Here is a 57,671-nt window from a genome sequence, read left to right on the forward strand (position 1 = left end):
TCGGCCGATGCTCCCGCCGCGAGGTTGCCACGCCATGGCAGGCGAAGAATGTTCGCAGCGTGGGTAGTCACCAGGGCGAGCAATTGCGAGGGATCGAGCTCACCGCGAGTCACGACACCCCGCATTTCCTCCAACAGATCTCGTGCGCCGCTAAGTCGGGAATCGGTGCCTAGCGCTACGCGCCCGGCAGAGTTAAGGCGTTGCGGGTTGAGCGTCGTGCCGAGCAACGTGAGATTGCTGGATGGGCACCAGACCACCGCGGCACCGCAGGCGATGATTCGGTCGATATCGCGCTCACTCAATCCCACGCCATGGATCAATACGGTATTCGCCGCTAGGCACCCTAGTTGATCCAGCGCGATGAGTTCTGCGCGCGCCGTTGCGTCCGTGCCTTCCGCCAAGTGGATCAACCAAGGATGATCGCCGGCCGTCGCGGCGAAGCTCTCCTTGACGGGAGGGCCATAGTCGGGCCAACCCAACGCATAGCTCCAACCATAGTCGCGCAGCAGTGCCACCGGAAAATCCGGTGCATCGAGAGCAGGATGCCAAGGGTCGTGATGCGCAACACAGGTAGTGCCAGCGAGCAGGTTCTTCAGCGCACCGTGTCGAAGCCTGAGTTCCTTCGAAATTCGCAGTGCCGCAGTGACCGAAGGCTCGCTGAAATGCTTCTTGAAAGCCTCGATCCAGACGTAGCTGTTGGGGAACGCCGATCCAGTCTCTAGTCGTGGAACAGCATTGACGTGCAGGTGATCGTGCGCGTTGATCAGTCCGGGAAAGATCAAATGATCGCGCAGCTCGACTCGATGAGTCCGAGCCGTGCCCGAGGCGGCCACTCGCCCATCGCTTATCGACAATGGTGCGCGCGATACGCCCTGCGACGTGACTGTGGCCGCGTTGCACAGGGCAATCATCACGGTTGGCCGCCGGGTATCCACAGACGTCAGCGCCGACGCATGACGATCATGAAATGGTCACCCATGGCTCGCAATAAAGGCCATGCGCCCAGGTGATCGTCCAGGCGGCCCAGCCATTCGCACCGCTGCGGGTGACGGCGGTAGTAGTCCACAAGGTACGGGGGCGGCAAGAACAGGCTTAGAGCGCGATGGCTCTCAAGCGTGAAATGTTCAGCAAATGCGCGGTAGAACTCGCGCGGGAGGTAGTAGTAGGTCCAGATGGTGTGGCGATTCATTCCCACTGCCGTTGCGCCGCGCGCGGCACGCACGCCTGCCCGCTTGAATCGACCGTGCAGCACATAGTGCACTACTTCCCAAGGACAGATCCTGCCGATGACGGAAAAAACCAGGTGACCACCAGGACCCATCAATCGCGCGCATTCGTCCGCCACCGCATGCAGGTCGGGGGCGCAATTTAGAGGGCCAAAGTTTGAATAGATGCCTTCAAACTGCCCCTTGAGCTGACTGAGCTGCTGTATGCCAAGGTGCGTTACGGTGATGCGAGAATCCAGTCCGGCAAGGGTGGCACGAGACCTTGTACGCCCGACCATCTGGGGCGACCAGTCAGTGGCCGTCACCTGGTAACCGTACCTTGCAAACTCAATGGCATCGATGCCCGTGCCGCAGCCCAGATCCAGCAAGTTCGAGCCCACCGGAATCGTATCGAGCACGGTTTCCCACAGGGAAACCCGCATACGTTGAATCAGCTCGTTATTGCCACGGGGACCGTCATAGTCGGCGGCGACGCTGTCAAAAGCACGCTGTGTTTCGAGCAGCTGGTCCTCATCCAAAGAAGATGAGCGGGAGCCACGGCGCCCCATGCGGACGACCGCACTCTGTTGCCCGGCCCCATGCCCGTGTTGCCTGCCCATGTCCATCTACGCTCCGTCAGCACATCGCTGTCAGCTCGCCGTTTCGCTTGAAACTTGCTTCGTCTACATGACGTAGGTGCCCATACGGTGAGTGCCCATGTGGTGCGCTTTGGTTGAATGAATCGCACAAATTGGCATCCAAACGCACCCGGACATTGCGCATCCGTTGCTATAGCTGGCGCCGCACCGCATTCCTCGCCGTGGCCGCGAACGCGCCCAAGCCAATGCCTGCCAGAAGGCCGACACCCCAGATCAACACGGGATTGGGGAACGACTGCCGCTCGGGTACATAAACCGGCCAAGGAAGCGAAGTTTCGTACGTATAGGCACTACTGAGACGGGCAACCAAGTCGCTTCTAAGCAACTGAAGGTTCCTTATTTCGTCGCTCTTACTGGTCAGCAACACACCTGCGAGTGACGCCCCCTGCGCACTCTTGCCTGCGGCATCCTCCTTGTTGGCCGCCTGGACTAGTCGCTCCCGCTCTGCCAGGGCTTCCGTCAGATCAGCCTGCACCTCATCAAGGCGCTTGCGCGCCAAAGTCAATGGTGCCGACTCGAGCTCCCGATGGATGGCTCGCAACTGAGCCACGGTGGCCTCAGCCAACTGACGGGCCTGTTGCGGGGACTCTGCACGCACACTCAGTCGCACCATCGGCCCCGCATAAGGCAGGGGCTCGAGCTTCATGCTCTTGCGATAAAGCCGCGCCACGGGCGAATCGGGTGAGAACCCAATACTCGTCATGACGTCGTTCTGGAATGGCACCGTCTGCAGGCGCTCCATGACTCGGGCGAGCGGCTCAGCTTTCGGATCCTGGCCAGGCGGCACCTGACCGACCTGTCCTATCAGTATCCAGGCATTGGCCTCCCACTGCCGTCGCGCCGTGCGCGAAAAAGCAAAAGTGATCGCCAGCACAACGAACAGCGCGGCCACAAACCACTTCCACTCACGGAGCAGTATTCGCCACATATCGACCAGATAGATCTCATCTTTTTCCATGGTGATTGGCTCGCTGGAGGGATCAGAACGACAACTAGGGTGCCTTTGCCGCGACTGCGTCCGCCCGCACGCCAGATTGCGCGACATGACGGGTAGGCAGAAGCAACGCAAGGGCCTGGAGGACTAAGCAGATGAGGATGAAACCCGCATTCGTCCAGACAAATGCTTGAGGCGCAAAAGGTGACATCATGCACACGTAGGACATGCGCAGAAAAATGAGCAAGGAAAACAGTGGCACTCCCGGATGCAGGCGCCGCACGCTCCAGCGCTGCACAACATACAGTGCGACCATGGACAGGACCGCGCCTAACGGGCCAAGGGCCAGAAGAAACGGCATGAACTCCGAGCCCACATTGATATTTGAGGCATCCAGGGGGATATCGGTCCCGGCTGTGGCGACGGAACCACTCAGTGGCACCAGCTGATTAATGAGGAAGGTGGCATTGGTGTAGTGCTTTGCAAGCATTGAGGCAAAGTTGTACGGGCCGGCAGTGGCGTAGAGCAGCAACCAGCGGATACCGGCGGGCATCGCCTGATACATGTCGCTGAAAGGCAGCGATACCGTCTCCAGGGTTCCCGATCGAAGTATCCCGAGCACCGAAAACACCGTGCTGCCGATGATCGCCAGCAAGCCGATGGTCTTCCATGGCAACGGTTTGGCCTCGTCTCGGCGGAACGCCATGATCAGCGCGGTCGAAAATAAGGCAGCGAAGAGCCTGTTGCGATCGATCACCAGAACCGGAAAGACAAAGCCAATGAGCATGAGCACATTGCGTAGCCACCTGTTTCGAGTACACAGCATGCCGATCGGCGGAAGCACCCAGCACATATCGGAGATGTGTCGAACATGCTCGCGCATCCCCTCAATCCGCGCATAGGACCCGGGAGCGTCGATCAGCGAGATCGGGAACAAGGTAAGGTCAAGCACGCAGAACAGGATGATGAACGCGGCAAATGCAAGCGCGAGGAACGATTCACGGGTTCCGGCATAGCTTCGCGCACGAAATCGGCCAAGCGGCGGCAACCGCAGACCAGAAACCACATCAAACAACAAAATTGCCAGTGACGTGGTCAGCAGCAGGACTATGCCCTTCAGATAGCCCGCGGGAAGATCGTAGGCGAACAGCGTCATCCCGCAGGTAAGAAGCATGGGAAGGCAAAGGTACGCTGACGGAAGACGAAGAATCCACCTCATGTCCGCTCCGCGAGATGCGCTGCCATTCGCAGCCTGGATCTGGAAACAGCAACGAGCGATAGATAAATGAGCATGTGGGCTACCAGACCCCCTACTCGTCTTTGAAGAAATGAGATTTTGGCGCCGATGAAGTGAAACTGCGCCCTCATCAGCGTGCGGTACGGCTCCTCGAACAAGCACTCCCTTCGTGCCGCGACGCTCTGTGACTCCATGAGGTTAATGATTCGAGTCTTCGTTTCTCGCGTCCTGCTGAAATTTGAGTCGTGGATGCGATAGGCGCACACGAAAACGTCGATAAAGCCGATAGCGTCATGGGCCGCCAGGCGCAAGAAAAAGTCCCAATCGTCAATCCTCAGGCTTTCGCTCCAGCCTGCCACGGTCTCTAGCGAACGCTTTCGGATCAGGGCGACCGGCCCACCTATCGCCCAACGACTGATGACGGCGAGGCGTATGCCGTCGTCGGAGCGGTACAGGCGCTTGTCTGCGTGGTAAAGGTCGCGCATTCCGCTGTCGTGCAGTTTGCGTCCCTCTTTGTCCACGACCACCGAATCGCCGATGACTGCCCATTTGCGCGGATGGTCTAGCAAATATCCCACTTGCGCATCCGTGCCGCCGGGAAGCAAATAGTCGTCGCTGGCCCCCAATCGTAGGAAGTCACCGCGCGCACGTGCGGCCAGCTCGTTCAGCGTTACGGCGATACCCCGGTGATCTCGGCGCGAAAACTCGATGGGTATGTCGTCTCGATGACTTGCCGCCCACTCGGCAATACGTTCGGCCGTGCCGTCCGTCGACCCATCGTCAATGATCACCAGCTCCTTGGAGGGGTATGGATCTTCCAGGACGCTGTCCAGGCAGCGCTGCACAAAGCGTTCATGGTTGAACGCGGGAATAAGCACCGAAACCAAAGGTGCCGGTGTCATCGATACTGCACGGACCATTGTCTTAGTCCTCCAAGGTAGCGACGAACAACCCACACGTTGAACACAAGATAGAGAGCGTAGTTGAAGGTGAAGGCGTATATCGCACCCACCAATCCAAAACGAGCCGTAAGGGCATAGACAAGAGCGACATAGCTAGCGGCAAATACGCATTCGGATATGACGAACAACCGAGTCATTGCCTTGGCCAGCATGAGATAGGAAAGAATGAACGAGGCAATCTTGATGACGTCGCCTGCAAGCTGCGGCGCGTAAAGATCATTGGCTGGCGCAAAGTCAGCATTGAAGAGCAGAAGCGTCACCCAGTCTCGCACCACGTAGATCGCCATGGCCAAGACGACAACAACAGGAAGAAGGAACCTATACGCCTGCCGAAGCTCGGTCACAAGGGACGCGCGATCGGCAAGTGATGCAAGCTTGGGCAGATAATAGACATTGATGGTGCTGGTGATGAACAGCAGGTATGCATCCGATACTTTGCTTACCGCCTGCCAGTAACCCACCTGCCCCCAGCCGAACTGGCCGGAAAGATGATTGCGAACCGCGATATTGATGACCGATGGAAGCAAGGCGGAGACAATGGTCATCATCGAAAAGGTCGCAAGCCGCGTGACCATTTCGCGATCGAACCGCAAGCGCAGCATGCCGCGCTGAAAATAGGGGCTGCGCCACCAGCTCGGCAGGCCAATGGCAAGCCATAGCGCCTGGCCCATAATCAGCGCCAACAGGGCGCCATACAAATGCAGCCATTGCGACAGCCAGGCGACCAAGGCGATATTGAGAGCGGAGCCAGCGATCTGGATGAGCGCGAGGCGGCGTATATCCATGAAGCCATTGATAACGGCAAGCACGTAGTTGGCCAGCGCAATGCCAATCTGCGCGACGGCAAGCACGCAGATGAGATTCGCATATCCGGAATCACCCATAAGCCATCGTGCGATTGGTTGACTGAAGAGCAGCGTGAGGGCACCCATCACGAGGGACGCACCGAACGCATACCAGAGCGCAGCGCCAAGCAGGCGTGGCAGGCGCTGCGGATCGTCTCGATACTCCGCCACATACTTGACCACGCCGGCACTGATGCCACCACCGGCCAGCACCGCAAGCAGCGACATGAGACTCATGAACTGCCCCAACTTACCCACGCCTTCCGGCCCTGCAAACCAGGCCACCATCTTGACGACGAACAGGCCGGCCAACAGGCGCGCACCCGTGGCAGAGGCTGTATATAAGCTCGCACGCACGATATTCATGGCGTAGCCCCGAATGCCAGGCAAGCACGGATCACCTTGGCCACCGCATCCTCGCTAAGTGCCGGACCCATGGGCAAGCTCAGAACCTCACGGTTCAAGCGTTCCGTCACCGGCAGAGCGGCATCGCGCAATGTGGCGTAGGCCGGCTGCAGATGCGATGCCACCGGATAATGCACTTGAGTATGGATGCCGCAAGCCAGCAGGTGCTTTATCAAAGCTTCACGAGAGGTGCTTCGAACAACGAAAAGGTGCCAGACGTGGCTATCTTCGTGCATCACAGTGGGAAGCACGATGTCTCGATGATGGATCGCGTCGCGGTAGCACCTCGCAACCACGCGGCGCCGTGCAATGTCCTCATCTAGGTGCTTCAGCTTCACGCGAAGCATCGCGGCCTGAATTTCATCAAGCCGCGAATTGATGCCGCGAAATGGGTGATGGTATTTCTCGGTGGAACCGTAGTTGCGCAACGCGGCCACTCGCTTGGCCAGCTCATCGTCGTTGGTAACAACAGCGCCGCCGTCACCCAGAGCACCCAGGTTTTTCGTCGGAAAAAAGCTGAAGCCGGCCGCGTCGCCTAACGACCCCGCCTTTTGCCCTTCCCTCGCCGCGCCGTGCGCCTGAGCGGCATCCTCTATCACCAGCAACTTGTATTTCCTGGCCAGTGCGGTGAGCTCGGACATGTCCGCGAGCTGACCGTAAAGGTGCACGGCCATGATGGCGCGCGTGCGCGGACCAATCGCTTCTTCCAGGCGTGCAGGGTCGATATTGAATGTTGAGGCATCCGGCTCGACAGGAACTGGCAGAAGCCGGTTCTCACTGATCGCCAGAAAGCTGGCGATGAAGGTGTTGCCCGGCACAATGACCTCGTCTCCCTCCTTCAGGACACCAAGTTCCTTGTAGCCGCGCAGAACTAGCGATAGCGCATCGAAGCCGCTGCCGACTCCAACGGCGTGTCGAACGCCGCAATAGGCGGCAAACTCCTCCTCGAAGGCCGCCACCTCTTCGCCCAGGATGTACCAGCCAGAATCAATGACCCGCGCCACCGCCTCCTTCAGCTCATCAGCGTAGCGCGCATTTACTTCCCTGGCATCGAGGAATGGGATATCCATCAGAGCACCCATTCATAGAAATCATGCACGACGCCGCGGGCGCCAAAGTACTCCTTCTGCGATACCAAACCACCGTTCAGCACAGCTCCTTCGTGCTCGGTAGAAATGCCAAACGAAAAGTAGTGTCGTTCTCCGTAAGTGCCGATGAGCTCAGCCAGCAAGAGGTTAAGCGCGTTGAGTCGCCTCCCCTCCTCTGAGGCAGCCATGTACTGCGCATGCACCACACGCCCGAAATCATAAACAATCACGCCCGCAAGCAGCTCCTGGTCGCGTCGGGCCTCGTGAAGCACGATGTGTTGCGGAAAGCGTGTCTGTAAGAGGTGTAGCTCATCCAGGCTGTGCGTCGGCACGGCGTCATGGCGGCGCAACACGTCCGACAGCAAGCTGTGAAAGCCGGGTAGGTCTGCGCTGGCCTGTATCTTCAGCCCTGCACCCCGCGCCTTGTTCACGGCCCTTTTTCGCTCGTCTGTGAAGCGAAAGTCCTCTCGCAGATCAATGACCGAGGAAATGTCGCGACGCTTCAATCGCGCTCCGAGCCGGTGCAGTGCGTACAAGTCCTCTTCGGCAGGATACCGATGGAACACATGCGGCACCGCCTTGTACATGACGCGCTCAACGCCAAGCGAGCGGTAGAGTTCGCCGATCTGATCAAAGACGGCAAGTGTCGATTCGGCACGTAACGCGTTTGTCATGATGAGGCCGGCATAGGTCAGGCCACCGTGACTCGCTACTGTCTTGCCCTGGACGTTGGCGGGAAAGATGGCGACCGGCTCAGCATTGCGCTCGATCATTAGCGATTGATCGGAAAAGCGGTGGGCGTGATAGTCCATGTAACCACGCCGATGCAGGAGCACCCCATTCCTCGACGCGTCAACGACTGCGTCCCAGGCCTTCGCATCCGACGGGCCATAGCGCCTAACCGTAAGCATCTATGCCACCACCCCAATCAGCGCCTGCAACCTCGGCGACGCCAAACCCATCCACCCCCATGTCGTTACCGTTATAGAACATCAGCAGCTTGTCATGCTGACGAATGAGCGATGGGTAGCAGATCACTCGCGAGTCCCACCCGCTTGGCGATAGCGTCAGTCCCAGTGCCTCGTCGTGGCGATGCCAGTCGACACCATTGTCGCTGTACGCAAGTCCAGGGAAGTATTCCCCTGTGAGATTGCCGCGTGTGAAGTACATGACGTAACCGTCCCCGCGTCGGTAGACCCGTGGTCGACCGATGCGATACTCGTTGCCGCGTGGACGCAGACATATCTGGTCATCTCGCGGAATCGCAGCAAGGTCGTCGGTCTCTACATAGCGAATGTGATAGCGCGGGAACGGTCGACCGTCGATCGTCTCCCAGTCATCCCCGACGGCATACCACATCCGCCAGACCTGGCCCTCGCGAAGAACCGAATGTACGGCACCAATGGTGCTTCGCCCCGGCGCACGGTCGAGTATCGGCGTTTCCTGTACACGCTCGAAATGATTCCCTCCGTCGAAGGAGATCGCCAGGCCCGTGAAAGCCAAGAACTTTGCCTTGGCTACCCGCTGGAAACCGACATAGAACAGATACAGGCGATCGGTCGCGTCGACGATGTCGCCAAGGATCATGCCGCTATCGTCAAAGCAGCCGCCTCTGCCGATGTCGATAACCGGCTCTGCGCTGACGCGAACCACACTCGTAGGGTCGTCCGCACGCACATCCACATAGCCGATCCGGCTTACGCCATCGCTATCCCGGAAACCTGCATAGACGCGAATCAGATCGTCATCAACGCGATACGGCGTGGGTGTAAGGGCCGAATGGGACATCCAACCACCCACGCCTTGTCGGGCGGTTTCAAATACCAGACCCTTCTTGGTCCAGTCGAACATGTGCCCCTCACAGACTCACGTCGAGACTTGAGCGCCCGGGTACCGCGCGCGCGGGCGATCCTACGTAGACTCGCCCCTCCTCCGTGTCACGGGTGACCAGTGCGCCCGCCCCAATGACGTTATCCGCTGCAATCTTTATATGATCATTGAAGGTAGTGTTGACTCCAATAAAGGTATTGTCGCCGATGTCGCAGTACCCCGAGATTACTGCGTGTGAGGCCACGAATACGTTGTTCCTTACAACGGTTCGATGCCCCACGTGATTGCCGCTCCAGAGTATGCAGTTATTGCCAATGCGGACGAAGGGCTGGATGACATTGCACTCGAAGATGAAACTGTTCTCACCGATTTCAACGTTGCGCCACACGAAAGCACGCGTGCTGACGTAGGTGGCAAACCGGTAACCTCTCTTCTTTGCGTCGAGATAGAAGCGGGTGCGCAGACGATTCAGTTGACTTGCCGGAATGGCAACGAATACGTCGTACTCGGTTGGCGGATAGAGTGCTTCGAGCTCCTCGTATGGCACAACGGGTCTGTCGGCCAACGTTGTCTGCCCTAGATAATCGCGCTCCACGCTGAATGCAGCGACATCGTATCCGCTATCGTGTTCGAAGTATTCGCAGGCGATCAACGCCAGCTCACCCGCACCGATGAGCACTAGCGGCCTTGGCATGCTGCGATATCCCCCTGGCCAGTCCCGCCTCGAACTTCGCTAAGAAACAAGGCGTAGTCCGTGATGTAGTCCGCTGGGTCATAGGGCCGATCCGCCAACACCATCAGTACGCAGTCATCGCTGAAGTCATACATCTCTCGCCACATCATCCGTCTGAGCAGCAATCCCAGCGAAGGATCTTCGAGCACGACCGAGCTTGGACCGCTGCCGTCGTCCAGAAGAAAGGTCACTGACCCGCGTACGGCCACCGCGAGTTGATTGAGGTTTCGATGCGCGTGCATGCCTCGATGCACCCCGCACTTGGTAGAGAACAGGTAGTACACCCGCCGTATCTCGAACGGCACGTTGAGATCCTGCTCCAAGGCAATGAGCATGCCGCGATTGTCGCCATGCTTCTGCAGCTGAACTCGCTCGATTTGCATATCCGTGGCCGGTCGGAAGACGCTTCAAAAAGTGCGTCATTACCTGAGTGCCTACTGAATTCGGAAAGGTTGCTACCGCCCCACATTCTTCGTCGTTCACCAGCGCAAGGGGCCCGTGAATGGTGAGCGCCAACGAGTCAGGCTTCGCGCGCAGTAACCCGGACTAAACATCGTGAAAGATGCAACCTTTCTCAACCGAGCCGGCACCCACGTCGACCGACGTTGCGGTTCGCCATAGTACGGTTGCCTACCTGCAGGCCACGTGCGGTTGCGAGGCGGCCACTTGAGAGCGGCCGATATCTGGCAGTAGCCCTTGCCAAGATGGCTGGAGATGGCACCGGAAATACGGGACCGGGTCCCATCGTCGCGATACGCTTTTCACCTCACATCACAAGCCGCTGAGATAAGTCGCCAGCGCCCGTATGTCGTCGTCGCTCAGAGTCTGCGCCACACCATGCATCACTCTTGCATTGCTTGTGCCGGCTCGGTTGCCGTGCTTGAAGTCGCCCAATTGTTTGGCAAGATAGAGCTCGGATTGGCCGCGCAAGCGCGGAAACGTAGCCCATGGTGGCTGCGGCGCACTGCTTGGATAGGGCTGTGGACCTAGCGCCGCGGGTCCGTGGCAGGCCTGACAGGGGGGAATGCCTAGCGAGGGATCTCCGGCCAGATACAACCGCGCGCCACGAGAGCTCGTATCACCCTGCCCCGCCGGCTTAGGGGCGAGCGAGGCGTAGTAGCTGGCCAGGTCACGCATGTCGGGCTCAGTCAAAGCCGCAGCCTGACCGGTCATGACCGGATCAGTACGCTGCCCGCCATGAAATGATGTCATTTGCACATAGAGATAGGTCGCCGATTGCCCAGCAAGATTCGGAAAGTTTGGCGCTATCGCAATACCCTGCGGACCGTGGCAGGCCGAACATATGGCGGCTTTGCGGGCGCCAGCCTGGGCGTCACCACTTACTGGCCGCATTCGGCGCAGATCCAACACTTCAGTCTGCGCGGACGATGTATGGGAGGTCGCTTGCTGCGCGGTCACTTCAAGCGCGACAGTCAACATAAGCACGCCAACCGACAGGAGACTTGTGCGATGGGTCATCACGCCTCCTACAACTTGAAGTTCAGCATGACACCGACCACGCTTACGTTGTAGTGGAGCTGGCCACCCCTGTCGGTGTAGAGGCGGTGGTCGTAGACGAGTGTGTTGTTGAGCCCCAAATAGTGCCAGTCACTGAATGCGCCGGTCTCGTAGCGACCATACAGACGTACGCCGAGATCACGACTGACCCGGAAGTTCAGGCCAAAGTCGAGGGTATTGGTGCGGTATTTGTTGTCCGGAAATCCGCTTTCAGCCGCAGCCACGCCGGCGGCATCGCGGAAGGCGAGCGCACCGATGGTGGCGTAGCTATAGCCGACATGACCGAACGACCCGGTGTAGTTGTAGCTGAGGTCGGCTCGCACTCGGCCGAAATCGTGACTGGCGCTGAACCCAGCGTTGCGGTTGCTCTCCCGATCAACCTCCCACCACTGATTGGCGTACGGATACAACGGCCCTCCCAGGCTGGGGTTGGCCTGGCCGATCCTGCCGTAGGCATTGCCGTTATCCGCATAGTCAGCGTCATTGACGTTGGAAATGCCCATGTGCGAGCCCTCGACGCCAAGGTAGAGGTTCATCGTCGTCGCCGGATTGGGCTGCCAGTCCCACTGCAGCGTCGCGCCGGTGGTGTTGGTGTTCTGCCGTCCGATCAGGGCATCGTAGTTGTCGCGATTGCCGTAGAACGTGGCCGATACCGTGGCTGACTCGCCCGCCGGGTGGGTCACAATGACGCGCGCCTTGCTCTCGATGCGATTGGATAAGTCGTACTTGCGCATCTCGTCGACCGTGAACGCCGGCAGGCCAATGGCGGGATTGACGAAGCCCGGCAGCGACTGCGAAAAGAACTGCACATAGGGGTCATAGTTGTACTTGTCACCATCGCGTTTGGCGTATTCCCAACTCAGCCGCAAGGTGGCACCCAAGACATCCCGATTGACCCAGTCAAACTTGATCCGTTGATCGTCGACGCGTTTGCGCTCTCGATACTTCGGCTGATTGTGATCGTAGGTGTAGGTGACGCCCAGCGAGCTCTTGCGCCCAAACTGCCAGTCGGCACCCAACTCCAGAATGGAGTCGGTATAGCTGAATGGCACGTTGCGAACCATCACGTTGTATGACCGATACAGCGGATTGTTCGCATCGAAGATGCCGATCGCGCTCGGTATCACGCTTCCCTGTGCACCGTTCTCGGAGATGAAGCCGTACTGGCCGGTAAGTGGGTTATAGGCGAGGTAGCTTGTTTTGTTGTCTTCGCGATACCAGCGCAAGCCGGCATGCCAGCCGAACACGGGGGTGGAATGAAAGGTGAGCCTCGCGTCGAGAAGACCGGTATCTATGCGCGCATTTGCGCTGCGCTGCGACAGCGCCGCGGTGGTATTCCAGTTTGCGCACTGAAAGGTGTAGTCGGCCGTCGGCGCTATGAAGACGCCTCCCGTGCCGCTGCAATTGGTTGGGGGCAGTAGCGCGTCGTTCTGGCGCATCGTTCCCCAGGCGCCCGCCACCGTGAATTGGCCGTTCCACCTGAGCTCGCGCGACAGGTCCAACCGCACATTGTGAAAGTCGTTGTCCGGCTCCAGCGAAAACTGACCGCTGTAGATATTGGCTACCTGTGGCGTGCCGGCCGCGTTGTACAGCGAAAATGGGCTCTGGAAATTCAGGTAGTCCTTGTGATTGCGAAAGAACGAGCCGTTGTAAGTCGCCAGAAAGTGCCAGATCTTCCCGACGTTGCGCACACTTAGATTGATGTCGGTGGTCCGAAAATCGATGGGCCTTACCGTCTCCAGCACACCACCGTTGTCCGGGAACACGTAATTGAAGTACATCGAGCCACCCCAAAGTCGTGTGCCTGTCCGCTTTTCGTTGGTGATCGCTGCGGAAGCAATCCAGTTTTGATAGAGCACGCCTTCATAGCTGAGCCCTTCACGCGTGCGGACAAGCCCGATATTGCGCTCAGGCGTAGCCGCCGACACGGCCGCTACCTGTGCTGGTGTGCTCCCACCGGGGACCAACGACTTAGGCAGGGTCAGGTCGGTCGTGCCAACGCCATTCCAGATCGGATAGGCATTCGTCGACACGGTATGCGGCATGTCGCGGTAGAAACCCTCGATCCTGTAGCTGCCGTAAACGCCTGCGCGCAAGCGATAAAACTGGTCATCCGCGCTGAGGCGGCTGCCGCGGAACTCGGCATATGCGCCGGTTTTTCGATTCTGGAAGTCAAGCGCGATCAAGCCAAGTACAGCGCCGCTACGCCAGCCGGCGTACTGGCGAAAGTACTCCGCATTGCGATCGCCGCCGACGTGAAGGTAGCCGAACTCGAGCGTACCGGAATACGTCCAGTCGCTCTGCCCCACTGACGTGTACGCATCGACCATCGGTGGATAGGGGTACAGTGCGCCAGTGGGCGTACGCAGCATACCTGCATGCAGATACGACATCCCGTCCGGATCGGTCGGCTGCAGCATCGGTGTCCAGCCACGAGGATCAAGCGCATTGCCAAACTGCATGTCGCCCACACGCATGGTGTCACTGGTATCACCGGCCAGTGTGTCTCGCGCACCAAACAGTCCCAGCAGCAGACTCAGCGTCATGGCTGTCGGTCGCGTGCGATTTTCCTTCAGCGCAAACATCGTGCGCCTCCGTCACTCGTGGAAGTTCGGTCCGGAAGGATTGTTCGAGCCGTGGATATTGCTGTGACAGGTCAGGCAGCCGCGCCCGATAATTCGCTCGTCCGGGTGCGGTCCGGTACCCAGGCCTGCCGGAGTCTGCAAGTCGTTTGGATGCAGCGTCATGGTGTGGCATTGCTGGCACAACATCGGGATCGGTGCGACCAGCAGGGCTTGCTGATTGGATCCGTGCACATCGTGGCAGTTGAGGCAATTCGCGCGAACCGGCGCGTGCTCGAACAGGAATGGTCCACGTTTCTCGGCATGGCAGGTGTAGCAGGTCTCGTTGACCGTATCGGTCTTAAGCAGAGGCTTGGTGATACTGCCGTGCGGGTTGTGGCAGTCCACGCAGGCTATTTGCCCCTCCGGCAACGGCATGTGTGAGCGACGATTGAATTTGGCAATGATGTCCTGGTGGCAAGTCGCGCACACCTCGTTGGCGGATGATTTAGCAAGCACGCCCTCCGGCGAAAGCCGCGCCATCGGATTGTGGCAATCAGTACACGACAGCCCGCGGTTCTCGTGAATCGAGCCGCTCCAGTGCTGTCGCGCGCCACCGGCGTGACAGCTCAGGCACACGCCGGCCTGCTCCCGCGGCGACGTCTTTGCATCGTGAGTGAACGCAATGATCGAACCTGGCGCGGTTGGATTCTTGGCGTGTTCGGAACCTGGGCCATGGCAGGTTTCGCAGGCCGCCTGCGGACCAGTGTTCGCCGCTCCAGCGCGGAACGAAGCGACGTGCAAGCTGTGGGAAGCCTGCATGTCTTCCTGTGCGTGACAGGCCTCACAGGTCTTGGCGCCGACTGCCTGAGCCTCCGGCGCCCGGGAGTTCGCAGGAATCGATGCTGCATCGAAAGGTGTAGCCAGGCCGTCACCGATAGGCGGCAAGTGTGGATTTCTCTCGCGTGCCGCGTTCGCTCCCATATCCGTGGATGGCAGCATTCTGGCGATATCGCTTTGAGTGAGCTCGCTGGAAGAGCTTCGAGCAGCATCCGTTGAATTGCCGTTGCTAGCAGACGCCTGCTGGGCATTTGCGTCATGCGAGCTCAGCAGCATGACGCCGACGACCAGCGCGGCACCAAGCAAAGCTGCAACCATCAACGACGTCACACGCATGGATTGAAGCCCTTCTTCAGGAGGAACGCTCAACGACCTCCAGCCAGACCCATGCTGGCGGATTCCGCGGGGACGCGGACATCTCTTCGAATGAGGCATTTCCCAAGCAGCTTCAGCGAGGGCTGCTCCAGATAGCGATAACTGATTAGCCCCGCTGCCAACCCGATCATTCCCATGACGATGGCAAGCAACGATCGATCAACCTCCCCTACCCATCCGAGATGCTTGAATACCGCAGCGATGCCGATGAACAAAATGGCATGCCACAAATATATCGAGTACGAGGCATCGCCCAGATATTGCAGCGCTCTGGGCATGATCCAGGTAGCTCGCATCTCCAGCGCGAGAACCCCATAGACGATCAGGGCAGCGGGGAACCCCCACCACACCAATCGCAGCAAGTACGACTGTGCCGCCCGACCTCCATCGTGGTGCAGCTCAAACGCCCCGAAGATTAGCCATGTCATGCCAACGCCTATGGATGCGGCGCAGTAGCGGCTTTGACCACGCTCGACCAGAACTCCGATAAGCACCCCCAACATGAATTCCAGCAGGATGGGAGCGAACAGGTAGTCCAGAGGGATAGGCAAACCGAAGACCGACCCAAGCAGAGTCGCCAAACCGATGACGGTGAACCAGGTGAGAAGTCCTGCAAGGATTTTCTTTGGGAAAAGGAAGAGGCAAAGCGCCACTACTGCATAAAAGTAGACTTCGAACGTTAACGTCCACGCGGCTTGAACGCGGTAGTTGGGGATGCCGTTGATCAGAAAGAAGAGCTCCGACTGAGGCTTCCTGACAAACGATGCCGGCAAGGGAACCCAGATCATGATGATGGCAGCCACGCCGAACGCGATCCAATACAGCGGATAGATTCTGATGATCCGCTTCAACGTAAACTCGTAGACCGTGCGGCCGCGGCCGACGATATCCACTTGGGTCGCCGATCGCATTGCGACGTTGTAGATGATGAAACCCGATATCACGAAAAAGATGTCAACCCCGGAGGGGCCGATGGAGTCCACATAGGGCTGCGCCCAATGCGTTCGCATGGGAACTATGTCCCAGAACATGTGGCTTGCAACAACCATCAGGGCCGCAATCGCCCGAAGGCCCTGAATATTCCGATAGTTCACCCTTTCCGATTCCATGACATGGCCAGGCGCGCTCAGCAACGGAAACCAAGCTTGGCCGGCAAAATCGGAACCCGATCCGCAGTCGGCCTTACGCACAACATTGATCGCATTGAGCCCCCGTGTTGCATGACTCGCGTCTTCGCAGAGGAATTTTGCGAGCCCATGCCACTTCGTGCACCCGAGAGCGCACGACGGCACAACCGGTAGTGCCGGCAAAGCCGCAAATGGTTGCATCTACGACGGGACGTTTTCGAATCTGTGGGGCACCGCCACGCAGCAGGGCCACTTGCCGGCGACCTGCCGGACGGCCAAAACGTCGGCCCTGAGTTATGCATCCTGGGTCTGGCCTACGGGCCGAGGCACCGTTGCCTGTCAAGGCCGGCAATGAGGCCAGCCTGGATATTCCAACGGAGCGCTTCTTCCTGAATGACCGCTACCGGCTAGGTTCCCCGCCCTCCAGCCTAAACGCCTTTTCGTTGACCACACCTCTTTGACCGTACTGGCGGTATAGAGTCTCGGGGCCGTCACCCGGGAAGGCGCACCCGCCAATCATGTCGTTACGGGGTACTCAGACGATGAGCCGATGCGTCGCGACAATCCGTTAGTTCGCATTCACCGCACAACCTCTTTCGTGGCTTGCGGACGAAGCGCCCACCGGGTGGTTGTGCGGTTGCCCGATAGGTTCGTGGCGCTGTTTTCCCGCCCGCGCGAAACGTTCGATGGGGTGGGCGGCCTTCTTGGCTACATGCTGCTGGGTATTGGCGTATGTTTGCCTGTAGCGACCCATGCCCAGTCGACCACCGTGAGCGGAACCGTGGCGCTAAGCTCGCAACTTGTGGACAGAGGCCAGGCGATCACCCCAGAGACGCCCATATTGCAGGGCGCCGCCTCATGGGCTTTGCCTTCGCAATGGTCGCTTGGAGTGTCGGCGAGCATCGAAACGCGTTCGCCCGATCACATTGTGCAGGCGCTCGCGCAGGCATCCCGGTACTGGGTGCTTTCCACCGACTGGCAGATGCAAACGAACCTGGCTTACTACGACTACCCCAACGACAGCCACCCGAAAGCTTTCGATCGGGTCGAGGCCAGCCTCGCCTGGATCTACCGCGACGTCCTGACACTCGACTTATCGGCCATCTACCCCGTGGGCAAGGTGGAACATCGGCCACGCGGCGCGTTCGACATCAATTTCCACTGGCCTTTGCCAAAGCACTTTTACCTTTCCGCCGGCATAGGTGTCAGTCAGGCCGTCAGCACGTACAACGGCTACTACGAATATGGCACCGCAAGTTCATACGAATACGACGGGAAAGGGTATGAGCAGTACAGTCGATTCAAGAGCTATGGCTACGGCGATATCGGCCTCCTGTGGAGCTATGGCCCGTGGCAAATCGAGTTGGATCGCATCCTGACGTCTGGGCTGCCGGAGAGGCCGGGCTACCCGGATACCGCCCATTGGGTTGCGACGATCTCGCGATCGTTTTGACATTGGGGAAAACCTTTTTGCGCTAGCAGGGTACTCACGCCTCAACAACCCTTCTTTCGAGACGGCCATGAATGACGCCGACATCGATGCAGACGCGACCGATCGCATCCTGCTCCAGCGCATGTCGCGCGGGGACCGCACCGCCCTGGCTGTTCTGTACCGTAGCTACCACGGCAGGTTATGCCGCTTTCTTTCGCGGCTGACGCGGCGACCTGATGTCATCGAAGAGGTCATTAACGACTGCTTCTGGATTGCCTGGCAAAAGGCAGACAACTTCCATGGAGACTCCCGCGTCTCGACCTGGATCATCGGGATTGCCTACCGATGCGGACTTAAGGCGTTGCGCCAACATGGCGATGAGCAATTGGAAGATGATGTACTGATCGAAGATCGTTTTCCGGCCCACTGCCCGGACGAGGACCGCGAGCTGCGCGATTGGCTAGCCAAGGGACTGAGTCGCCTATCCGCGGACCAGCGACTAGTTATTGAATTGGTCTATGGAATGGGCCACCCCTTGGACGAGGTCGCCGTCATCATGCAGTGCCCCGTCGGCACGATTAAGGCCCGCCTGTTTCACGCGCGGGTCAAGTTGCGCAACACGCTTCCAGCACTAGCTGGAGAACCGCTCGTCCACAAAGAGAATAAGTCATGATGTTTACCGCGGACATCAGCAAGGATTGCGCCCGCACCTGGGAAGCGATGCCATGGGCGCTGCAAAGCAACGCCATGCAAGACCAGGAGGACTGGCTGACGCTGCATCTGGCACAGTGCGAGTCGTGCTGCGAAGCATTCGCGCAAGAAAGTCATCTGCGGCTTGCCCTATCGCTGCCTTCGGATATATCGGTAAACGCAGATGCGGGGCTCAGGCGCCTACTTGCCCGTATCGAAGCACCTGACGGACGGGACGCATCGTTGCGCTCGCGCTCGGGAAACTGGCTGACGCGTGCGCTGGTCGCCGCAGTTCTCGTGCAGGCCATCGGCATTGGTGTTTTGGGCGCAAAGCTCTGGTCTGAGACAGGACATGCGTCCTATCACACGCTGAGCCAGAAAACCCTGTCGGTGCCGCCAGGTGCAATTCATGTCGTGCCCGACCGAACCATGACGCTGTCCGAGTGGAATTCACTGCTCCACTCCCTCGGGCTCCGGGTCGTAGGCGGACCCAATGACGTTGGCGCATACACGGTCGTTGCGACAGATACCACGCTGACGCCACAGAATGCGTTGCATAAGCTGCGCGCCACCAACGGCATCCGTCTGGCGGAGCCCGCCACAACCACTCCATGAAACGCAGCACCCTAGAACTCGTGTTAGTCGTCATGGTGGCCGCTCTGGGAGCGTACGCGCCATCGTGCTTCGCGGCGGCCCAGGGTAGCGAAACAACTCAGACCCCAGACGCCAATGTGGCCTTGATGGATACTGGGCGTGATGTGGTGCTGGCCGTGGCCAACCCGGTCGATCCACCCACCAGTCACGCAGGTTCCAACCTTCTCGGCTATAGCCCTGCGGGAAACTACGGTGCCGGGCAGCGCGCGGTTTCCACCATGGCCGCGCTGAAGGAAACTTATGGCGTGCGGGAAATCACCAGCTGGCCGATCAAAGCCCTCGGCTTGTACTGCATCGTGCTGGAGCCGCCCCCGGGCATGAATCGCGAGGCGTTACTTGACGCGTTGTCGAAGGACAGCCGTGTGCAGCTCGCCCAGCCACTGCAGGACTATGCCGTATATGCAGATGATGCCAAGGATTCACACCACTACAACGATCCCTACGTCGACCTCCAGCGAGGGTTTGTAGAGACCGATGCGGCAGTCGCGCACAACCTGACCCAGGGCGCAGGGGTTCACATCGCGATCGTCGACACGGGTGTGGACATGATGCATCCCGATCTCAAGGGTAACATTCGCAATGCGCGAAACCTGGTCGATGCCGATGTATCGACGTTCAACGGCGACAGTCATGGGACCGAAGTGGCCGGTATCATCGCGGCAATCGGTGACAATCATCTGGGCATTGTTGGCATAGCCCCCAAGGCCATGCTCAGCGTTTACAAGGCTTGTTGGTACACGACTGCTCGGGATACGGGTGCGCACTGCAACTCTTTCACCCTTGCCAAGGCACTTGCTGCTGTCATCGACACCGATGCGCGCATTGTCAATTTGAGTCTCGGCGGCCCGGCCGACCCGCTACTCAACAAACTACTCAACCAGTTGCTATTTGAGGGGCGCATCATCGTCGCCGCCTTACCGCCAGACGGCAGCACCGCAGGATTTCCAGACGATCTTCCAGGTGTCATCCTGGTGCGTGTGAGCGGAAAGTCCTCGGCGCCACCCAATGTCCTGAGTGCCCCGGGAAGTGACATCCTCACCACTCAACCAGGCGGGGGGTACAACTTTGCCTCGGGTTCCTCTATGGCTGCGGCGCACGTAAGCGGCATGACTGCCCTGTTGCTGTCGCTCGCGCCACGATTGGATGCGCGATCGGTTCACGACATCTTGTTACGTAGCAGCAAGGGTTCCAATGGTGCGCGTCAGGTGAACGCAGCCACGGCCATCTCCGAGCTACGTGAACAACAGCAGGCAGTACGCTGATGTCGGGCTTCAACCTGCCACGTCTGAGCCGATCGTCAGGGCACGCGCCGAAACGCTATGTCATGACAAGGCGAGCGTCGCAGTGAAAAGTCGATACAGCGCCATTCATCCTCTGTCTGACGCCATGATCCAGACACCATTGGGTCCAGATGGAGTGCTGGACTGGGTCGGCATGAACGACATCGCCTTGCCGATATATTTCGATGCTGGCAATGGCGACTTGCGGTGCACCGGAGCAAGGGTCGGCGCCTTCGTCAATCTGGTTTGCGCGGAACGGCGCGGCATACACATGTCACGTTTGTATCTGCTGGCGGACGAACACCTGGCGGGAAAACCCATTGATGTTCAGCGATTGCAGCACCTGCTGGAAGCTTTCGTGCAGTCACACCAAGGCATGTCCGATCGCGCCCGGATCCGTATCCACTTTGAACATTTCGTGCGTCGCCCTGCGCTTTGCAGCGGCAACAGCGGGTGGCGGGCGTATCCGATTCTGATAGAGGCGAGCCTTGATGAGCGCGGCTTCCGGTGGGAGCTTGGCACCGACATCCTCTACTCGTCGACATGTCCGGCTTCTGCGGCGCTATCGCGCCAACTTATCCAGCAGCAGTTCACAAGGGATTTCGCTGCCGCCGAGCCACTGGATCACGACACGATCGAAGCATGGCTTGGCAGCGAAGAAGGCATTGCGGCCACCCCGCATGCGCAACGCAGCACTGCCCGGATCCGGGCTCGCTTCGTCGATGGCGCGCCTCTTAACCTGATCGCCCTGCTTGATCGAGTCGAGCAATCACTTGGAACCCCTGTGCAAACGGCAGTCAAACGCGAGGACGAACGGGCCTTCGCCCGTGCAAACAGCTGCAACCTCATGTTCTGCGAGGATGCGGCCCGCCGTATCCAGCGCTCGCTCGATGCTGATGAGAGCATTGTCGACTTCAGCGTCAGTGTTGAACACCACGAAAGCCTGCATGCCCATGATGCAGTAGCCTACGCCAGCAAACAGTGCCGCGAATAACTTCCGACCCCCTGAGGGCTAAACCGTGCCCACCTCGGCTCTAGTGAATCCTTGCGTCATGCGCTGCGCATGCTACGCCAACGTGCAATTCGTGGCTGCGACCATGACTGTCTCCTCCGTTCCGTCGAGTTGAGGAATCACGGTATGAGTGCCGCCCCCATACTGTCCGGCGGGCCGCTGGGCGATAGCACCGGGCGCAATTACTCGCGCAAGTTGCAGCTCTTCAATGCTTTCGCCGAGCCTGAGCTGAGAATCGCGATTGCGGGCCTGGGACTGAGGCCAGGCATGCGCGTGTTGGACGCAGGCTGCGGAACAGGTGAAGCACTGAGGTGGCTTTCGGAAGCCGTCGATCCCGGCGGCCTGGTAGTCGGCGCCGAACTTTCAACACCGCACCTTTCCGCCTGCTGGCAAGACCCGCCGCGCAGTGTCGTCGTGCAAGCGGACTTATCCCAATTGCCGCTCCACGATGCAAGCTTTGATCTCATCTGGTGCACAAATACCATTCATCACCTACACAATCCCCTAGCGGTTCTAAGAAAGCTGTCTTCGCTATTGCGCGACGGCGGGCGGATCGTGCTAGGCCAGAGCTCGCTCGTGCCTGACATGTATTTTGCCTGGGACTCTCGTCTCGAGCGCCTGACGAACGAAGCCGTGCGGCGCTACTACTTGGAGCGTTACGGACTAAAAGAGCAGGATCTCAAGGCAGTTCGTGCTGTTGTTGGCCTTATGAATGGCGCAGGGCTTCGCCGTACAGAAGTGCGAACGCTTACCATCGAGCGCACCTTTCCTGTGGACCCCAACACGGAGGCCTATCTTCTGGAAGCGATTTTCCGTAACACCTGGGGCGAGCGTCTGCGGCCTTATCTGTCGAGTGAGGACTACACTGAACTCTCTCGCTTGTGCGATCCGCAGCATGTGGACTACATGCTGCGCCGAGAAGACTTCCATTTCCTACAGACTTTCACGCTAGCTTTAGGGGCACATGGGGATCGGTAATCTCCCTCACCCTGCTTTTACGTGGAATCGTCACATTTTCGATGACCCAAGGACTCGTGCTGTGGCGTGGCTCATTCATAGGGTCGAGACTGCCGGCGCCACGATGCCAGGGAGTAAGAGAATCGTGACTATGTCATGTCACCTTTCATAACCCGGAGCCCATCTTAAGTGATACTTCCGTAGGCTCGCGTTGTACCAGGTGAAGTTGCGTGAAACGATCCGGATCGGTCCAGCCGTGTTCGGGTTCAACTTGCCCGTCTGATGCACGGTAGTGGCCCGCGCCACCTCGGTTATGCCGTCGTCGGGCATGTCGATCGCGATGGTCTCGTAGTCGTGCCGCGCTAGCGGCTCGCCAAGGATCATCGACATCTGTCGGCCATGGGTTCCGACGCCATGGAACAGGGTGACTTTCACCTTCCGGTCAGGGTTGCGATAGGTATCGAGATGAACGCGGTGACCATGACAGTCCCACCATTCCTCATGGAGGCATGTCCACTCTGGATTGCGAACCTCACCATCTATGGCAGAGCCGACTTTGTGTTTTCACGCAGCCTCGGTCAGAAGCGGACGCTACCATAGCTTGTTCTTTCCCAGGCCACCGTTCTGTTCGGTGCTCCAAAACACTTGCTGCAACCCGGATGTCGGCGATTACTGCCCACCATCTGGCGCTTGGGTAGGTGTGATCTGCCTACGTGAGGCTCGAGACCCAGGCAAGGCCGCGCGAGTCGTCTGCCAATCCTGCTGACCGACGCCAGTTCCTGTCGGGCCCATTGAAATGGGGATGCTTCGATAGGTCTCCACGGGTACACCGTTTCGGAAGGCGGGTGCAAGCTTCCATTGTCTAACTGCAGCAACAGCCGCAGCATCCAATGCTTCGCGGCCTGAGCTTATCTCCACTTGGACATCCACCGTTCGTCCCTGCTTGTCAACTACAGCAAGCACGATGGTGATGCCTGACATTAGACTTCCGTCCCCGTTGCGCGGCCACGCCGTGTTGTAATTCGGCTGCCCTGGAACGCGGATTGTCAACTTGGCAGATGGCTGCGTCATGCACCCGGCCAAACATGCCGACAGAGCCAGCAAAGACACGACATACCTCAAACTAATCACACTTCGCCTCGTATTGAATGCAAGCCCTTATGGGTGCTGGTTGATCCTGTCTGCCACGGGTCGGAAGCAGACTTAGTAGCCCCAAATGCAACGCTCTCCACCGCCCATCGCGACGCCGCGAAACCCGCGATGGTCGAAGTTGTTCCAGCTCCCGTGGCTGCTGGATATGCGTGTGGTTTGAGATTGGAAACTACCGGTGCGCTCTATCAGTCAATCGACTGTGCCGTCGCAAAGTTCCAATCGCGTAATCCAATCTATGGCGGACGGACTTCCGGCGACAGCTGCAGCATCGAAGGGATCTGGCAAGCCATATTTCTCAAAGCGACCTTCGCTGCTTCGATGGCGGCAAAGGCACGCCACTCCAATGCCCACCCCGTCGCCAGGTCCCACTGGTATGGCTGTGCGTAAACGACGCGCCGTGCGCAAAGATGGATCATCCGCAATGCATCGCGTGCCGTCGTTATCGAGGTTAGTCAGCCAATCTGTTTCAAGCGTCTTCGCGGAAGATCTGCTTTGGGTTGCGAGATTCAACCGGTCCACGCGACACTCAAATGCGTGGTCAGCAGTAGATTGAGGTTCGTCAGCTTCTCTACAACAGGCCAGGAAACGCACCACCGTCCAACACAATATTCTGGCCGGTAATGAAGCCGGCATGCGCGCTGCACAGGAAAGTACAAGCAGCCGCAAATTCCTCGGGCGCCCCAAAGCGGCCAGCGGGAATCGTTGATAACGCCTGCGTCGTCACCTCTGCCAAAGACCGGCCACTGATTTCGGCGTCGAACTGCAGGTTCTGCCTGAGCCTATCCGTATCGAAGCGACCAGGTAGCAGGTTGTTCATTGTCACATTGCGACGCACCGTCTGTCGGGCAAGCCCTCCGACAAAGCCAGTGAGCCCGCTGCGAACGGCAGTGGATACACCGAGGTTTGGATACGTGGCGGGTGACTTTACGCCGCTCGTTGTAATGCTGATGATGCGACCGAAACCGCGTTCAATCATGCCGTCCACCACCTGCCTGATCAGCAGGATGGGCGAGAGCATGTTCCCCTCGACGGCGTGCAACCAGTCTTCGCGGCTCACGTCGCGAAAGTCGCCCGGCGGTGGACCGCCAGCGTTGTTGATCAGGATGTCAGGTGCGGGACAGGCGGCATGAAGCGCGGCCCTCCCTTGCTCGGTAGTCACATCTGCGGCGACGGTGGCGACCGAAACGCCGGTGACCCGACGTATCTCTTCGGCAGCAGCTTCCAGGGCATCAACGTTTCGTGCATTGATCACCAGATCGACACCCTCGCGTGCCAGCGCGAACGCGATGGCCCTGCCGAGGCCTTTGGATGCTGCGCTGACGATGGCACGGCGCCCCCTTATTCCCATGTCCATGTTGCTTCTCCGAAGAAATCGACCAAGGCCGACCAGTTTGGATTGATGACGTCACCGACGCGGCAGCGAACCCGCGTCCGACGTCTGGTCAAACGTCACGATGACGAACTGAACCGGCAACTCAACAGTCAGGAACGTGTTCCTCCCGAACCTCTCCTCGATGCGACGGAGATGGCTAGCCTTGAACTGCTCCAACTGGCGCGCATCGATGCGATCGATGAAACCACGCAAGCCGGTATGGGTGGCCAACTGCCACCATTGCTCGGCCGTGGCCACTGGGTAGTGGGTGAGTTCCGACACGATTGAGACCTGGCCTTCAAAGTTCGCGAATAAGCCAGGAAGCGCCGCCTGGTCGGGAACGCGTCGGTGAAAGGCTGCCAACTCATTGGCTAGCTCGGGAAGGGCCTGCGCTAGGTCTTCGGCCAACATGTCGCCCAGCGGTGCAAATGGTTGCTTTGACCAGAAGGAGAAGACCCATTTTCCCTCGGGCTTCATCCACCCGCGAAAGCGTTCTAATGCTGCGCGCATGTCCTCGATGAAGAAGAGCGAGAAGCCGCCCAAGATGGTATCGAGCCGGTACGAGCTGCTGAAGGTTGCCGCATCGGCGCGGTGAAAACTGATGCGAGGGACACTGGCGTCGCGGGCTCGTCGCGTGGCGACATCCACCATTCGCTGAGCGATGTCGATGCCCAGCACGGAGCCTCCCGGATAAACCGCGCCCGCTGCCGGTATCGACACCGCACCCGTGCCTGAACCGATGTCGAGCACCTGCTGGCCGGGTTTGAGCTGCGCTAGCTCCACCAGGCGTCTGCCGAGCATGGACCAGAACCCCAGCGGGTGGCGGTCGAATTGATCGGCGATCCCGTTGAAGACGACATCCGTTCCGTCGGAAAACATGCGCAGAGACGGCTCGGTGTCAATGGTCGGTGTGTTCAAATCGTTGCCTCCTAGGAGTTTTGGCTTGTACCGGAACGTAGGTCAGGATTCGTTGGATGGCGCGTCCACCCGTTGTTTGCCGGCACAGTCTATGCACCCTCGAATCGCCGAAAAATCGGTCTAAGATAGATTGACTGTGCCACTGCTGAGACAATGGCCATGCTCGATCTGAACGATCTGTATTACTTCTCGGTGCTGGTGGAACAGCGCGGCTTTTCCGCCGCTGGCGAAGTCACTGGCGTGCCCAAGGCCACCCTGAGTCGCCGGCTTCGCCTACTGGAGCAAGAGCTTGGGCTTCGCCTTGCCAATCGCACCACGCGCAAGTTTTCGCTGACCGAGGCAGGCGAGGAGTTCTACGAGCACTGCCAACGCGTGATGCATGAAGTGCATTCGGCACAGCTAACAGCACAATGGCGCTTGCACGAGCCGGCCGGTCGGGTGCGCATGACCTGCGCGGCCGGGATTGTGCGGATGGTGCTGGCGGACATCGTGCCGGCATTCCTGGCGAAGCACCCGAAGATCGATCTTGAGCTGGTAGCGACAAGCCGCTACGTCGACCTGATCGAGGAGGGCTTCGACCTCGCGCTGCGTAGCCATACGACGCCATTGCAAAGCTCGACGCTGATCGCGCGCCCGGTGGCCGACACGCGGATGATTCTCGTCGCGAGCCCCTCGCTGTTCCCGCATGGCCTGCCCGCGACACCCCAGGAGCTCGAAGGCATCGCCGGCCTACAACTGCAGCGTCGCGGTGTCACGGATGCATGGGAGCTTCGCGGAATGGACGGCTCCTCGGTGAGCGTGACTTTCCACCAGCGCGTGCGCAGCGACGATGCCATGCTGATCCATACCTCGGTGTTAGCCGGCGTTGGCGTTGCCGCGCTGCCAACGCCGCTGTGCACTGCGGACCTCAAGACCGGTCGCCTCCTGCACGTCCTGCCGAGCTGGCACATTCCTCAAGGGACGTTGAGTGTGGTCCTGCCATCGCAACGTGGCATGGCGCCGGCTGTACGTGCCATGGTCGATTATCTGGCGGAGGCGTTGCCGCGATACCTCAATGTTTGATTGGCATAGAGAGCGGCGAGGCTTGCCGCAGATTTCGAATGCGCGGTACGACTTTTTGGCTCGGCCTGAAGAACAGGCGCATCTTGGTTACCTTGTTCTTCTGCCTAATTTTGGGCGACCCTGAAAGGTACGCTCCGGGTCGGGAGCAGGCAGATAGATAACGGCTATCTGCCTTACGCGCTCGGTAAATGAAAGCGCGCATCTCGCCCATCCCGGACCATTTCCATTAGATACACACCGTCTTGCGAGATCGCCAGATGCAGAGTCCGTTGGCCGATCACCTGGGCCCCTTCATGGCAGTTGTCTCGCACACGAGTCCATGGGCGATCAATCTCCCCGCAACGATGGCGGGAAGCTCCTTCACGCGCCCGTAATCAAGCCAATACAGGTACGTGACGTCTTCTTGTTGAAGCATGTCGCCTTCGGTCACTGCCCCTCTCCGCCAGGAGGCTAGGTCGAGCTTAACGCAAGGGTCCGTTCCGGGCCGGAAGCAGACGATCCGCCTAAACCCGGGCGGAAGTGATGATCCCCTCACTGAGGCCGGACAAGTCGTGCAATGGCTTCGTGGGTCACGGTGCTAAATAGTGTCGCCGTGCCATAGGCGCGTGCAGTCAGCATGGCACCGTAGACCAGCGATACCAGGGTTGCTGCCTCGGATTTGGCCGTTCCTTTGAACTCAAGCTGCTCGGCCTCAATACCGGCTTTGATCACGCCTTCGAGCCACTTCTCGACATCGTCGAAATGGGCACGCACTTCACTGGCGACGTCGTCCGGCAAGGTCGGACGTTCCGCACCGAGCATGCCTGCGACGCAAAACGGTGCGCTGTCATCCGCAATGCACCGCTCCCAATAGCCCACGTAGGCGCGCAGTTGCGTGAGTGGATCCGCGTCACTCGCCTGAAGGGCCTTCACGGCGTCGTCGAATACCTCGCGCGATTGTTTGACTACGGCGATGGCCAGATCCGCCTTGGCCGGAAAGTGGTGATGGATGCTTGCCTTGCGGATGTCGACGGCCTCGGCAACGTCGGCGTAGCTGAAGCCGTTGTAGCCGCGACGCATGATCAGCTGCCGGCCAGCCTCGACGATCTTCTCGGCGGTGTTTTCCTTGTGAGGGTTCATTGCTAGCTACCATCTAGTTGGTTGGCAAGCGTAAGTTTATAGCAAGAAACGGAAATTCCCCAAAACGGAGGGCTTGTAATCACTTCTACCTACTAGTAGGATGGCTGTTGTCGGGTGAGCAGACACCCGTGGTTTTCCTTCCATACCCATACCTGGAGCATGAATATGAATACCAAGTCTCTCGTCACCCGTATCGCCGCCGCCCTGGCTCTCTCGCTGGTGGCCCTGGGTTCCCAGGCCACCCCGCCTACCCCGGTCAAGAACATCGTGCTGGTCCATGGCTATTTCGCCGACGGCTCTGGCTGGCAGGGTGTGTCGAACATCCTGACCCGCGACGGCTACAAGGTCGCCATCGTGCAAGAGCCGGAAACCTCGTTCGAAGACGACGTCAAGGCTACCCGCCGCGTGGTCGATGCACAGAACGGCCCCACCATCTTGGTCGGGCACAGCTACGGCGGCGCCGTGGTAACCGAAGCTGGCAATGATCCGAAGGTTGCGGGTCTCGTCTACGTCGCGGCCTTCCAGCCGGACACCGGTGAAAGCCCGCTGGTGCTCAACAAGAAGATGCCTTCGGCTACCAAGGCCATCACACCGACGGCCGACGGTTACCTGTTCCTTGACCCGGCACACTTCCATGAGGACTTCGCCGCAGACCTGCCTGCTGACCAGGCGAACTTCATGGCGATGTCCCAGGTGATGCCGAACGCCCAGTCGTTTGGTACGCCCATCACGGCCGCCGCGTGGAAGACGAAGCCGAGCTGGGGTGTCGTTGCCACGGCGGACCGTGCGATCAATCCGGACCTGGAGCGTTTCATGACCAAACGCGCAGGCACCAAGAGTATCGAAATCAATGCCAGCCACGCCGTATACATCTCGCACCCCGAGGAAGTCGCTAAGTTGATCGAGCAAGCAGCGGCTGGTTCGAACAAGTCCTAACGTCCACCGATTCAGGTCATCTTGGCGTTATTCATCAAGATGCATGGCCTGCTGCCATGCATCTTGAGAGGCTGGGAAGACGTACCCCGTTTCGTTAATGACTGCTCTGGTTACGTATTCAATCGGCTCATTCAGAACCCTCCTGGCTTGCCGGTCACCATCCGGTAGAACGAGTCGATAGCGTCCACCATCTGGGAGAGGCCAGGTTGCTCCAGCGGATAGTGACCTGCGCCCTCGAGCATGACGGTCTCTACCGGAACTTGCTTGATGCGTCCGAGGAACGGTTCGCTGAGATGCAATGGTGTCCATCGATCCTCTGCTGGCTGGGTCAGCAAGATCGGGCAGACGTCGAAGGCTTCCGGTTCCAACGCGGGCTGGTAAGCGGCATACGAGGCAAGGAAAGCCATGGTCATGGCATTGCCCGCGGAACGAAGGTCGGATAGCCATACCTTCAGTGCGACCTTGTTGTTGACCAGCGCGTGCATCTTGCTGGCCATGCGCATGGGCATGCGTAGCGCCCTCATGGGTGTCCGGGCAACCATTGCCGCCATGGGTATGCCAATTCGGCTCATCATCAGGTTCAACGCGGTTTCGTCGCGCACTTGCTCCCGGCGCTGGTCAAGGAAGGTCATGCCGACGATGCCTTTCACTTTCCGGTTCATCGCCGCAACGTGGTACGTGAGCATGCCGCCGGCGCTCAACCCGTACAGCACGATGGGGCGATCATCGCGCGCCAATTCGGCGTCAATCAGGTCGCTGCCCGCGCGCACCCAGTCGTCGTAGCGAACCAGTGTGCCCTTTGCCACCTCAGTCATGCCGTATTCGGGCATGTCGATCGCGATGGTCTCGTAGCCGCGCCGCGCTAGCGGCTCGCCCAGGATCATCGACATCTGTCGGCCATTGGTTCCGACGCCATGGAACAGGATGACCTTCACCTTCCCGTCAGGGTTGCGATAGGTATCGAGATGAATGCGGTGACCATGCCAGTCCCACCATTCCTCATGCGGTCGCTGACCCTGCTTCCATTGGAACTCTGGCGGCAGGAACCGCTGCATATCGCGCCAGATGGGCTGATCTGCATAGGTCTGTGAGACGGTGTTCATGGCAGGACTCGGGTTCCAGGTGGTGGCGTCATCGTGCGCCGGCAACCCGTTGCGATCCATGCGTGGACAGGCCAATCGCTTTAGAATTCGGGCCAATCCCTGCGAAACCACTCACCATGAGCCACTGGAACTTCGCCCGCAGTCCGGCATCCGTGCTGCTCATGATCGAGTACGGGCGTGGTCGCAAGATCGCGCCGACCACACTGCTCAAAGACTCCCACCTTACGCAGAGGCAACTCGCCGATCCCGACTTCACCGTGACGGCGACACAGGAATTAGCCGTCGCCTCGAACCTGCTGAAGTCGACGGAGCAAGAAGCCGACCTCGGCTTGAAACTCGGCCTGTCTTACCGACTCTCGACCTACGGACTGTTGGGATACGGTCTGTTGAGCAGCGCGACGGGTCGGGAAGCCATAGCACTCGCGCAACGATATCTGGCGCTGACCTACGCCTTTGTGCGAATCACGTTCAGCCGTGCCCGGCAACAGCAAGTCGTGACTTTCGTTCCTACGACGGATTTGCCGGCGCCATTACGACGTTTCTTTGTCAGTCGCGCCATGGGCGCCACCTGCCGGGTGCTGCGCGATGTCATTGGCAGCGATTTTGAGCTTGCAGCGTTCGACGTCACCTTCGAAGAAACGCCGGGCGGAAAACAGCACATGCTGAGTGCCCGAATCCGGTATGGACAGCGTCTTAATGCGATCGCTTTTGAACACGCACTTCTGGAACACCCTCTCCCACAAGCGAATGCCGTCACCGCAGCGATGTGCGAACGCATGTGCGCGGAGCTGCTTTCACGCAGGCGTGCACGCCTCGATCTGGCATCGTTCCTGGTCCAATACCTGTCCACGCATGCGTTCGAGAGTCCACCACAACTTAAAGACGTTGCGTTGCTGCTAAATACCAGCGAGCGCACGCTTAAGCGCCGACTGAAGGAAGAAGGCGCGTCCTTCCGCGGCATATCGAATGACGTACGCAAATCGAAGGCACAGGCGCTGGTTGCCGAAGGTCGCCTTTCGATGAGCGAGATTGCCTGTGAGCTTGGCTTTAGCGACTTATCCTCGTTTTCACAGGCCTACAAACGATGGACCGGTACTGCGCCAAGTCTTGACCAACGCACTCACTGACCAGCGCCGTTCCAAGCACCGGATGACGTGTTTTCTCGCAAGAACGACACGTGACAACTCGATCATCAACGACCCGTCGTGGCCATCAAGTGCGGCGGATAACGTTCGCCTTCGATACGGATGGCCGCCGCGACTTTTTCGATGTTAGCCAGATCGGCGGTGGTCAACTCGACGGTGACAGCGCTCAGGTTCTCTTCCAGGCGATGGAGCTTGGTGGTGCCCGGAATCGGCACAATCCACGGCTCGCGGGCGAGAAGCCATGCCAGCGCGATCTGTGCGGGCGTCGCGGATTTGGCTTCGGCGATCTCTTTCAGCAGGTCGACCAACGCCTGGTTCGCAGCCATCGCTTCGGGCGAGAAGCGCGGTAGGTTTTTGCGGAAGTCGTTGTCGCCGATCTTGGTGTCTTTGCTCATTGCGCCGGTAAGAAAACCCTTGCCGAGTGGGCTATAGGCGACCAAGCCGATACCGAGTTCCTTGCACGCGTCGAGAATGCCGTTGGTTTCGGGACCACGGGTCCACAGCGAGTACTCATTCTGTAGGGCCGAAACCGGCTGCACGGCGTGGGCGCGACGCACCGTCTGCGCACCCGGCTCGGACAAACCAAAATGGCGAACCTTGCCTTCAGCGATCAGATCCTTGACCGCACCGGCGACGTCTTCAATCGGCACATTGGGATCGACACGATGCTGGTACAACAGATCGATGGTGTCGACGCCCAGACGCTTGAGCGAGGCCTCGGCCACGGCTCGAATGTGATCCGGCTGGCTGTTGAGGCCGTTATTCTTTCCAGTCGCGGGATCGATGTCGAAGCCAAATTTGGTGGCAATGACCACCTGTTCACGAACAGGCGCCAACGCCTTGCCGACCAGCACTTCGTTGGTGAACGGTCCGTAGACTTCCGCGGTGTCAAAAAAAGTCACGCCGCGGTCAAAGGCATCGCGAATCAATCGAATGGAGTCGCCGTCCGAAAGCGCATGGCTATAGCTGAAATTCAAACCCATGCAGCCAAAGCCGAGTGCCGAGACCGCAAGGCCACTCTTTCCAAGTAAACGCTTTTGCATATGTCACCTCAATCGATTTAGAGAACGGATCAACACGTCATCGTGCTGCTCAGATGTCTTCCGCGAACACCTTGCGCGCGATTCCTACCGCGGTACTCGCCGCTGGCCACCCTGCATAGAAGGCCAAGTGCGTGATGACCTCAATCAATTCGTCGCGCGTGACGCCGTTCTGCTGCGCGAACTTCAGATGGAACGGAAGTTCATTGATGCGGTATGCCGCGATCAAGGCGGCGACAGTGACCAGGCTGCGGTCGCGCTTGGTGAGCTCCCGTCGCTCCCAGACTTCGCCAAACAGCACCTGCTGCGTGAGCTGATCGAGTGCGGGCGCGATGTCAGCGAAAGGGCCTTGAGTCTTCTGGGTAAAGTCGGTCATGGTCGGGGTCTTTAGGAGCTTGGCGAAGTCGCCGACTGGCCCGTGGATGAGCGCCAGACCGCGAGGACTGCGCCAGTTTGATCCCGCCGCGACTATCTGATAAGACGGCAAATATCGAATGGACTTATGATCTGTATCGATTAATCAGGCTGATGGAACCATGGGTGGCGAGAACTACAACGACCTGCAAGCGTTCCTCACGGTCGTGCGTGAAGGCAGCTTCACCCGCGCTGCCGCCCAGCTTGGCGTGTCGCAATCGGCACTCAGCCACAAGATTCAGGGGCTGGAGGCACGGTTAGGCCTGCGCCTGCTCACCCGCACCACGCGCAGTGTGTCGCCCACCGAAGCCGGCGAACGGCTGCAGCAGACACTGGCGCCCAGTTTCGAGAACATCGACGCGGCGCTCGCCGGGCTGAGCGAGCTGCGCGACGAGCCCAGTGGCACCATCCGCATCACCAGCAGCGAGCACGCGGCCGCCACCATCCTGTGGCCAGTGCTGGAAACATTTCTGCGGCAGTACCCGGATATCCGTGTGGAAGTGATCAGCGACTCCACGCTCACCGACATTGCGGCCGAGCGCTTCGACGCTGGTATTCGCCTGGGAGAACAGGTGGCACAGGACATGATTGCGGTGCCCATCGGTCCGCCCACGCGGCTGGTGGTCGTGGGCAAGCCTGCTTATCTAGATGCCACGCCTCCTATCGCCACCCCACGTGACCTCACCGGGCACGACTGCATCAACCTGCGCTTCCTTACGCACGGTGGCCTGTATGCGTGGGAATTCGAAAAGGGAAGCCACCCACTCAACGTGCGCGTGGAAGGGCGACTGACGTTTAACAGCATCGAGCGGATCCTCGCCGCCTCGCTTGCCGGTTTTGGCCTCGCCTATCTGCCCGAAGACATGGTCCATCCGCACCTTAAGGCCGGCCGTTTGCGCCAAGTACTGGATGACTGGTGTCCGCTGTTTCCGGGCTATCACCTGTATTACCCAAGTCGTCGACAACCGTCGCGCGCGTTTGCCTTGCTGGCCGATGCGCTTCGATACCAAGCGCGCAACCCGTAGGTGAAAGCGGCTCCGGAAGCATGGTTTTAAGCATCGTTGCGCTACCCCCGATAACTGCCCCTAACCACCCAGCCCCATACCTGCTCAAGTCGGACATTCATGTAGCCGCGAGCGAGTAAGGAAGCCCGGGGCCCATATTGGTTGTCATTGTTGACTCTCCTAACCTAAGACTTGGTTGTGACCGGGGCACATCGCCACGGGTAAGCGACCCGATGTCGTTATGCCGTTCTGATCATGCAGCCTCAGCTCGCTAATAGAGAAATTCGCGCCAACGCGTCTTCTGGCGAATCGATATCGACAACCCCCGCCGATCCGCATGGCTCCGGGAGGTGGCAACACGTTTCCACTGGCGGCGCTCATGAAATCCGCGTCGGCCGACTCTATAGCGAACAAAAATGAGCGGCCCACTACGCCCTAGAGCTGCTGCTCAGGCGATACCTAGCCAATGCACTGGCTACACGTCTTGTCGCTGGCACATGTCTGAACCAGCGATGCCGCCACCTTTGGATCGAGCATCGCGGCATAGCAAATAGCATGATGGCAACAGGGTGCGTCACCCCTGATATTGGCCAGCGCCTGGATATGGGGTGAGCCATCCGGCGGCAATGGAATGACGCTCGGGTCCATCGCCGATATCGTGACCGTTCGCGACAAGGCCACGAAGGGGGCGAACGGCACCATCGGCACGATATCGCGTTCGTACACGACTGAAACGTAGTCGACTCCCGCCGCATCCAGGCTCTTGGCAAACTCACGATCGCCGGGATGGGGCGTGGCGTACATGAACGCCTTGATGTCGATACTGCCGCGCAAGTCTGCAGGCATTTGTAACCCCAGGTCCCTTGCGAAGTACGCCACCAATGCAGCACCAAGGCTGTGTCCCACGATCACGACAGAAGTCGCCCCGCTTGCCACCAGATAGCCAATCAAACCAGCTACCGCTGCCGGTGGCGTACCTGTTGCGCTGTTCAGACCACCACAGGTCATCGACTGGTACATCGCGTAGAAGCCATCCGGCACCTGGACATTGCCGGGCAACGTGCGCTTACCCGTTCCAGCCGTGGACAGCAGATTGCTCATGCGCTGCATGACAGGGCCGGTGAAGATATCCAGCCTCAGCCCTTGCAGCGACTCGCGCACGGCCTCAGGCGTTTTGAGCGCCAGCTGCTCAACCCAGGAGGCGGGCAATATGTCGGCATCCTGCACCCATTCCGCTGCCGCCTCGGTGCCCCGGATCGAGACAAGGTAGTGCTTTCCGTCAGCCGTGCGCAGGATTTCTCCCACGTACACCGTGTCCACGCTGCCGCTCTGCCGCGCGACCCACTGGCGAATCACGTCGTCCTTCACCTCCATCCGCAACCAATCTACGTGCTCCCAGTTGTCTGTGGCGTAGCGTGCATCGGCCCCTGTCGGATCCTTCCCGGACGAACACCCGTCCACTTCGTACATGTCCTCGGCGTACATCGGGTACAAGGCGTATTGCGCCAGATTAGTCCTGACCGGACCTGAAACGTTCGGGTCGAGGTCTAGCAGCTGTTGAAGCGTGGTCGACATACGAAATGTCCTCTGTCCAGATGGAGGAAGTCACTCGAGCGTCAGTCATCGCGGCCGTGGCTACGTATTGTTGGCGTCAGGCTTGGCGCCCGTCCCACGCAATTGCGCGACCTTCCCAAGCAAACCAAACCAGAACGGCGCACCAAAGAGCGCAGCAGACGCCGTCAACAACCATCCAGGCATCGCGCGCAGAATCGCACTGATGTCGTAGCCGCCGGGAACGACCGGCGACTGTGGGTGTACACGAGCAGTCAGGTTCTGCAGGCCGACGGGTAGGCTGCGGATTGCATCGAACGCATCAGTAACCGTTTGAGGCGCTGCTGTCGCTTGAAACGAACCGTGTCCGGCGACCGCGTAGGACCACAAGGCCGCGGCCACCTGATTGGCATCGACATTAAGCAACACGGCAAAGATGAAGCCGTAAACAAACGTCCAGAACTGTGTCTGTCGCTTGTACACACCACCTACTCTATCCATCGCGCTATCAAACCAGTTCGCGACATCTTTCTCGAACGCGGCGACGTCACCCGCGGCGCGGCTATACATGCCAAGGAAACCCTCGCGTAGTTGCGGGTCCTGTATGGCCTCGATGCTTGGACGCATGTTGGCGAATGTCAGAGCACCCTTCTGAAGCGTATCCACCAGTGCTTTGGCAAAATCGACGGGTGCCATGTAAGACGGCGCCATGCGTTTTTGGCTCAATATTTCGGAGATCGATGTTGCTTTGCCGTTGCTACGCGGGCTTGTCAAAAGGTTGTTGTATATGCCAAGAATCAGAGACGATTCATTGTTGAGCAGATCCCTTACGCCCTTCATCAAGGTGGTGGCTCGCAGATGAAACAGCGACGCCATGGCTTCGTGTACGCTGCTGGCAATGAGCGCAATCGAACCAAAGCACACGATCAACCCCGTAGCGACTTCGAGAACAGCGCTTCCAAACATGGCAGCCTCTCCCGTTGCAAGCCCGACTAATCGCCGTGTTTTAGCACTCTCCCAGCGAAGAACCGTTAGGCCTTATGGCCACTAGTTCGGCATCATCGATGGGATTAGCGTGCCGAACACATGTCCGGACCGCGGGGCCAAGGCAGTGCGGAAGCCATCTTGGGCGCCCTGTGGTTGTCGTTGGTAGCGCTTGAGGTATTTGCGCACTTGCACGATCTCTTGCACCCCCTCTCATCGCGCAGCCTCAGCGACAGCCGGGTTGCAGTGACCTCGATCCATTCCGTTGCCCTTGTCCATCGCATGGCGACTTACGTGCACACGGCAAAGGCATGACCGGCGTGAATTCCGCGGATTCGAGTCACTCCGCCGCAATCAATTTACAAGTTCTGCGATAAGCGCCGGATCCGCCACACCCGTGGCGGGAAGCCCTTTGGTTGCTTGGCATTGTCTGATGTTATCTGCGCTGTTTTTGCCAAAGATGCCATCTGCCTTGATGTCCATGCCCAGCTTCGATAGCCCTAGTTGCACCAAGCGCACATCCAGCCCACTTGTCAGCGGCATCTGCAAAACCAGATTACGGCTACCTGGTTGTGGTCCGTCATAGCTGTCACCGGGCGTGGCACCGAGCGTAGCCAGGGATATTTCGCGACTTCGGACGACAAGAGGTAGCTCAAGCCCCCATTCATCAAGATCGATCAGGCGGCTGAGGGCGTCCATTCGATAGACCGTCGCGCGAAGGTCCGCGCGCGCATTATTAGCCAGCCAGTCGTGGCGCTGGGTGACATAAGCTGAAATCCACGCCTCCTCGCCAACCCCACCCACGGTGCCCGTTGCACCTAACGTGCGGTCCCGTATCAACTCCCAGGAACCATGCACCGTACTGTCGTAGATGACGGCGATGCCCAATGGCGTCGTTACGCCAAGCGCGTCCGCAGCCTGCTGGGCGGGATTCCAATAGGCGTCGTCAAAAAATTGATCCTGCGTCTCCCGCATCAAAGGATCGTCTGCAGTCGCTCGAAGAATGTTTTGCAAATACTGGTCGTTGTCGAGGGTCAGGTCACGGGCTGAAAAACGCGTCAAGAACGGACTGAGCTTGTCCGAAAAGCGGGCACCCGGGTTGCCACAGTAGCGGTGTATCAGGTTGGCGAGATTGCCCGATCCCAAGGTGGTCTGCGATCGCCCGAAAGTCAGGTGCCCTGTGTCGCCGGCGATCAGCGTCACGCTGCCGTAATCGCCTAGCACCGAGCCTGTTTCAAAGATGTTGACGACGGCTTGAGCGGTTTTCTTCTGCGTAGCAGTGATCACGTCGTTTCTCCTCTATGTCAGGGCGACAGGAGTGGTTGACTCCGCCTCTCTGGCTTGTTGATGTGACACAGGCAATGCCCAACTCTTAGCGCCCCGCCACCGCTCGCCCCTCTACCCTTGCTGAAGGTGGTACCCAAAGCTCGATCGTCGAGGAACTTCCCTGAAGAGCAGAGGGCATGGGAATCAACTGGATATTTGTCCAATGAGTGACCAGGAGCGCCTTCAGCGCCGAAGCGCATTGCTCGCCACCTGATGAATAGATCAGGGTCGGCTGGGCCCAGGGGGACGGCAGCCTCCGCCCCGATCTCATCGCCGCAGCGGTCACGTTCTCGATACCCGGTACGACGACCCCGAGAGGTCGGAGTGACGAGACGACAACGTTTACGGGATTGCGCGTCGCCTCATCATAAATCTGCGTGTACAGCGTAAAGGGGCGCCCTCCGCTCGCGGCGCAGCTCATCGCCACCTGGGTTGCCACATTGGACGTATTCGCAGGAGGATCTGCCACCGCGGCTGCTTGTGAAGCACTGCTGGCCGAGTGGTTACTTGCGATGTGTTCCCCTCCGGTGCCGTTCTCGGCTGCCGTCGGCGCTGCCGCAGAAGTTCCGCCAGCCGCTGACAATCCAGACTCGACAGTGACGCTCGCTGCACTCTGTTGTGACGCACCTTTCGGCGGGGCCGGCAGACTGCCGACTGGCCCACCGGTGGCTGCCAGCCCCTGGCTATTGATCGCTGGTGACAAGTGGGCAGCATTGCGAACTGGCCAGTTCGTATAGACGGCCACCGGAGCGACCGACGAGTGATCGACGTATTGACCCGGGTAGGCGAGCACCGCTGCCGCGTTGTTGCACTCGGTCAGAGTGGCGGGTTCGCAAATCTTATGGATCTGATCAACAAGGGCATCAAGTTCCGAAATCTCTGCTTTGCTTACGGCATGAGTGTTTACGTAGTGATGGATCTTGCTCAGCCCAGCCTGAACGGGCGCCCCGAACTTCGTGCCCGCGGGAGACAGAGCACTCCATGCTGAGCTGACTGCGTCATCGAAAACATCACGCTCATGCGCCAGCTCACTCTGATAGTTGTTCCACGCTTGCCACGCGGCAATGCCCGTCGTTAAAAGCACGCCAGCTCCCAAGGACGTTCCAACAGCCCTGACCACTTTTCGCGTTCCCTTGGTCGTAGTTGCGGCTTGCATCGGTAGTGACGCCACAGTCTGCGCACTGGAGGCTACGGAAGCCGCTGCCCACGCAGGCGCATTCGTCAGCAACCAGGCATCAATATATCGCCCGATATTCAGCCCAAGCGAGCAGTAGCTTTCCCATTCTTCCTCGCAGAAGAATTGATTGGCGGTACTTTGCTGGGGGAAGGACGGGTTGCGGTCGCTGTAACTGATCAGATCGAGATCGAGCGTGGGCCTTACTCGTGGCTTGACGACCAGCAGTATGCCCGGTGCGGCATTCGCACCCGGATAGACAATGCGCGCCAGTACAAGGCTCGCCAAGCCGGGCGTAGGATCAATGGTCGTGGGTGTGCCGAAACAGCCGACAATGGGCGACGCAGACTGCGGCAGTGAAGCCGGATCAATGATCTGGATCTCCGCGTCATAGTCGATCCGTGCCTTGCGTACCAGATTTTCCAGATCGCCGAAACTGTACTTGGGGTCAGCGCCACAATCCGCCAGGACAATCAGCGGAACTCGTCGCTTGAGGAGTGCATAGACGCCGGTGTTGTCGAAATGGCCGCCATCGGAGACGTACCAATAGTTGGAGCCAAGACCAGGGAATTGCGCGAAAGTCTCCCGAATAAGGGAGGTGTACTTGGCCAGGCCTATCCATTGGCGCTGCAATGCCTGGGTAAGGCTTTGCGTCCAGTAGCCCAGCCTGAAGCCGCTCAAGAACGTCATTGCGGCAATGCCAGGCCTTGTATGCGAGCCCATGCCCGATGCTATCGCCGCTCCTGAAATGGCAATCCACTGCGCAAGCGTGTCCTTGAGCATGACGCCCGCGGGTGGCGGCTGCGGTGACTGACCACCGGTCTCCACGCCAAGGGCACTGACCGTCAGGCTGACGCCCTTTCGGTCGGCGTTGAACAGGCCGGTTCGATCATCCCGCGTCTGATTGATACAACAGTTGATCAAATGAATCGGGCCGCCATAACGATGAGGCTGGTACTGAATGAAAGGCAAGTCATCGTTCGGCAGCTGATCGGTCACGCGACGAGTGTTCATCGTAAAAGCACGAGTATTGGCAGTCAGCGGGGACACGGGAAACCTGGCATTTCCCTGGTTGTTGACGACAGCAGAGAAATTGCCCACCGAGACGTATGTGCGCGCAAGACGTGACCGATAAAAGAAGTGCAGCGACGAAAGGTTCAGTTGTTGTAGCTGCTTGCCTGTCAGCAAGGCAATCAAAAGCCCAAGCACAATCAAGACAGGTGCATATAGAAATGCCTTTGGATGACCTGCGACAACTGCAGGATCGTCAGGGAGAAGCAATGCCTGGTAGATGCCAAGCCAGGCAATGGCCACAGCGGAGATAAGTAACAGGCCAATGACGTTACCCAGCGATTCCAGTGACAGGCCTGCGGTAGCCGTCTTGTCACGGGACGAAAGGATGGGTGCCATGGCGCGTGCCACGAAAGCCAGCAGCGTGGTCCAGCCGATACCCAGCGAGAGTCGTAAGGGACTATGGCCACCCACGACACTCAACAGCTCGTACCGCAGGTACCAGCTGACCATGTCAAGCGCACCAAGAGAGGCTGCGCCGAGGCAGAGAGCAAGCATCAGGGCGAGAAATTTTGTGCAGCGCACGCGACTGACATCGACCGCATCCCGATGGCTACGGGCGAGTGACCATGGCCACCCCGCTACGGCAGGTAGCAGAAGCATGGCTGCGATGCCAAAGAACACGGCTGAATCAGTCGACCCCACGGCAAAGGCGCTCAGGGCCTCATAACCAAGTGGCAGTCCAACGAGAACGCACAGGAGCATGAGAATGAATCCCGTCACAGGATTCATGCCAAGCAACCAATAGGCGTAGCACGAAGCCACCACGCCTATCGCAAACAATCCGGACAGCAGAAACCAGGGACTGAAGGCTATAGGCAGCTGCCCGTTGACCGGCGTTGCCCACGCAAAAATCAAATGCGGTGCCACGACAAGGCAGGCAATGAAGAGGCAAACCACCATGAATTCGAATTGCGTAGCGACGAAGCTGCGGATCTGGCCGGAACCTGCCTGAAATAGATCCTTGATTCCCGCAGGAAGCAGGTAGCGGCCGTTGTTGCGCAACCACCAGAGCAGAAGCGTGCCATCGTCGGCGACGCCCTTCTCTACATCCATGGCATTGCCTATCTTTGGCTGGCCGACATTGTTCCCTGCCCCATATAGTCGTCCAAGCATGGCCCCGATGTATCCACCGCCTGACACAGTGGACAAGTAATCGAAGCGATGTAGTACGCCGTTCTTGGCCAGGGCGCGAAGCAAGCCAAGACAGAACGTAGCGCTTCGAATACCTCCACCGGACAGCGCAAGGCCCATGACAGTTTGATTCGAATCGAACACGCCAGGTCCGTCAACTTTCGGCAGTGCGTCGCGCCGACACCTGACAGCGTCGACATCAGCCTGCGAAGGCCCACAGCAACTCGTCGCATCGTTCATCGCATGTCCCCATTTGGCCGGACTGGGCCTGATGAGCAGATGACACCCAAAGGGCATTCGCGAAAGTGCAGTGAGACGCCTTTATTGCCTATAGCACCAAAGCCGTATGCCGCTCAGGTACACGCGCGGGAGTGGCTAATAGCTGCCGGCACAGGCCGCCGGACATATGTCGCGGGATGTAAGCGATGCCGTCGCTCATTGCACCCGGTGATTCGTCATGACGCGCCCAATCACACTGCTGCGAACAGTGACACCGGCCCGAGGTGACCAGCCGCTTGGCGTGCACCTGAAGGCCGGCGAGGCTGCCTGAGCGGCCTCTTCAGTCTGCGCGCTGCGATGCGTTGCTGGCAGCTGCCTGCCATGTGGTCTCTCGCAGCAGGAAATGCGATAGCGCTGGGATCAGTACCAAGGCACCCGCCATGTTCCACAGGAACATGAAGGTGAGCAGGATGCCCATGTCGCCCTGGAACTTGATGGGGGAGAACGCCCAGGTCACTACGCCGGCGGCCAGCGTCACACCTACCAGTGCTACGACCTTGCCGGTGAACTGCACGGCATGACGGTAAGCCTCCGCCAGCGGTACGCCTGCGCGTTGTTGTGCGAGCTGGATGGACAGCAGGTAAAGCGCGTAGTCCACTCCAATGCCTACGCCCAGTGCGATGACTGGCAAGGTCGCGACTTTTACGCCGATGCCAAGCACCACCATCAAGGCCTCACAGAGGATGGAGGTGAGCATCAGCGGTACGACGGCCACGACCACGGCGCGCCACGACCGGAATGTCACGAAGCACAGCACGATCACCGCACCGTAGACATAGAACAGCATGGTGCGATCAGCCTCACGCACCACAATATTGGTTGCAGCATCGATGCCCGCACTGCCGGCGGCCAACAGGTACTGGCGATCCTTTGCGCCATGTGTCGCTGCGAATGAAGCAGCTGCCGCGACGACCCGGTCAAGCGTTTCGGCGCGGTGATCGGAGAGATAGGCGATCACCGGCATGATCGAGCAGGCGTTGTTGAACAGGTCCGGATTGTTCACCGATGCCTGCTGTGCGCCGTAATTAAGCACATCCTGGTTGCGGGCAAGGGTCAGCCACTTGGGGTTACCCTCATAGGAACCCGCAGTGATCTGGCGCACTGCATCGCCAAGGAACGCAGTCGCTTGCACGCCAGGCACTTGCCGCAGCGCCCAGGCCAGTCGGTCCGCCTCCACCAGGGTCGGATACTTGAGGCATCCCTCCGGTGGTGTTTTGACGATGACGGCGAATACATCGCTCGATAGCGAATAGTTGCCGGTGATATAGGCGTTGTCGCGGTTGTAGCGCGAGTTCGCGCGCAGCTCAGGTGCGCCCGATTCGAGGTCGCCGATCTTCAAGTGCGTGCTGACCGCGAAGCCCGTCACAGCAAGCGCCACCGATACGGCCAGGGAACCCATCGCCCACCGCCGCGTGGTGAAGCGCTCCAGCAGTTGCCACGTAGCGCGACCACCCTTCCCTTCGGCCTGCTCGCGCTCGGTGCGCAGGCTGCGCTCGGCCGCCGCGGGATCGACGCCAGTGAAGGAAAGCAGCACCGGCAACAGCAGCAAGTTGGTAAAGATCAGCACGGCCACGCCGATGCTCGCGGTCAAGGCGAGATCCTTAATCACCGGAATATCGATCAGCATCAGCACGCCAAAACCCACCGCATCTGCCAGCAAGGCGGTGACGCCCGCCAGAAACAGGCGGCGGAAGGTGTAGCGCGCGGCAACCAGGCGGTGGGTGCCGCGTCCGATGTCCTGCATGATGCCGTTCATCTTCTGCGCGCCGTGCGAGACGCCGATGGCAAAGATCAGGAATGGCACGAGGATTGAGAAAGGATCGAGTGAAAAGCCCAGCACGGCGACCAGGCCAAGCTGCCAAACCACGGCCACGATGGAGCACAGAATGACCAGCGCCGTGCTTCGCAGGCAGCGCGTATAGCTAAAAATCACCAAGGTCGCGATCAGCGCGGCGATGCCGAAGAAGCTCATCACCTTGACCAGGCCTTCGATCAGGTCGCCCACGAGCTTGGCGAAGCCGATCACATGCAGGCGGACTTTCACTCCGGGCGTGGCTTCATAGCGCGCGCGGATTTCTTCAAGCGAGCGCGACAGCGTGCGGTAGTCGATGGGTTTGCCGGTGTCCGGGTTCTTGTCGAGCAAGGGCACGAAAATCATGCTGGACTTGAAGTCATTACCGACAAAGCGACCGACGATGCCTGAGCGCGCGATATTGAGCTTGAGCTGCGCGGTGCTCCTTGGCGAGCCATCGTAGTTGTCCGGCATCACCGGACCGCCGCGAAAGCCCTCCTCCGTCACTTCGGTCCAGCGCACCGAGGGTGTCCACATGGACTTGACCCAGGCGCGGTCGACACCGGGGGTGAGGAACAGGTCGTCATTGATCTTCTTCAGTACCTCCTGGTACTTCGTGTCGAAAATGTCGCCATGCTCGTTTTCGACCACCACGCGCAACGAGTTGCCCAGGCCGCGCAGTTCGCCGGCGTTTTCCAGGTAGTTGCGGATGTAGGGGTGGTGGCTCGGTATCATCTTCTCGAAACTGGCGTTGAAGCTCAGCCTCGTCACCGCCAGCCAGCCAAGGGTCACGGTGGCGACCACGCACGCCAGGACCATGATGATGCGATGGTTGAACACCAGCCGCTCCAGCAGGCTTCCGGAGTGCTTGTCGAAAGCGTCGGCCGAGCGGACGACGGGCATGTGATCAAACGGTTCGGTTGAAACGGTCATGCAAACTATCTCCGCTGGCTCAATGCAGCGCCCGGGCATTTACGCCCAGCGCGCCAGCCGTCACGATCAGGTCACTGGACATCACCACGGCCGATGTCGGGGCTGGCTTGACCGGTCGATGAGCAATGAAATGCTCGCCACCATCGCTGCTGAGCAGCACCGTGCCGGCCTGGCTCACCAGAGCAAGGCCGTTTGCACCGAAACTCGTGCCAGCGGTGATGCCTTCCTGGATGCCGGTGTCGATCGGCGCCCAGTGCTCGCCTGCGTCGATGCTGCGATAGGCGTTGCCGCGCAGCCCGTAGACCACGACGGCCCCGGTGGTTCCCGCTACGCCGAAATACGTGCCCTTGTAGGGCGTTTCCAGCGCGCGAAAGCGCCCGGCGTTGCGATCGAGCTTGAGCACGAGGCCCTGCTCGCCGGTGACGTAGATATCGGCGCCGACCCCATGCACGGCATACAGGTGCAGGCGATCCGGGTTCTCGGTGCGTGCGAACCACGACGTCCAGTGCTGCCCGCCATCCGTGGTTTCGAAAATGAGGTTGAACGCACCGACGACGAAGCCATGCGCCGCATCGGCAAACCACACATCGAGAAAGGGATTCTCCGCGCCCTGCGCAGCGATCCGTCCCACCTCATCCACCAGCTTGTCAGCCACTTCCCGACTACCCAGCTCGCCCTTTGCAGCACGGGTGCGGATCTGCGCCAGCATCAATGCCCCCGTACGACGACCATCCAACTGAACGGACCAACTCATTCCACTATCAACGCTATGCAGCACGACGCCGTCGTGACCCACCGCCCACCCTTGCTGAGGCGTGGGAAAACTGACCGCCACCAGATCGGACGACACCGGCACCCTCGCCTGTTGCCAGCTCGTGCCGTTGTCATCGGAGTAAACGATGTGACCCCGCTGCCCGACAGCGACCACGCGATGGCCAGCAATCGCCAGGCCATTGAGCAGGCTTCTGGATGCCAGTGGACTCATGCTGGCTGGTGTGTCCAGCACATCGGTGAAGCCCGCGACCGCGACGCATGGGAGCGCGAATGCCAACGCGATCAAGGCGCGGCGGATGGAGTGCATGAACAAAGGCTTCCCCAAGAATCTAAAGCCTGCTCTCGAAGCGCGAATTGCCGTGACCGGTGCGAGGCCGGACAGCGTCGTGCAAGCAGTGGAACCAAAGAAGTGCGTGGCAAATGGCGGTGGGACCATGTCTTTGCCGAGCGACGGATGAAGTAACCCCTCCCCCGAGAGGACCGCTCGCCGGCGAGGTCATGCAGGGCATGCCTCACCACCGCCATTGCCATGCGAGTGAGTCGCGAAGCGGATGCGTTTCCGCTTCGCGACAAGCCTCAAGATCACCCGGCGTGGGCGATCAACGAACCCCCGAACCTGCCAGCGACTCCGGCGACCATTCGCGCTCTGACATTGGCTTCACGTAGCGCACGCCACCCGTTTCGCCGGAGAACCCGGTCAGCGAGTACGAACCTGCGTTGAGGTCGTAGATGCCATGCAAGTCAGCCACAGGCGCGGGCATGTCATAGGCCGGGGTGATGTAGGCAAAGCCGGTACGGAACAGTTGCCCGCGCGCGTCATAGGAATCGGACGCAACGGCGGCCCAGCTGTCTTCATCGAGATAGAACGTGCGCTTGCTGTAGATGTGGCGCTTGCCGGCAGCCAGCGTGGCTTCCACCACCCACACGCGATGCATCTCCCAGCGCACGTCGGCAGGATTGAGGAAGTTCGGCGTCAGCAAGTCGCCTGCCTTCGACTCATAGGCCATCTTGTAGTCGTTGTACGGAACGTAGATTTCCTTCTTGCCGACGAGCTTGAAGTCATAGCGTTCCATCGAGCCGTTGAACAGAAACACGTCATCAAAGGTGGAGGCGCCACCTGAGCCCGGGTTGGGCGTGTCAAAGGCAAGATCCGGCGCCACCTTCACGCGGCGCTGGCCCGGCAGGTACTGCCATGCCTTGCGACCCTTGTCGCTGTAATTGAGGGGGTCGACGATCTGCATGGCCTCGCCCGCACGACGCGCCGGGCCGGTGTAGGTCAGGCGCTGCTGCCAAAAGACGTCCGCGCCCGGCTTGCTGACATCCCAATAGGGATATTCCTCAACGGCATTACCCTCGGTGGACAACGCTGCATGGCCCGAGGCGTCGACGTTGTAGTTGCGATACTTGCTGTCATAGGCAACGCCATTGAAGCGCACCAGGTGGTTCCACATCGCTTCGAAGCCGGTTTGCGGCATCGGGAACGGGAAGCCCGCATGGCAGCCACTCATCGAACGGCCATCGGCGTCCGTCTTCGCTTCCACGGCGCACTTGGCGGTGTTGTCGACGACAAACTTCGGGAACGCCGCGGAGCGATGCGTCGGATAGACGTCGATGTGATAGCCCGGGTACTTCTTCATCAGGGCCCTGGTGCCCTCCGTCAGGTTGGCCGAGTACTTGTCCATGTTTTTCGCATCAATCGTCAGCAGCGGCTTTTCGCCGGCGAACGGATTAGGACGAATGCCACTGCCCGCCTTGAATCCGGAGGGGGCACTGGTAAGGCCACCGCTATAGGCGGGAATAGCGCCATCGGCGCTGCCGGCCATGTCTGCGCCGACGCCGGTCAGCGTGGTGCCAAGCTTCTTCGCTTCGTCAGACGAAACGCTGGCATGGCCCACGCCAGAGATCAGAACAGCCATGGTCCCGGCTATCAGGGCTTTGCGGAATTGCATGCGCATACTCCTCGCGATGGTGATACCAGTGTCGGGGTGCGGTTTTCATCGCCACCCCGGGGCGTAAGCACAGGCCTCGTTTCGCACCAGCCGGCATGGTTCTGCCGGGACACGGGTGCATGCTTTCGCAGCACCCACGCTCGTTACGTTGCCTCGCTCTTGTTGCCGGTCAGCCTGTCCTGCCTCGCGGCAATGGACACGCGAAAGCGGTCGATCCCCATTGTTAGGAGCGGCGCAAACCACACCCCCCCCAAAACGTCGGGGGTGGGGCCATTCGGTAACGAAGGGTGCCTGCCCGGCTATTGCCCTGGCTTCACATTCATGAAGGGCGTCAGTGGTGGCGCCCAGGCAGGTGCGGCTATTCCAGCCCCTGGATGAGGCCGAGCAGTTGCGCGCGGTGCACGACATGCCGGCGCGTACCCACACCCAGCTTGCCGGACAGGTTCTTGAGGTGCCATTTCACCGTGGCCTCACCCACGGCCATGGCCTGGGCGATCTCTTTGTTCGACAAATTGCGCGCAAGGAATTCGAGCACCTCGCGCTCTTTCGGGGTCAGCACCATGCTCGGCATGACGCGCGGGACGCCCTGGCGATGATCCGCCGATGGGGGAATCACCCGCGACGGCGATGCGGTGCCCAACTCGGATTCACCACTCGCCTCCCGCATCACGCGGTAGGCCCAGTCGGTAAGCACCGGATGGGTATCCGTGAGGAGGCGCATGAAGCCATAGGTCTTGGCCAGACTCATGGCCTCGATGATCAGTGCGCGGCCGTCCTCACCATTGCGGTCCAGTGCAAATGCTCGCAACGCCATGCATTCGATGCGGAAGCGCCCCAGCCTGGCCTGCTCGGCGATGGGCGCGGCTCGCGATACGGCCTCGAGTACCACCGGCCACTCCTGCGATGCCATGGCGGCATAGGCATGCGCCATGGCACTCAGCAGTTCGACGTTACGTCGCCACAAAAGTCCTCGTCCAGGGCTTTCACTGGCCACCAGTTCGTCGATCCGGGCGATCAACGCACTGCAGGTCTCTTTGCGGAAACGGCTCGCGTGCAGGCGCACCTGCTCACCCAGGCTGGCGATGCACAGGCGTGGCAGTCGTCGCGCCGCGCCAATGGCAAACGATGCCTCCAGCATGTCGAGCGCACGGTGTTCTTCACCCTGCGCCGCAGCCACGCGCGTCACGGTACGGTAGCCGACCAGCATCGCCTCGGGCGCACCGACGCGCTCAAGGACGTCAAGTCGGTTGGCCAGCAAGGCCAGGGCTTCATCCAGCCGGTCGCGCTCATAGGCGATCGAGGCGAGCAAGGCGGCGAACATGCATGACAGCGGGTGCCGGCGCCCGAACTTCGCATCGATGGACATCAACGCTGCGCGCACGCCGTCCTCAGCAAGCAGAATTTGTCCTTCCCATACAAAGCTCAGTCCGGTGATGAATTCGCGCCAGCGTGAGGCGTAGTCCGGCTCTTTTGGCGAATCCGCGCTTGCCGTGCCGCACAGGCGTCGCGCCTCGGCCGGATCGCCCTGAAGCAAGGCCATCATGGCAAGGCGATTGATGTGCATGCGCACGAACTTGGGTTCAGCGCCCGGTGCAGCATCCTTCCACGGTGCCAGCATGGCGACGCATCGATCCGGATCATCCGAGTAGTACGCGGCGCCACTTGCAATGAGCACGCACTCGTAGCGCAAAGCGAGATTGACGTCAGGCCTCGAAAGGATGAGCCCGACCATTCGCTCGGCTTCCTCATGGCGCTCGCTCACCGCAAGTGACCATGCGGCGGCCAGGCGCAACTGCGGATGCTGGTCCAGCACCGACTCCGGCAGCACATCGAGCCATTCGCGCATCGTGCCCATGTGCCCCTGGATCACCGCCTCGTAAAGGCCTTTTTGCGCGAGATCGACGGCAACGCCTTCCCTGCCCGCCTCACGTGCATGGCGTGCCGCTTGCGTGAGCATGCCGTGTGCCGCCAGCCAGTCCTGTGCAAGGCCATGCAAATTCGCCCGCTCCTGCGCGGGCCACTCCGCCAGGCGCAGACGCAACGCGTCGGAGGCAAGCAGGTGCAGGCGGCACCAGTCTGAATCCTCACCGATCACGAAAATCGGCGTCTCGCGCGCAAGGCGTGCAAGCCGTTGCGGTGCGTCCTCGTCGCCCGTGAGGGCAAAGCAGAGGTCCGGGTGCAACTGGTCCACCACGGCGACACGGGTGAGAAAGGCCACATCCTCCGGCGCAAGCCTGGCCGTCAGCGCTTCCACCAATTGGTTGCGTGAATCGGGCGAGTGCGGGCCCACCAGGCTGCGCAGGTCGCTACCTCGCTCCATCGCGGCAAGCATCAGCTGCAGGCCGAGTGGCCAGCCTTCGGTCATTTCATGAAGTCGTGCACACGTATCCGCATCGGCCTTGGCACCGATGCGATTGCGCACGAGAGCGATGGTTTCCTCCAGCGTGAAGCGCAGTGTTTCTACGCCAACTGACGTGCACTGACCATACGCGAGCAGGTCCGCCACCATGGTATCCAGCTCACCCCGGCCCGCTGCCACCACGCGGAGGTTGGGCGGCGCGTTGTGCAGCAGATAGCTCAGGGCAGCCAGGCTGCTCGGATGCAAGCGCTCGGCCTCATCGATCATCAGCACCATCGACAGCGGCGCCTGGGCCACTTCGCTCAGCCATGCGGTGACGCCTTCGTACTCACCGAACGTCGCCGACGCGCCCTCCAGCAAGGTCGCGCCGAACTGTGGGCGGCCGCAACCCATGCGCACTGCCAGTACCAGGCTGTGCAGCATGCGCTGGGGATCGGGACTGCCATCGGCCGAAATCCATGCCACCGCCCAACCTCGCGCCAGATACTCATGACGCCACTGGGCCAGCAAGGACGTCTTGCCGAAACCTGCCGGCGCCTGGACCAGGACAAACGAGCGGTCGCGGAACTGCTCGTCATCCAGACTCAGGCGCGGCCGCGCCAACAGATAGCGCGGCGCCCTGGGCGGCGTGGTCTTCAGCACGAGTTCGGCGATGGCGGGGGCTGTCCCGCCGGGCGTGATGGCCATCAAACGAATCCAGTTGGGCTGGCTCGGACTTCAACTACCAACGGTGCGACGTCACGGGCCATGGACAGCCCGCGTCACCGGCATGCGTCTCAAATCATTGTAGGCACGGCACCACCGGCGTGACCACACATCACGGACCCTTCACGGCACTCCCCCTCCTTGCCGGGGGGGGTCTCCACGGCCGGCCGTACCTAGCCTTAGTCCTGTGACCAAACAGGTCCGGCGTTCCAGTCGCTCGGCGGCTGAGGTCGAGTGAGCGGAAAGGCTCATTCGACAGGGGTGGAGTCCCGGAGATGACTCTTCGCAGACGGAGGTTCGTCGCTCAAGGAGTAGCAACGGTGGATTCATCACCACCCACGCCAGGACACATGTTCCGGCAGCCATCGCAGGGTGCGGTGGATTTCCCGCCGCGTCACGGGTAGCGCACCTGTCTGGAGTCTGCATGTACCGTCACCTCCTTGTTCCTCTCGATGACAGCGATCTCTCGATCGAAACGGTCAGCAAGGCCGTGAATCTCGCGCGCACGCTGGGTGCACGGGTCAGCTTCGTGCACGTGCACGATCGCCATGCCGCACCCCTCGGCGGCGAAGCCGACCCGACTGCCTACATCGATACCTACGGGGACCGCGCCCGCGCGCTACTTACCAAGGCCGAAGCCGCGGCGCGTGCGCTCGGCGTCCCTTGCGATTCGTTCATCCTCGACGGTGACGTGCCGCACCAGGGCATACTCGACACGGCGCGCAAGTTGGGCTGCGACCTTATTTTCATGGCGCCGCGCAGCCACCGCGCCGTGCGTGGCGCAGCACTTGGCTCGCAGACCGCCAAAGTGCTGACCGCCGGTGACTTGCCTGTGCTCGTGTCGTCTACGCAAGACACCGGCCAGCTCCATCCGATGGTCGAAATCATCCGCGACGAACACCGCGCGCTTGCCGCGGTGTTGCATGCGTGGCTGCACCTGCTCAGCCAGGGCAATTCGCCGAACGAGGCGGACGTGGACCTGATGCGGGCAATGGCGCGATACGTCGCCGAATTCCCACTGGCACTGCATCACCCGAGGGAACACGACTACTTGTTCTTCGTGCTGCGTGGCCGCACCGCCGTGGTACATGCCGAACTGGACGAGCTCGAGCGCCAGCACGAACGTGAGCGCGCGATGGCCGAGGCACTGGCCGACGACGTCGAATGCTACGGCCAGGGAAAGATGCGCATAGGCCAGCTTCGCGAGGCCGTCGAAAGCTATGCGCACTTCATGTGGGAACACATGGGCCGCGTTGAGGGCGTAATTCTTCCCGTCGCCCAACGCTACCTCTCCGAAGCCGACTGGCAGGAGATCCACGCAGCGGCCACGCGACCAGGCAGCCCTCGCGCCAATGGCGAAGCCAAGGCGGCTTATCGGCAGCTGTTTTCACGCATGGCCCATCTTGCGCCGCCATGACATTACGACATCGCGTCATTCGTACCGGCCGGTGCATGGCACCGGTGTTTTGAGCCGAGGAGAACCGTTTTGGAACACGCCATCCGTTTTTATGAAGCCGGCAGCCCCGATGTGCTGCGCTACGAAAAGATCCAGGTCGGTGCGCCCGGCCCGGGCGAGGTTCGCCTGCGCCATGAAGCCGTAGGGCTCAATTTCGCCGACACGTATTTCCGCAACGGCACCTACCCCATTCCGCTGCCCAACGGTATCGGCGTGGAAGCTGCCGGCATTGTCGATGCCGTGGGTGCAGGTGTGAGCAACCTATGGGTCGGCGATCGCGTGACCTATACGGGTTTCATCAACACTCTCGGTGCCTACAGCACGGCACGGCTGGTGCCAGCGGCGCCACTGATCCGCTTGCCGGAAACCATCCCCTGCGAAACCGCCGCGGCGATGACCATGCGTGGCCTGACGGCCGCCTATCTGATGCGTCGCATCTATCCCTTCCAGCGTGGCGAAACCATCCTGCTGCACGCGGCCGCCGGTGGCGTGGGCCTGATTGTGTCGCAGTGGGCCAAGCTGCTTGGCCTGCGGGTGATCGGCACGGTGTCTACCGATGAGAAGGCTGCCGTGGCGCGTGCGCACGGTTGCGACGAGGTCATCAACTACAGCCACGAGGATGTCGCGGTGCGTGCACGCGAACTCACCGAAGGCAAGGGCGTGTCCGTCGTGTTCGATTCGGTAGGCCGGACCACCTTCATGTCTTCGCTCGATTCGCTGCGCCGGCGCGGGCTCATGGTGTGTGTCGGCACCGCCTCCGGCACCATCCCGCCGTTCGATCCCCAGCTTCTCGCCATGAAGGGTTCGCTGTACATGACGCGCCCCGCGTTGGCCGACTACATCGCCGACCCGGCCGACAAAGCAGCGCTTGCCGAGGAATTGTTCGACCACGTGTCGTCGGGCCGCATCAAGATCGAGATCAACCAGCGGTATGCGCTCAAGGACGCGGTGCAGGCGCATCGCGACCTTGAAGCACGCAAGACCACCGGTTCATCGATTTTTGTCATTTGAGACCACGCCATGCGTATTGAGCAACTCACCTGCAACATCGGCGCCGAACTGCTCGACGTCAACCTCGCCGACGCGGTGCACAGCGATGACCTGTTCACCGAGATCAAGTCAGCGCTGTTGAAACACCGCGTGCTGTTCCTGCGCGACCAGGACATCAGTCGCCAGGACCACGTCGCCTTCGCGCGTCGCTTTGGCGAGCTGGAGGACCATCCGGTCGCACCCAGCCACCCGGATGCACCGGGACTGGTGCAGATCTACAAGACCCCCGACGTGCCGATCGAACGCTACGAGAACGCCTGGCACACCGATGCCACGTGGCGCGCGATTCCGCCGATGGGTTGCGTGCTCCGCTGCGTGGAATGCCCGCCGGTTGGCGGCGACACCATGTGGGTCAACATGGTGTCGGCGTACGAGATGTTGCCTGCGCACGTCAAGACGCAGATTGCCGGCCTGCGCGCGAGCCACAGCATTGAAGCCTCGTTTGGCGCCGCCATGCCGATCGAGCGCCGGCTGGCACTGAAGAAACAATTTCCGGATGCCGAGCATCCCGTGGTGCGCACGCACCCGGAGACGGGCGAGAAGGTGCTGTTCGTCAACGCGTTCACCACCCACTTCACCAACTTCCACACGAAGGACAACGTGTGCTTCGGCCAGGATGCCAATCCGGGCTCGGGTCTCCTGCTCAACTACCTGATCAGCCAGGCCTGCATACCCGAGTTCCAGGTGCGCTGGCGCTGGAGCAAGAACAGCATCGCCATCTGGGACAACCGTTCCACCCAGCACTACGCGGTCATGGACTACCCGCCCTGCGATCGAAAGATGGAGCGCGCTGGCATCGTCGGCGACGCCACGTTCTGAACCAAAACCTCCACTACAGAGCAACAGGACACGCCATGAACTTCCTCGACGGTTCGCTGTTTCCCGAGTACCAGGACAAGCTGGTCATCACCGCTGCACCTTATGGTCCCGAGTGGATCCCCTCGGATTTCCCCGAGGACATTCCGGTCACCATGGAGGCACAGATCCAGAAGGCCGTTGACTGCTACAACGCAGGCGCCAGTGTGTTGCATTTGCACGTGCGCGAACTGGACGGCAGCGGTTCCAAGCGCCTTTCCATGTTCAATGAACTGATCGCCGGCGTGCGCAAGGCGGTGCCGGACATGGTTATCCAGGTTGGTGGCTCGATCTCCTTCGCACCGGAAACCCATGGCGCGAGCGCCAAGTGGCTGAAAGACGATACCCGCCACATGCTGGCCGAGCTCGATCCCAAACCGGATCAGGTGACGGTCACCGTCAATACGACCCAGATGAACGTGGTTGAGCAGATGGAGATGGCTGACCTCGCGGGTACCTCCCTGGCCGAGGCAGAGACCTACCAGGCCTATCGCGAAATGATCGTGCCGTCTGGCCCGAGCTTCATCGAGGAGCACATCAAGCGCCTGACCGCAGCCGGCATCCAGAGCGCTTTTCAGTTCTACAACATCAACAGCTTCGAGACGGTGGAGCGACTGATGCGCCGCGGCGTCTACAAGGGCCCGTTGGTGTGCAACTGGGTAGCCATCGGCGGCGGCATGGATCAGCCCACCGTCTACAGCCTGGCCAACTTCCTGCGCGCCATCCCTGACGGCACCATGCTCACGGTGGAAAGCAGCATGCGCAACGTGCTGCCCATCAACATGATGGGCATCGCCATGGGCCTGCATGTGCGCTGCGGCATCGAGGACAACCTGTGGAACCAGTCGCGCACCGGCAAGGTGACGACGGTGCAGCAGATTGAGCAGCTGGTACGCATTTCTCGCGAGTTTGGTCGCGACATCGCCAACGGCAAGGAGGCGCGCGAGATCCTCAAGATCGGCGTGTTTTACGACACTGTCGACGAGACCTTGGCAGCCAACGGGTTCTCGCCGAATCGCAAGCCGGGAAAGCTTGGCCTGGCCGAACTCGCAGCCTGAGTCGTAACGGCCCATCGGACGGGGTGTCGTTGGCACCCTTCCCGTTGGACCAAAGCGTGACGCTCGCCGCCACGCCATCACATCCGGCAACGATGCCGGCGAGGAGACCACCTTGGGATTGCACTACGTCGAGGCATCAACACTGGGCACACCGGCCACGTCGATAGACAAGCCGCGCGTGTATGCATGGCTGGTCTTTGCGCTCACCTTCGGCCTGCTGCTGTCGGACTACATGTCGCGCCAGGTGCTCAACGCCGTCTTTCCTTTGCTGAAGGCCGAGTGGGCGCTTTCGGATACCCAGCTCGGCTCGCTGTCCGGCATCGTCGCCCTGCTGGTGGGTGTGCTGACGTTTCCGCTCTCCGTCATGGCGGATCGCTGGGGGCGCGTGCGCAGCATTCTTCTGATGGCGACGCTGTGGAGTCTCGCCACTCTCGCTTGCGGCATCGCCACCAACTACGGCCAGATGCTGACGGCCCGATTCTTTGTCGGCCTCGGCGAGGCCGCTTACGGCAGCGTGGGCATCGCGCTGATCATCAGCATCTTTCCGCCCCATTTGCGCTCCACGCTGACCGGTGCCTTCATGGCGGGTGGCGCTTTTGGATCAGTGGTTGGCATGGCCGTTGGTGGTGTATTCGCTGCTCGATTCGGCTGGCGCTCGGCCTTCGTTGCCATGGCGATCTTCGGTGCCGCGCTCGTCGTGACCTACGCGTTGACGGTCAACGAGCGGCGGATTCGTGGCAGTGATGCCGCAGCCAGGGAGTCGCGCAACAACCGTCCGGGTTTCAGCCTGTCGCTGCGCAACCTGTTTGCGGGCCTCTTCTCGTCCACGTCAGTGATTTGCGCCTACGTCGGCAGTGGCCTGCAGTTGTTCATCATGGCTGCCGTCATTGCGTGGATGCCCAGCTACCTCAACCGCTACTATGCGATGACGCCCGACAAAGCCGGCGTCACCGCTGCTGCATTCGTGCTGATCGGCGCCATCGGCATGGTCATCTGTGGCGTGGTCACCGACCGCGTATGCCGCCATTCGCCGCCGCGAAAGCTGGCGATGGCCATCGTTTACTGCCTGACCACTGCGCTCATTCTCGGCGTGGCGTTTCAGCTTCAACCCGGCGTCACCCAGCTCGCCGTCATCGGCGTCGGCATGTTCCTGGTTGCAGGTACCTGTGGTCCAGCCGGCGCTATGGTTGCCAATCTCACTCCATCGCCGATTCATGCCACCGCCTTTGCAACGCTTACGCTCGCCAACAATCTGCTGGGCCTTGCGCCAGGGCCATTGCTCACCGGCATGCTGGCTGATCACGTCGGATTGCAGGACGCATTCAAGCTGATTCCCCTGATGGCACTGTTTGCTGCGTGCGCCTTCTGGATCGGCCGCACCCGCTACGCCGGGGACATCGCACGCGTGCAGAACGTGGCGCTTGCCACGGAAGCCTGACCACTTCTACATCGACAGTCGACGGATACCCAAGTGACGAGCCCGACGATCCTCATGGTTCCCGGTCTGCGCGACCACGTCGCGGACCACTGGCAGACCTTGCTCGAGGCCAGACTTCCCAAGGCACGCTCGGTACCACCACTGGAGCGCGACAAGCTGAGCCGCGATGCCCGTGTGGCCGCGCTCGATAAAGCGCTCGCTGCCATCGATGGCCCGGTCATCCTCGTCGCGCATAGTGCAGGCGTCATGATCACCGTGCATTGGGCGCAGATGCATCATCGTCCTATCCATGGTGCGTTGCTCGCGACGCCCGCCGACCTGGAAACGCCGATGCCCGCCGGCTATCCGACCATGGACGCATTGCACGATCACGGCTGGCTACCGATACCCCGTACGCGCCTGCCCTTCCCTGCCATTGTCGCAAGCAGCAACACCGACCCGCTGTGCAGCGCGCCGCGCGCCGCCACGCTGGCGAGCGACTGGGGTGGCCTACTGTTCGAACTGGGTGACGTCGGGCACCTCAATCCCGCGGCCGGCTACGGTCCGTGGCCAGTCGCCGAAGCGTTGATTGACTCCCTGCTGTGACCGGGTGCGCGAGCGTTGCGAGCCCGCTCCCGGGCGGGCGCGATCGCTCGATGTCCCGTTCAACCCGATTTTACCGTAGTGCAGCTGTCGTCGCCGGACATCACGCACGCACCTACCCGTTTTATTGTCCTTGCGTCATCACCGACTGCCACCTCCCCCACCGGACTGGGGGGGGCCTTGTGCAGGCATCGATTGGAATCTGATCAAACCAGAAGCCACCACCGGCGGCTTCGTCGGAGCGGGAAACACTTTCCGTGCGTGAGCCACGACCTGGCACGCATCCGGCGACAGCGCTAACCCGGCGGTAGCAACCACCCGAAAGAACTTCGCCGCGCAGCTGGGGAGAACTTCATGGGACGGCCTGGCGAAACGTATCCGCACGTGAAGCTGATGCCATACCTGGCTGTGCGGCGGACTTACAGACAAGGCGCAAGACATGGGGGAGGACAGTTGCATGAAGAAGTTTGATGGGGAGATCGAACGCCGCGGCGTGCCAACCATCCGTTTGATGGCACTCGCAGTTGCAGTGGCGCTCGGCTCCATGAGCGCGGCGCATGCCGTCGAGTTCGATACGGGCAATCCGGATATCGACGTCCGTTGGGACAACACCATTCGCTACAACATCGGTCGCCGTGCGCATTCACAGGATCAGTCGATCCTCAACAGCCCGAACTACGACGACGGTGACCGCAACTTCGGCAACAACTCCATCGTCACCAATCGCCTCGACGTCATCAGCGAGTTCGATTTCGCCTACAAGAAAAACTATGGCTTCCGTCTCAGCGCGAACGGCTGGTACGACCAGGCCTATGAGTCGCTGGACAATACTCACGTAGCCTCGTCCAACCACATCGTAAATGGCCAGCCCGCGCTCGGCCTGCCCAACTATACCGAGCGCTATTTCAACGGCCCTTCGGCCCAGATGCTCGATGCTTTCGCCTTCGCGAATTTTGATGTCGACGGTGTCACCTTCAATAACAAAGCTGGCCGTTACGACCTCTTCTGGGGCGAGGCGCTGCTCAATCCGATTCACTCATTGAGCTATGGCCAGTCACCACTGGACATCGGCAAGCTGCTCACCGTGCCCGGCGCGACCGCCAAGGAACTGTTCCGCCCGCGCACGCAGCTTTCGACGCAGATCCAGGCGACGCCGACGCTCTCCTTCGAAGGTCAGTACTTCCTTACCTGGAGCCAGGTGTTCTATCCCGAGTCGGGCTCCTACATGGACCCGAACGACGCCGTGCTGCAAGGCGGCCAATCCATTTATCTCAACGCGACCCAGCGCGCGCTGCGCGGTCAGGACGTCACGCCAAAGGACGCGGGTGACTGGGGCGTGTCGATGCACTGGAGCCCCCAGGCCATCGACTCCACCATCGGCCTGTACTATCGCAACACCTCCGATATCCAGCCACAGTTCATGGTGGCTCCGGCGGTAGCGCCCAACGTGCCTGCCGCGGTTTGCAAGGCGCTCAAGTTCCAGCCACTGCCGAAGAATGTCTGCTATATCAACCCGGCGATGGCCACGGTGCCGCAGATCCTGCAGGGCAATATCGGCCAGTACATGGCCACTTATGCCGACAACATCGACA

General features: G+C 60.2%; 48 protein-coding genes (2 of these 48 cut by a window edge). 17 read left to right on the forward strand and 31 right to left on the reverse strand.

From position 1 onward, the window contains the following. The 15 genes from AC0GUR_RS09775 to AC0GUR_RS09845 form a co-directional block, all read right to left on the reverse strand. Positions 1–911: the 5' portion of an amidohydrolase family protein gene (locus AC0GUR_RS09775; protein WP_472877375.1), read on the reverse strand. The gene continues 295 nt to the left of window position 1, outside the view; the window shows 911 of its 1,206 coding nt (coding positions 1–911); the start codon lies at positions 909–911; the stop codon falls past the left edge of the window. Positions 912–940: 29 nt separating this feature from the next. Then, positions 941–1,774: a class I SAM-dependent methyltransferase gene (locus AC0GUR_RS09780; RefSeq protein ID WP_472877376.1), complete on the reverse strand. Its 834-nt coding sequence runs from the start codon at positions 1,772–1,774 to the stop codon at positions 941–943. A gap of 220 nt (positions 1,775–1,994) precedes the next feature. After that, positions 1,995–2,822 (reverse strand): Wzz/FepE/Etk N-terminal domain-containing protein, encoded by an 828-nt coding sequence (locus AC0GUR_RS09785; protein ID WP_472877268.1) that lies wholly within the window; start codon positions 2,820–2,822, stop codon positions 1,995–1,997. Positions 2,823–2,856: 34 nt separating this feature from the next. Further along, positions 2,857–4,017 (reverse strand): hypothetical protein, encoded by a 1,161-nt coding sequence (locus tag AC0GUR_RS09790; protein ID WP_472877269.1) that lies wholly within the window; start codon positions 4,015–4,017, stop codon positions 2,857–2,859. Beyond that, a complete protein-coding gene (locus AC0GUR_RS09795) occupies positions 4,014–4,955 on the reverse strand; it encodes a glycosyltransferase (protein ID WP_472877270.1) in 942 nt (313 codons plus the stop codon). The genes AC0GUR_RS09790 and AC0GUR_RS09795 overlap by 4 nt, the downstream gene beginning before the upstream one ends. After that, positions 4,934–6,208, reverse strand: a complete 1,275-nt coding sequence (locus AC0GUR_RS09800) for an O-antigen translocase (protein WP_472877271.1) — start codon at positions 6,206–6,208, stop codon at positions 4,934–4,936. Before AC0GUR_RS09800 ends, AC0GUR_RS09795 begins: the two co-directional genes overlap by 22 nt. Then, positions 6,205–7,317 carry a DegT/DnrJ/EryC1/StrS family aminotransferase gene (locus AC0GUR_RS09805; RefSeq protein ID WP_472877377.1) on the reverse strand — a complete coding sequence of 371 codons (1,113 nt, stop codon included), beginning with the start codon at positions 7,315–7,317 and terminating at the stop codon, positions 6,205–6,207. Before AC0GUR_RS09805 ends, AC0GUR_RS09800 begins: the two co-directional genes overlap by 4 nt. Further along, positions 7,317–8,246 (reverse strand): GNAT family N-acetyltransferase, encoded by a 930-nt coding sequence (locus AC0GUR_RS09810; protein WP_472877272.1) that lies wholly within the window; start codon positions 8,244–8,246, stop codon positions 7,317–7,319. Before AC0GUR_RS09810 ends, AC0GUR_RS09805 begins: the two co-directional genes overlap by 1 nt. Next, positions 8,233–9,186, reverse strand: coding sequence for a hypothetical protein (locus AC0GUR_RS09815; protein WP_472877273.1), 954 nt, complete (start codon positions 9,184–9,186; stop codon positions 8,233–8,235). The genes AC0GUR_RS09810 and AC0GUR_RS09815 overlap by 14 nt, the downstream gene beginning before the upstream one ends. A 7-nt stretch (positions 9,187–9,193) precedes the next feature. Next, on the reverse strand, positions 9,194–9,859 hold the full coding sequence (locus AC0GUR_RS09820; RefSeq protein WP_472877274.1) for an acetyltransferase: 666 nt from the start codon (positions 9,857–9,859) through the stop codon (positions 9,194–9,196). Next, complete coding sequence (locus AC0GUR_RS09825; protein ID WP_472877275.1) at positions 9,844–10,281, reverse strand: sugar 3,4-ketoisomerase; 438 nt, start codon at positions 10,279–10,281, stop codon at positions 9,844–9,846. Before AC0GUR_RS09825 ends, AC0GUR_RS09820 begins: the two co-directional genes overlap by 16 nt. A 388-nt stretch (positions 10,282–10,669) precedes the next feature. Next, positions 10,670–11,377: a c-type cytochrome gene (locus AC0GUR_RS09830; protein WP_472877276.1), complete on the reverse strand. Its 708-nt coding sequence runs from the start codon at positions 11,375–11,377 to the stop codon at positions 10,670–10,672. An 8-nt stretch (positions 11,378–11,385) separates the two neighbouring features. Beyond that, positions 11,386–14,001: an MtrB/PioB family outer membrane beta-barrel protein gene (locus AC0GUR_RS09835; RefSeq protein WP_472877277.1), complete on the reverse strand. Its 2,616-nt coding sequence runs from the start codon at positions 13,999–14,001 to the stop codon at positions 11,386–11,388. Positions 14,002–14,013: 12 nt separating this feature from the next. After that, the gene (locus AC0GUR_RS09840) at positions 14,014–15,153 is read right to left on the reverse strand and encodes a DmsE family decaheme c-type cytochrome (protein ID WP_472877278.1); all 1,140 of its coding nucleotides are present in this window, start codon (positions 15,151–15,153) and stop codon (positions 14,014–14,016) included. A 29-nt stretch (positions 15,154–15,182) separates the two neighbouring features. Then, on the reverse strand, positions 15,183–16,382 hold the full coding sequence (locus tag AC0GUR_RS09845) for an acyltransferase family protein (RefSeq protein ID WP_472877279.1): 1,200 nt from the start codon (positions 16,380–16,382) through the stop codon (positions 15,183–15,185). 589 nt (positions 16,383–16,971) lie between these two features. Between AC0GUR_RS09845 and AC0GUR_RS09850 the strand changes: the two genes are divergently transcribed. The 6 genes from AC0GUR_RS09850 (at position 16,972) to AC0GUR_RS09875 (ending at position 22,365) form a co-directional block, all read left to right on the forward strand. Then, positions 16,972–17,772, forward strand: coding sequence for a TorF family putative porin (locus AC0GUR_RS09850; protein WP_472877280.1), 801 nt, complete (start codon positions 16,972–16,974; stop codon positions 17,770–17,772). A gap of 67 nt (positions 17,773–17,839) precedes the next feature. Next, the gene (locus AC0GUR_RS09855) at positions 17,840–18,424 is read left to right on the forward strand and encodes an RNA polymerase sigma factor (RefSeq protein WP_472877281.1); all 585 of its coding nucleotides are present in this window, start codon (positions 17,840–17,842) and stop codon (positions 18,422–18,424) included. Beyond that, positions 18,421–19,056, forward strand: a complete 636-nt coding sequence (locus AC0GUR_RS09860) for a zf-HC2 domain-containing protein (RefSeq protein WP_472877282.1) — start codon at positions 18,421–18,423, stop codon at positions 19,054–19,056. The genes AC0GUR_RS09855 and AC0GUR_RS09860 overlap by 4 nt, the downstream gene beginning before the upstream one ends. After that, positions 19,053–20,357, forward strand: a complete 1,305-nt coding sequence (locus AC0GUR_RS09865) for a S8 family serine peptidase (protein WP_472877283.1) — start codon at positions 19,053–19,055, stop codon at positions 20,355–20,357. Before AC0GUR_RS09860 ends, AC0GUR_RS09865 begins: the two co-directional genes overlap by 4 nt. A 124-nt stretch (positions 20,358–20,481) precedes the next feature. Continuing rightward, positions 20,482–21,369, forward strand: a complete 888-nt coding sequence (gene folE2 / locus AC0GUR_RS09870) for a GTP cyclohydrolase FolE2 (protein ID WP_472877378.1) — start codon at positions 20,482–20,484, stop codon at positions 21,367–21,369. 144 nt (positions 21,370–21,513) lie between these two features. Further along, a complete protein-coding gene (locus tag AC0GUR_RS09875) occupies positions 21,514–22,365 on the forward strand; it encodes a class I SAM-dependent methyltransferase (RefSeq protein ID WP_472877284.1) in 852 nt (283 codons plus the stop codon). 138 nt (positions 22,366–22,503) lie between these two features. On the opposite strand, the gene AC0GUR_RS09880 is transcribed toward AC0GUR_RS09875, so the two are convergent. From AC0GUR_RS09880 to AC0GUR_RS09895, 4 genes are all read right to left on the reverse strand, one after another. Beyond that, a complete protein-coding gene (locus AC0GUR_RS09880; protein WP_472877285.1) occupies positions 22,504–22,779 on the reverse strand; it encodes a hypothetical protein in 276 nt (91 codons plus the stop codon). Positions 22,780–23,013: 234 nt separating this feature from the next. Next, entirely contained in the window at positions 23,014–23,415 is a 402-nt protein-coding gene (locus AC0GUR_RS09885; RefSeq protein ID WP_472877286.1) for a TonB family protein, read from the reverse strand. Positions 23,416–24,064: 649 nt separating this feature from the next. Next, a complete protein-coding gene (locus AC0GUR_RS09890) occupies positions 24,065–24,850 on the reverse strand; it encodes an SDR family oxidoreductase (protein ID WP_472877287.1) in 786 nt (261 codons plus the stop codon). A 51-nt stretch (positions 24,851–24,901) separates the two neighbouring features. Continuing rightward, positions 24,902–25,786, reverse strand: a complete 885-nt coding sequence (locus tag AC0GUR_RS09895; RefSeq protein WP_472877288.1) for a class I SAM-dependent methyltransferase — start codon at positions 25,784–25,786, stop codon at positions 24,902–24,904. Between the two features lie 159 nt (positions 25,787–25,945). Between AC0GUR_RS09895 and AC0GUR_RS09900 the strand changes: the two genes are divergently transcribed. After that, positions 25,946–26,848, forward strand: coding sequence for a LysR substrate-binding domain-containing protein (locus tag AC0GUR_RS09900; protein ID WP_472877289.1), 903 nt, complete (start codon positions 25,946–25,948; stop codon positions 26,846–26,848). A 531-nt stretch (positions 26,849–27,379) separates the two neighbouring features. Here AC0GUR_RS09900 and AC0GUR_RS09905 read toward each other — a convergent pair. Beyond that, positions 27,380–27,967 carry a TetR/AcrR family transcriptional regulator gene (locus AC0GUR_RS09905; RefSeq protein WP_472877290.1) on the reverse strand — a complete coding sequence of 196 codons (588 nt, stop codon included), beginning with the start codon at positions 27,965–27,967 and terminating at the stop codon, positions 27,380–27,382. 165 nt (positions 27,968–28,132) lie between these two features. On the opposite strand from AC0GUR_RS09905, the gene AC0GUR_RS09910 reads away from it, so the two are divergent. Next, positions 28,133–28,903, forward strand: a complete 771-nt coding sequence (locus AC0GUR_RS09910) for an alpha/beta hydrolase (protein ID WP_472877291.1) — start codon at positions 28,133–28,135, stop codon at positions 28,901–28,903. A 131-nt stretch (positions 28,904–29,034) separates the two neighbouring features. On the opposite strand, the gene AC0GUR_RS09915 is transcribed toward AC0GUR_RS09910, so the two are convergent. Then, a complete protein-coding gene (locus AC0GUR_RS09915) occupies positions 29,035–30,006 on the reverse strand; it encodes an alpha/beta hydrolase (protein WP_472877292.1) in 972 nt (323 codons plus the stop codon). A 116-nt stretch (positions 30,007–30,122) separates the two neighbouring features. On the opposite strand from AC0GUR_RS09915, the gene AC0GUR_RS09920 reads away from it, so the two are divergent. Beyond that, entirely contained in the window at positions 30,123–31,133 is a 1,011-nt protein-coding gene (locus tag AC0GUR_RS09920) for an AraC family transcriptional regulator (RefSeq protein ID WP_472877293.1), read from the forward strand. Positions 31,134–31,198: 65 nt separating this feature from the next. Here AC0GUR_RS09920 and AC0GUR_RS09925 read toward each other — a convergent pair whose 3' ends face one another. Then, positions 31,199–32,194 (reverse strand): aldo/keto reductase, encoded by a 996-nt coding sequence (locus tag AC0GUR_RS09925; protein WP_472877294.1) that lies wholly within the window; start codon positions 32,192–32,194, stop codon positions 31,199–31,201. A 49-nt stretch (positions 32,195–32,243) separates the two neighbouring features. Further along, positions 32,244–32,567, reverse strand: coding sequence for a carboxymuconolactone decarboxylase family protein (locus AC0GUR_RS09930; RefSeq protein ID WP_472877295.1), 324 nt, complete (start codon positions 32,565–32,567; stop codon positions 32,244–32,246). A gap of 160 nt (positions 32,568–32,727) precedes the next feature. Here AC0GUR_RS09930 and AC0GUR_RS09935 point away from each other — a divergent pair, with 160 nt between their 5' ends. Next, entirely contained in the window at positions 32,728–33,630 is a 903-nt protein-coding gene (locus tag AC0GUR_RS09935) for a LysR family transcriptional regulator (protein ID WP_472877296.1), read from the forward strand. Positions 33,631–34,068: 438 nt separating this feature from the next. On the opposite strand, the gene AC0GUR_RS09940 is transcribed toward AC0GUR_RS09935, so the two are convergent. The 8 genes from AC0GUR_RS09940 to AC0GUR_RS09975 form a co-directional block, all read right to left on the reverse strand. Continuing rightward, positions 34,069–35,184, reverse strand: coding sequence for a lipase family protein (locus AC0GUR_RS09940; RefSeq protein WP_472877297.1), 1,116 nt, complete (start codon positions 35,182–35,184; stop codon positions 34,069–34,071). A gap of 60 nt (positions 35,185–35,244) precedes the next feature. Then, entirely contained in the window at positions 35,245–36,084 is an 840-nt protein-coding gene (locus AC0GUR_RS09945) for a hypothetical protein (protein ID WP_472877298.1), read from the reverse strand. A 414-nt stretch (positions 36,085–36,498) separates the two neighbouring features. Beyond that, positions 36,499–37,431 carry a chitosanase gene (locus AC0GUR_RS09950; RefSeq protein WP_472877299.1) on the reverse strand — a complete coding sequence of 311 codons (933 nt, stop codon included), beginning with the start codon at positions 37,429–37,431 and terminating at the stop codon, positions 36,499–36,501. Between the two features lie 85 nt (positions 37,432–37,516). Further along, positions 37,517–41,089 carry a patatin-like phospholipase family protein gene (locus tag AC0GUR_RS09955; RefSeq protein ID WP_472877300.1) on the reverse strand — a complete coding sequence of 1,191 codons (3,573 nt, stop codon included), beginning with the start codon at positions 41,087–41,089 and terminating at the stop codon, positions 37,517–37,519. Positions 41,090–41,408: 319 nt separating this feature from the next. Next, positions 41,409–43,853, reverse strand: a complete 2,445-nt coding sequence (locus AC0GUR_RS09960) for an efflux RND transporter permease subunit (protein ID WP_472877301.1) — start codon at positions 43,851–43,853, stop codon at positions 41,409–41,411. A 19-nt stretch (positions 43,854–43,872) separates the two neighbouring features. Continuing rightward, positions 43,873–44,934 carry a WD40/YVTN/BNR-like repeat-containing protein gene (locus AC0GUR_RS09965; RefSeq protein ID WP_472877302.1) on the reverse strand — a complete coding sequence of 354 codons (1,062 nt, stop codon included), beginning with the start codon at positions 44,932–44,934 and terminating at the stop codon, positions 43,873–43,875. Between the two features lie 292 nt (positions 44,935–45,226). Then, entirely contained in the window at positions 45,227–46,576 is a 1,350-nt protein-coding gene (locus tag AC0GUR_RS09970; RefSeq protein ID WP_472877303.1) for a DUF1329 domain-containing protein, read from the reverse strand. A gap of 358 nt (positions 46,577–46,934) precedes the next feature. Then, the gene (locus tag AC0GUR_RS09975; protein ID WP_472877304.1) at positions 46,935–49,622 is read right to left on the reverse strand and encodes a winged helix-turn-helix domain-containing protein; all 2,688 of its coding nucleotides are present in this window, start codon (positions 49,620–49,622) and stop codon (positions 46,935–46,937) included. Between the two features lie 442 nt (positions 49,623–50,064). On the opposite strand from AC0GUR_RS09975, the gene AC0GUR_RS09980 reads away from it, so the two are divergent. The 7 genes from AC0GUR_RS09980 to AC0GUR_RS10010 all read left to right on the forward strand — a co-directional run. Beyond that, positions 50,065–51,057, forward strand: a complete 993-nt coding sequence (locus AC0GUR_RS09980; protein WP_472877305.1) for a universal stress protein — start codon at positions 50,065–50,067, stop codon at positions 51,055–51,057. Between the two features lie 69 nt (positions 51,058–51,126). Then, positions 51,127–52,107 carry a quinone oxidoreductase family protein gene (locus AC0GUR_RS09985; protein ID WP_472877306.1) on the forward strand — a complete coding sequence of 327 codons (981 nt, stop codon included), beginning with the start codon at positions 51,127–51,129 and terminating at the stop codon, positions 52,105–52,107. 9 nt (positions 52,108–52,116) lie between these two features. Further along, positions 52,117–52,965 carry a TauD/TfdA dioxygenase family protein gene (locus AC0GUR_RS09990; protein ID WP_472877307.1) on the forward strand — a complete coding sequence of 283 codons (849 nt, stop codon included), beginning with the start codon at positions 52,117–52,119 and terminating at the stop codon, positions 52,963–52,965. Between the two features lie 35 nt (positions 52,966–53,000). Next, complete coding sequence (locus tag AC0GUR_RS09995) at positions 53,001–54,059, forward strand: beta-keto acid cleavage family enzyme (protein ID WP_472877308.1); 1,059 nt, start codon at positions 53,001–53,003, stop codon at positions 54,057–54,059. A 112-nt stretch (positions 54,060–54,171) separates the two neighbouring features. Further along, the gene (locus AC0GUR_RS10000; protein ID WP_472877309.1) at positions 54,172–55,497 is read left to right on the forward strand and encodes an MFS transporter; all 1,326 of its coding nucleotides are present in this window, start codon (positions 54,172–54,174) and stop codon (positions 55,495–55,497) included. 33 nt (positions 55,498–55,530) lie between these two features. Beyond that, on the forward strand, positions 55,531–56,082 hold the full coding sequence (locus AC0GUR_RS10005; RefSeq protein ID WP_472877310.1) for an RBBP9/YdeN family alpha/beta hydrolase: 552 nt from the start codon (positions 55,531–55,533) through the stop codon (positions 56,080–56,082). Positions 56,083–56,536: 454 nt separating this feature from the next. Further along, positions 56,537–57,671, forward strand: partial view of a DUF1302 domain-containing protein gene (locus tag AC0GUR_RS10010; protein ID WP_472877311.1) — the 5' portion only. The gene runs 677 nt beyond the window's last position; the window shows 1,135 of its 1,812 coding nt (coding positions 1–1,135); the start codon lies at positions 56,537–56,539; the stop codon falls past the right edge of the window.

This window comes from Dyella sp. PARNA 12/25, assembly GCF_055702865.1.

Coding starts and splice junctions, on each gene's coding strand:
- AC0GUR_RS09780 (WP_472877376.1), bottom strand. CDS start 1,774: ATGGGGCGCCGTGGCTCCCGCTCATCTTCTTTGGATGAGGACCAGCTG.
- AC0GUR_RS09785 (WP_472877268.1), bottom strand. CDS start 2,822: ATGGAAAAAGATGAGATCTATCTGGTCGATATGTGGCGAATACTGCTC.
- AC0GUR_RS09790 (WP_472877269.1), bottom strand. CDS start 4,017: ATGAGGTGGATTCTTCGTCTTCCGTCAGCGTACCTTTGCCTTCCCATG.
- AC0GUR_RS09795 (WP_472877270.1), bottom strand. CDS start 4,955: ATGGTCCGTGCAGTATCGATGACACCGGCACCTTTGGTTTCGGTGCTT.
- AC0GUR_RS09800 (WP_472877271.1), bottom strand. CDS start 6,208: ATGAATATCGTGCGTGCGAGCTTATATACAGCCTCTGCCACGGGTGCG.
- AC0GUR_RS09805 (WP_472877377.1), bottom strand. CDS start 7,317: ATGGATATCCCATTCCTCGATGCCAGGGAAGTAAATGCGCGCTACGCT.
- AC0GUR_RS09810 (WP_472877272.1), bottom strand. CDS start 8,246: ATGCTTACGGTTAGGCGCTATGGCCCGTCGGATGCGAAGGCCTGGGAC.
- AC0GUR_RS09815 (WP_472877273.1), bottom strand. CDS start 9,186: ATGTTCGACTGGACCAAGAAGGGTCTGGTATTTGAAACCGCCCGACAA.
- AC0GUR_RS09820 (WP_472877274.1), bottom strand. CDS start 9,859: ATGCCAAGGCCGCTAGTGCTCATCGGTGCGGGTGAGCTGGCGTTGATC.
- AC0GUR_RS09825 (WP_472877275.1), bottom strand. CDS start 10,281: ATGCAAATCGAGCGAGTTCAGCTGCAGAAGCATGGCGACAATCGCGGC.
- AC0GUR_RS09830 (WP_472877276.1), bottom strand. CDS start 11,377: ATGACCCATCGCACAAGTCTCCTGTCGGTTGGCGTGCTTATGTTGACT.
- AC0GUR_RS09835 (WP_472877277.1), bottom strand. CDS start 14,001: ATGTTTGCGCTGAAGGAAAATCGCACGCGACCGACAGCCATGACGCTG.
- AC0GUR_RS09840 (WP_472877278.1), bottom strand. CDS start 15,153: ATGCGTGTGACGTCGTTGATGGTTGCAGCTTTGCTTGGTGCCGCGCTG.
- AC0GUR_RS09855 (WP_472877281.1), top strand. CDS start 17,840: ATGAATGACGCCGACATCGATGCAGACGCGACCGATCGCATCCTGCTC.
- AC0GUR_RS09860 (WP_472877282.1), top strand. CDS start 18,421: ATGATGTTTACCGCGGACATCAGCAAGGATTGCGCCCGCACCTGGGAA.
- AC0GUR_RS09865 (WP_472877283.1), top strand. CDS start 19,053: ATGAAACGCAGCACCCTAGAACTCGTGTTAGTCGTCATGGTGGCCGCT.
- folE2 (WP_472877378.1), top strand. CDS start 20,482: ATGATCCAGACACCATTGGGTCCAGATGGAGTGCTGGACTGGGTCGGC.
- AC0GUR_RS09875 (WP_472877284.1), top strand. CDS start 21,514: ATGAGTGCCGCCCCCATACTGTCCGGCGGGCCGCTGGGCGATAGCACC.
- AC0GUR_RS09885 (WP_472877286.1), bottom strand. CDS start 23,415: ATGACGCAGCCATCTGCCAAGTTGACAATCCGCGTTCCAGGGCAGCCG.
- AC0GUR_RS09890 (WP_472877287.1), bottom strand. CDS start 24,850: ATGGACATGGGAATAAGGGGGCGCCGTGCCATCGTCAGCGCAGCATCC.
- AC0GUR_RS09900 (WP_472877289.1), top strand. CDS start 25,946: ATGCTCGATCTGAACGATCTGTATTACTTCTCGGTGCTGGTGGAACAG.
- AC0GUR_RS09905 (WP_472877290.1), bottom strand. CDS start 27,967: ATGAACCCTCACAAGGAAAACACCGCCGAGAAGATCGTCGAGGCTGGC.
- AC0GUR_RS09910 (WP_472877291.1), top strand. CDS start 28,133: ATGAATACCAAGTCTCTCGTCACCCGTATCGCCGCCGCCCTGGCTCTC.
- AC0GUR_RS09915 (WP_472877292.1), bottom strand. CDS start 30,006: ATGAACACCGTCTCACAGACCTATGCAGATCAGCCCATCTGGCGCGAT.
- AC0GUR_RS09920 (WP_472877293.1), top strand. CDS start 30,123: ATGAGCCACTGGAACTTCGCCCGCAGTCCGGCATCCGTGCTGCTCATG.
- AC0GUR_RS09925 (WP_472877294.1), bottom strand. CDS start 32,194: ATGCAAAAGCGTTTACTTGGAAAGAGTGGCCTTGCGGTCTCGGCACTC.
- AC0GUR_RS09930 (WP_472877295.1), bottom strand. CDS start 32,567: ATGACCGACTTTACCCAGAAGACTCAAGGCCCTTTCGCTGACATCGCG.
- AC0GUR_RS09935 (WP_472877296.1), top strand. CDS start 32,728: ATGGGTGGCGAGAACTACAACGACCTGCAAGCGTTCCTCACGGTCGTG.
- AC0GUR_RS09940 (WP_472877297.1), bottom strand. CDS start 35,184: ATGTCGACCACGCTTCAACAGCTGCTAGACCTCGACCCGAACGTTTCA.
- AC0GUR_RS09955 (WP_472877300.1), bottom strand. CDS start 41,089: ATGAACGATGCGACGAGTTGCTGTGGGCCTTCGCAGGCTGATGTCGAC.
- AC0GUR_RS09960 (WP_472877301.1), bottom strand. CDS start 43,853: ATGACCGTTTCAACCGAACCGTTTGATCACATGCCCGTCGTCCGCTCG.
- AC0GUR_RS09965 (WP_472877302.1), bottom strand. CDS start 44,934: ATGCACTCCATCCGCCGCGCCTTGATCGCGTTGGCATTCGCGCTCCCA.
- AC0GUR_RS09970 (WP_472877303.1), bottom strand. CDS start 46,576: ATGCAATTCCGCAAAGCCCTGATAGCCGGGACCATGGCTGTTCTGATC.
- AC0GUR_RS09975 (WP_472877304.1), bottom strand. CDS start 49,622: ATGGCCATCACGCCCGGCGGGACAGCCCCCGCCATCGCCGAACTCGTG.
- AC0GUR_RS09980 (WP_472877305.1), top strand. CDS start 50,065: ATGTACCGTCACCTCCTTGTTCCTCTCGATGACAGCGATCTCTCGATC.
- AC0GUR_RS09990 (WP_472877307.1), top strand. CDS start 52,117: ATGCGTATTGAGCAACTCACCTGCAACATCGGCGCCGAACTGCTCGAC.
- AC0GUR_RS09995 (WP_472877308.1), top strand. CDS start 53,001: ATGAACTTCCTCGACGGTTCGCTGTTTCCCGAGTACCAGGACAAGCTG.